The following is a 57242-nucleotide window of genomic DNA, read 5'->3' as shown; positions in this document are numbered from 1 at the left end:
GAGGGGCCCGTCCCGCCCCCCGTGCTCCCCCTGGGCGTCCGAACGCCGACTGCCCGCCGTCCCCGCCAGGCGGGGGCGTGAGCGTGCGTGCGGAACCGGTTCAGCGGGGGCGAACTTACTGACATACCCGCATCTGTGCTGTTACAAGCGAGTAACAGCGAAGTGTCGGGCATTGACGGGCTTCCGTCGGACGTGTTGTTGTTAACGTCACTTACCCGGTTCAGCAACGACCCTGCGCGCCCCCTACTGGGAGCGCTCCCACCTCTCCGCGTCATGGAGGGGACTCCCCCCACGGGTCGGCCGGGTGGAAGGAGGAGTCGAGATGAAGTCTCTGCGGCTTCCGGCGGCACTCGCGGCACTGGCCATCGCGGCCACTGCATGCTCGGGTGGCGGCGGGGAAGAAGGCGGCGGTACGGGGCAGTACCCCCGGGCCGAGACCCTGTACACCACGGGTACGGCGTGGTCGGCGCCGACCAGTTGGAACCCCATGATGAGGGGAGGTTACGCGGTCGGCACGATCGGCCTGGTCTACGAGTCGCTCTTCCACTACGACCCGGTGACCGGCGAGTACGTGCACTGGCTCGCCGAGAGCGACGAGTGGGTCTCGGACACCGTGCACGAGATCACCCTGCGTGAGGGCATCACGTGGACCGACGGAGAGCCCCTGGTCGCCGACGACGTCGTGACCACGCTGGAGCTCGGCAAGATCGACGGAGTCTCCTACAGCAACGTCTGGAACTACGTCGAGAGCGTCGAGGCCACCGACGAGCGCACGGTCACCGTCACCTTCTCGGAGAGCCGTCCGCAGGAGTGGATGAACTGGGCCTACTCCAACCCCATCCTCCCCGCACACATCTGGGGCGACATGGAGGAGACCGCGGTCACCGACAGCGCCAACGAGAACCCGGTCGGCACCGGCCCCTACGTCTACGAGTCGCACGCGGACGACCGCATGATCTGGGAGCGCAACGACGACTGGTGGGGCGTCGAAGCCCTCGACATGGACATGGACGCGCGCTACATCGTCGACATCGTCAACGCCTCCAACGAGGTGACGATGGGCATGCTGAACCAGAACGAGGTCGACCTCTCGAACAACTTCCTTCCGGGAATCGACCAGGTCCTCAACAGCAACGAGAACGTCACCAGCTTCTACGACGGTCCCCCGTACATGAAGAGCGCCAACACGGCGTGGCTGGTGCCGAACACCACCCGCGCCCCGCTCGACGACGTGGAGTTCCGCCAGGCCCTGGCCCACGCCATCAACATCACCGAGATCGTCGAGGGCCCCTACGCCAACCTCGTCGAGCCGGCCAACCCCACCGGCCTGCTGCCCGAGTGGGACGCCTACATCGACCAGGAACTGGTCGCCGAGGAGGGCTTCAGGTACGACGCGGACGAGGCGGTGGGCCTCCTGGAGGAGGCCGGCTACCTCGACGAGGACGGCGACGGCTTCGTCGAGACGCCCGACGGCGAGCCCATCGAGCTGACCCTGGAGGTTCCCTCCGGCTGGACCGACTGGATGGAGGCGGCCCGCCTGATCGCGGAGCACGCACAGGAGGTCGGCATCAACATCACGGCCGAGTTCCCGGACGAGGCCCTGCTCAGGGACCACCGCAACTCGGGTGAGTTCGACCTGGTCATCAACAACGAGCGGCAGCTGAGCAACACGCCGTGGACCTACTACGACTACCTCTTCCAGATGCCCGTCCAGGAGCAGCAGACCACGGTGAACTTCCACCGCTACGAGAGCGAGGAGGCGTGGGACCTCACCGAGCAGCTCGCGGCGGTGCCCGTGGACGACGTCGAGGCCGCGGCCGAGATCACCTCGAAGCTGCAGGAGATCCAGCTGGCCGAGCTCCCGGCCATCCCGCTCTGGTACAACGGCCTCTGGGCGCAGTCCACCAACACGAACTGGACCAACTGGCCCAGTGAGCACGAGGACACGCCCAACAGCGCGCCCACCCTCTGGAACGGGTGGATGGAGCAGGGCGGCATCACCACTCTCGCGGAGATCGAACCGGTCGAGTAGGGGCGGGGGAGACACTCCCCCTCCATCCCGCTGACCACTCCCCACCCCCGGCCGGGGCACGGCGCGAGAGATGCCCTGCCGGGGGAGCCCCGGGCGACGGGCACGGTACGGGTCTTCCACAGGGCCCGCACCGTGCCCCCGCCGGGGCCGCTCGACTGTCCGCCGCCATCACCTGGAGGAACGTGTGTGGCGCTACATCGGTCGTAAGCTCTTCGTCTACCTGCTTACGTTCATCGTCGCGGTCACCATCAACTGGATGATTCCGCGCTTCATGCCGGGCGATCCCGTCCAGAGCATGCTTTCCCGCGCTCAGGTCAGTGACCCCGAAGCCCTGGAGGCCATGACCAGCTACTACGAGAACCTGTTCGGCCTCAACGCTCCCCTGTACGAGCAGTACCTGAACTTCTGGGCGGGTCTGCTCCGGGGCGACCTGGGCATCAGCGTGATGCGCTATCCCGAGCCGGTCACCGACATCATCCTGGGGGCGGTGCCCTACACCCTGGCCCTGCTGCTCCCCGCGATCCTGCTCAGCTGGGTCGTCGGCAACCGCTTCGGCGCCTTCGCCGCCCGGAGCAAGATCCTGGACAACACGGTCCTGCCGGTCGGGTACATCCTCACCGCCACGCCGTACATGTGGCTGGCCCTGCTGCTGGCCTGGAGCCTGGGCATCGTCGCCGGGATCTTCCCGGCCTCCGGCGGCTACAGCTTCTCCCTGCGCCCCGAGTTCAGCTGGCTGTTCATCTCCGACCTGATCTCCCACTGGTTCCTGCCGTTCCTGTCCATGTTCCTGGTGGCGCTCGGCGGCTGGGCGATCGGTATGCGCAACATGATCATCTACGAGCTGGAGGCGGACTACGCCAACTACCTCCAGGCCCTCGGCGCCCCGCGCAAGCTGATCCGCCGCTACGCGTTCCGCAACGCGATGCTGCCGCAGATCACCGGTCTGGCGGTCCAGCTGGGCACGATCATCGCGGGCTCCCTGCTCACCGAGATCGTGTTCAACTACCCCGGCCTCGGCAGCCTCATCCTGGACTCCCTGAACAACCGGGACTTCTTCCTGCTCCAGGGGGTCTTCCTGTTCGTGGTCGTCGGGGTGCTGATCGCCAACTTCATCATCGACATCGTCTACGTACTGATCGACCCGCGCACCCGGGTCCAGATGACGGGAGGCTCCTCATGACGAGCGTCGCTGGAGCACCGGGAACCGCGGACTCCGCCGGTTCCCCGGAACCGGTCGGTGAGCGCAGGTTCTCCGAGACCCTGCACTTCGCCCGGCGCAACCCCAAGCTGCTCATCGGCCTGGGCATCGTCCTCACGTTCCTGCTGCTCGGGATCATCGGCCCGCTCTTCATCGGCCACGACCCCAACGAGTACGTCGGCCCGCAGACCCAGCCGCCCAGCGGTGAGTACTGGTTCGGCACCACCACGTTCGGCCAGGACATCTGGGCCCAGTTCGTGTACGGGCTGCGCTCCACGTTCCTCATCGGCGTGTTCGGCGGCGGCGTCGCCTTCGTCATCGGCACGGCGGTCGGATTCGTCGCCGGGTACAAGGGCGGGATCATCGACGAGATCCTCAACATGATCACGAACGTGGTCCTGGTCCTTCCCGCCATGGTCGTCCTCATCGTCGCGATCGCCTACCTGGAGGCGCGCGGCCTGTTCGTGCAGGGACTGTTCATCGGTCTGACCTCCTGGCCGTGGGCGGCTCGCGCGGTCCGCTCCCAGGCGCTGTCGCTGGCCACCCGCGACTACGTGGACCTGGCCCGGCTCAGCGGTCGGCGCACGTGGAAGATCATCACCACCGAGATCGCTCCCAACATGAGCTCCTACCTGGTGATGTCCTTCATCCTGCTCTTCGGCGGAGCCATCCTGATCGCCGCCGGCCTGGACTTCATCGGCCTCGGCCCGGCGGGCGGCGTGTCCCTCGGACTGATGTTGCAGAGCGCCAGCCAGTGGAGCGCCCTGCAACTCAGCATGTGGTGGTGGTTCATCCCACCGGGGCTCGGCATCACGGCGATCGTGGGCTCGCTGTACATCCTCAACGTCGGGCTGGACGAAGTGTTCAACCCCAAGCTGCGGGAGCTGTAATGACCCTGCGCGTCAACGACCTGAAGGTCTACTACCAGACCCTGCGCGGGGACGTCCGCGCCCTCGACGGCGTCACGTTCGACCTCGCGGACGGGGAGATCATGGGCCTGGCCGGCGAGTCCGGCTGCGGCAAGACCACCCTGGGCAAGAGCATGATCCGCCTGGACTCGCGGATGCGCCACGTCGGCGGCACCATCGAGTTGAACGGCAAGGACGTGCCCATCGCGGACGACGACGCGATGGTCCCCCTCCGGTACCGCGAGATCTCGCTCATCCCGCAGTACGCGATGAGCGCGCTCAACCCCACCCGCAAGATCGGGCGGATGGTCAACGAGCTGCTGCGCGCACGCGGTGTCCGGCCCGCCGACATCGCCGACGAGCTCAACCGCCGGCTGGAACTGGTCGGCCTGGACACGGACGTGCTCAACCGGTTCCCGATCGAGCTGTCCGGCGGCATGAAGCAGCGCGTCGTCATGGTGATCTCCACCCTGCTCGACCCGTCGCTGCTGATCGCGGACGAGGTCACCTCGGCCCTGGACGTGTCCACGCAGCGGGCCGTCGCAGAGTCGATGGTGGAGTTCCGCGACCGCGGATACGTCAAGAGCATGATCTTCGTGACCCACGACATCTCGCTCGTGTACCAGATGGCGGACACGATCATGGTGATGTACGCGGGCCACATCGTGGAGAAGGCGCCCGCCGCGACCATCATCAACGAGCCCAAGCACCCCTACACCCAGATGCTCATCGGAGCTCTGCCCGAGGTCGGCTCCACCATGGTGCAGGGCCGCCTGGAGGGCATCCCCGGCACCCCGCCGGGCCTGCTCAATCCGCCCACCGGCTGCCGGTTCAAGGACCGCTGCCCGATGGCGTTCTCCAAGTGCTCCGAACAGCCGCCGCTGGTGGAGATCGAACCCGGCCACTGGGCCGCCTGCTGGAAGACGGGGTGAGATAGACCGTGCTGGAACTCAGCCAAGTGCACAAGGTGTACAAGGTGGGCGCGTTCGGCGGTGGCCGCCTGCGTGCCGTACGCGACGTCAACCTGACGGTGGAGCCGGGCGAGGTCGTCTCCCTGATCGGTGAGAGCGGCAGCGGCAAGAGCACCATCGGCAAGATGGTGCTGGGGCTGACCAGGCCCTCCTCCGGGCGGATCACCTTCGAGGGCACCGACATCACCACGATCCGGGGACACTCCGCGCGCAAGGAGTACTACCGCCGGGTGCAGGGGGTCTTCCAGGACCCGTTCAGCTGCTTCAACCCGATCTTCAAGGCCGACCGGGTCTTCGAGATGATCCACACCTCCTACTTCCCGCGGACGTCGGACGCGGACTGGAGGGACAAGGTGCTGGACGCGCTGGCCACGGTGCGCCTGGACCCGGGCAACGTCCTCGGCAAGTACCCGCACCAGCTCAGCGGCGGCCAGTTGCAGCGGCTGCTGATCGCGCGGGCGCTGCTGCTGGACATCAAGCTGCTGGTGGCCGACGAGATCATCAGCATGCTGGACGCCTCCACGCGTATCGACGTGCTGAACCTGCTCGCCGACCTCAAGGAGCGCGGGCTCGGCATCCTGTTCGTCACCCACGACCTGTCGCTGGGCAACTACGTGAGCGACAAGTCGGTGATCCTGCGCAAGGGCGCGATCGCGGAGATGGGGCCCACGGCCAGGGTGTTCGACAACCCGTTGCACCCCTACAGCCGCCACCTGCTCTCCTGCGTGCCGCAGCTGCACCGCACCTGGGCGGAGGTCGACGCCGAGCTGAAGGCCAATCCGCCCGAGGACGTCACACTGCCGACGGCTCCCGACGAGGAGTCGGCACCGCTCATCGAGGTCGAGGAGAACCACTTCGTGGGGATCGACCAGGGCTGAGGTTCCCGCCCCTTACCCGTCCGGCGCCCGTTCACCCCCCGCGGGCGCCTCGGCGTTTCCCGGCCTCTTCTCGCATAACCGTGGTATTCGGCCGCCGAAGGACGGAATTCGTGCCCGAACCCGGGCACGCGGTCCGGATTCGCGGATGGGTGCGCGGGCTCGCGTGCTGGTGCGGACCCCGCCAGGGGCGCTGACGGACCGGACACGGGGACATGGGGCCTGAGGTGCGCGAACGGTGCGTCGACATCCACGACGTGAACAGAACGTGACATCCGGGTCACCGTCACGCGTGCCACACGCGTGTACCCCGTTCGGTCGTGAGTATTCCCTGGAGGGGCCGTGCGTGTTGCCACACCGAGATCCTCCGCCGAGGCTGCGGGCTGTGGTAAGTTCGTAGAAGATTGTTAGTCGTTGAATTTCGCAGTTGGTGTCTTGCCCGCGGAGTTTGTGACCGGCGGGCGGTTTCTCTTGGAGTCGGCTCGCGGCAATTCTCGGACGTGAGTATGCGTCCGTGTACACCGAGCTGAAGGAGAAAACATGGCTCAGGGAACTGTGAAGTGGTTCAACGGCGAGAAGGGCTTCGGCTTCATCTCCCCCGACGACGGTGGCCCCGACGCCTTCGTTCACTACAGCGCGATCCAGGGTAGCGGCTTCCGCAACCTCGAGGAGAACCAGCGCGTGGAGTTCGACGTCGTCGCCGGCACCCGCGGCCCGCAGGCCGAGAACGTCGTCGGCATCTAAGACGTAGACGTCGCAGAACGCCCCGGAAGGCAGAGCCTCCCGGGGCGTTCGCGTGTCTGCCGGGCCCCGGCCCGGACCCGGCCGCCGCGCCACGCGCGCGGCCGTCCCGCGGCCGCCCTCCACGGGCGGCCCCGGGCCGCGGCGCCCCGCGAGGGGCTCATCCGCCCAGCAGCGCCTCGGTGCGTCGGCGCACCTCCGGGGTGTCCAGGCCGCGCACGGTCACGGTGGTGCGGCGGCGCAGCACGTCGTCCGCGGTCACCGCCCACTCGTGGTCCCGGGCGAAGACCACCTGCGCCCAGATGTCGGGGCCGTCGGGGTGGACGCGCTCGCCCAGCTCCGGCTCCTCGCGCACCAGCGCCGCGATGTCCATCGCCAGGCTCCCGTAGTGCGACGCCAGGTGCCGGGAGACCAGCGGGTCCATCCGGGCGCCGGGGGCGCGGTCGGTGATCAGCCGCTGGGTCACCGCGTCCGGGCTGGCCAGGCCGGGCAGCGGCACCATCCGCAGCGGGTCGGCCATGTCCTCGGCCAGCGGTACCGCGCTCACCCGGCGCAGCTCCTCCAGGACGGTCCGGCCGATGTGCCGGTAGGTCGTCCACTTGCCGCCCGCCACAGACAGCATCCCGCCCCGGCCCTGGCTGACCACGGTCTCCCGCTTGGCCGCGCTGGTGCCGCCGGGCCCGCCGGGCAGGACCCGCAGGCCCGCGAACGAGTAGTCGACGTGGGAGGCGTCCAGGTAGGGGGCGTCGATGCCCAGCTTCGCCTCGCCCAGGATCTGGTCGACGTCCGAGGGCAGCACCGACACCTCGGCGGGGTCGCCGGTGTACTCCTCGTCGGTGGTGCCCAGGAGCAGCCTGCCCTCCCACGGGATGGCGAACGACACCCGGTACTTGTCCACGGGGATGGTCAGCGCGGCGCGCCACGGCTCGGGGGTGCGCAGCACCAGGTGGGCGCCCTTGGACAGCCGGACGCTGGGTGGGGCGGACGGGTCCTCCATGCGGCGCAGCCGGTCTACCCACGGGCCGGTGGCGTTGAGGACCACCCGCGCGTCGATCCCGAACTCGCCGCCGTCGACGCGGTCGCGCAGGTCGGCGCCGCTGACCCTGCCCCGGGTGGTGCGCAGGCCCGCCACCTCGGCGTGGTTGAGCACCACGGCCCCGGCGTCCACGGCGGCGCGCACGGTCATGACGGCCATCCGGCTGTCGTTCATCTGGTGGTCGCTGTAGGCGGCCACCGACCGGAGGCCGTCGGTGCGCAGGCCGGGGGCGAGCCGCTGCGCCTGGGCGGGCGAGAGCAGGCGGCCCACGCCGTCGCCGAAGGCCGACAGGGCCGAGTACAGGAACACCCCGGCACCCATCTTCGCCGCGCTGTGCGGTCCGCCGGAGTAGACGGGGACCAGGAACGGCATGGGGCTGACCAGGTGCGGGGCCACGTCCGAGGCCAGGGAGCGGCGCTCGCGGTGGTTCTCCGCGACCAGGCGCACCTGGCCGCTCTGGAGGTAGCGCAGGCCGCCGTGCACCAGCTTGGAGGAGGCGCTGGAGGTGGCGCCGGCGAAGTCCCCGGCGTCGACCATGGCCACGCGCAGACCCGCCTGGGTGGCGGTCCAGGCGACGGAGGTGCCGAGGATGCCGCCGCCGATGACCAGGAGGTCGAAGGTTCCCCGGGTGAGCTCGTCCCGGGTGCGGGAGCGCGTGGAGGCGGTGCGGTGCGGGCTGGCGTTGATGGTCATGGCTGGTGCTCCGTCCGTTCGGAGGGATGGCGGGGGTCTCGCGTGAGACTGAACGGGCTCCGCGTTTCAGGCGAGTACCAGCCATATAATACGACAATGCCGAACGGTAGTGAAGAAGGAGGGGCGGTTCGGCGCCGTCAGGGGCCCGCTGTCGGGTTCCTGGTCGGGGAACCGGCACTCTGGAGTTGCGGAGGAGACGCATGTGAGCACATGTTGTACAAGTTGTGCGGCATTGTCGAACACCATGTGTTGAAGCCTGTCCGGTCCGGCAGCCCCGCGCCCCGGGGGCCCACCGGCAGAGTGAGGGCGCCCGGCGAACACGCCGGGCGCCCTGGGTGGGATGCGGGGACCTGGTCAGCCCCCGAAGCCGGTCAGCTGCCAGATCCACGCGCCGATCACGCCGCCCACCAGGGGCCCCACCACCGGGACCCAGGCGTATCCCCAGTCGGAGGGGCCCTTGCCGGGGATCGGCAGCACCGCGTGCGCGATACGCGGCCCCAGGTCGCGGGCCGGGTTGATGGCGTAACCCGTCGGACCGCCCAGGCTCAGGCCGATCGCCAGCACCAGCAGGCCGATCAGCAGCGGTGCGAGTCCGTTGGTGAACAGGCCGCTCAGGTCGACACCGCCCTCGACCGAGACGTACCCCGAGTTCGAGCCGATGCCCAGGACGCCCAGGAGCAGCATCGCGGTTCCGATGACCTCGGTGAGGACGTTGGTCACCAGGTTGCGCACGGCCGGGATCGTGCTGAAGACGCCCAGCTTCGTCTGCGGGTCGTCGGTCACCTTCCAGTGCGGGAGGTAGACCAGGTAGACCAGGACGGCGCCGGCGAACGCGCCGGCCAACTGCGCCAGGACGTAGCCGGGCACCAGCGCCCAGTCGAATTCGCCGATGCTGGCCAGACCGAGCGTGACCGCCGGGTTGATGTGGGCGCCGCTGGTGGCGCCGACGACGTAGACGGCCATCGCGACCGCCATGCCCCAGCCGAGCGTGACCACGATCCAGCCCCCGTTGAGGGCCTTGGACCGTGCGAGTGAGACACCGGCGACGACACCGCCGCCGAGGAGTGTCAGGATCGCCGTACCGATGAACTCCGCCAGATACACCATGGGGACCTCCGCCCCGTGAGGGGGAAACAGGGTCACGGGGGTCGCATCCTCCGGTGCGGACCGACAGGGCGGTACACAGGGGGATAATCAGACACACCCGTCACAGGGATGGGATGGAGCGGGCCGCCTCAGGCGTCCCGCGGGCCGCTCCCAGGGGCCGAAGGTGGCAGCCGGGGCCCCTGGGAGTCGGTCGTTCGGTGGGTGGGGCGTGCGCCCCGGACTACTCGCCGTCCTCGTGCTCGACCCAGTCCAGGGTGCGGCGCACGGCCTTGTTCCAGTTGTGGTACTCGCGCTCGCGGACGGCGGAGTCCATCTTCGGGGTCCACTCGGCCGCCTTGTGCCAGTTGGCGCGCAGGGTCTCCACGTCGGGCCAGTAGCCCACCGCGAGCCCGGCGGCGTAGGCGGCGCCCAGGCAGGTGGTCTCGGCGACCATCGGCCGGACGACCTCGGTGTCGAGCACGTCGGAGAGGATCTGCATGAGCAGGTTGTCGGCGGTCATGCCGCCGTCCACCTTCAGCGTGGTCGGCTCCGTCGGCGCGTCGGCGTTCATCGCGTCGACGACCTCGCGGGTCTGCCAGGCGGTCGCCTCCAGGACGGCGCGCGCGATGTGGCCCTTGTTGACGTAGCCGGTCAGGCCCGCCATGACACCGCGTGCGTCGCTGCGCCAGTGCGGGGCGAACAGGCCGGAGAAGGCGGGCACGATGTAGCAGCCGCCGTTGTCGTCCACGGTGCGTGCGAGCGTCTCGATCTCCGGCGCGGTGGAGATCAGGCCCAGGTTGTCGCGCAGCCACTGCACCAGGGAGCCGGTGACGGCGATGGAGCCCTCCAGGGCGTACACGGCCGGCTCGTCGCCGAGCTTGTAGCCCAGGGTGGTGAGCAGGCCGTTCTCGGAGGTCACCGGCTCGGTGCCGGTGTTCATCACCAGGAAGGTCCCGGTGCCGTAGGTGCCCTTGACGTCGCCGGGGTCGAAGCAGGTCTGGCCGAACAGGGCGGCGTGCTGGTCGCCGAGCGCGGACGCGACGGGGGTTCCGGCCAGGTGGCCGCGGGCCTCGCCGTAGACCTCCGAGGACGAGCGGATCTCGGGAAGGATGCCCGCGGGGATGCCCATGGCGTCCAGGATCTCGGGGTCCCACTGAAGCGTGGACAGGTTCATCAGCATGGTGCGGCTGGCGTTGGTCACGTCGGTGACGTGGCGGCCGGTCAGCTTCCAGATGATCCAGGTGTCCATGGTGCCGAACAGGACCTCGCCGCGCTCGGCGCGCTCGCTGAGGCCGTCGACGTTGTCGAGCAGCCAGCGCAGCTTGGGCCCGGAGAAGTAGGTGGCCAGCGGCAGCCCGCACTTGTCGCGGAAGCGGTCCTGACCGGCCTCGCCGCCGAGTTCGCGGGCCAGCTCGTCGGTGCGGGTGTCCTGCCAGACGATGGCGTTGTGGACGGGCTCACCGGTCTCGCGGTCCCAGACCAGGGTGGTCTCACGCTGGTTGGTGATGCCGATGGCGGCGATCTGGTCGGGAGTGATGTCGTTCTTGTCGAGGGACTCCCGGATGACCACCTCGACGTTGGCCCAGATCTCCTCGGCGTCGTGTTCGACCCATCCGGGCTTGGGGAAGATCTGCCTGTGCTCGCGTTGGTCGACCGAGACGATACGTCCGTCACGGTCGAAGAGGATGCAGCGGCTCGACGTGGTGCCCTGGTCGATCGCGGCGACGTACTGCTGACTCATCGGGTGCTCGCCTTCAGGGTGGGGAGGGCTCGGAAGCGGGGGCCGCACGCACGTGGATCCGGTTATACCCGCACGCTGTACGACATTGACGTATGGTTAGGCGTTAGTTTCATCCGTCTTTCCTTCCCATGTCAAGGCCGTGTGACTCAATCGTGTTGCGTGCGTCACGCCGCCCGCCGGGTCGGAGGCTGCAACGGTGTCAGGGAGGGGTGAGTGCGCGGAAGCCGACGCGCTGGAGCGGTCGGCGGACGGACTCGCGTGGGGCCTCAGTACGGCGTGGAGCCCAGGTCGCGGGAGACGGCCCGGGCGGCGTCGCGCACGTAGGAGACCTGCTCCATGTCGGGCTTGCCCCCGTCCCCGCGCATGCGCTCGACCGCGCCGCGCACCCCGATGGCGCCGACGGTGGTGCCGCGCCGGTCCCGGATGGGCGCGGCGATGGACACCTCGCCGTCCACGAGTTCCTCGGCCTCCCAGGCCCAGCCGTTGTCCCGTACCTCGTCCAGCTGCCGCTCCAGCGCGGCGGGGGAGGTGATGGTGTGCCGGGTGAAGGAGGTCAGGAACGCGTCCCCGCCGGCCTCGGCGGCGGCCGGGTCCTCCTCCGGGGCGGCCAGGGGGTCGAAGGCCATGAGGACCTTGCCGATGGCCGTGGCGTGCAGTGGCAGGAGGGTGCCCACGTCGAGCGTCTGCTGGGAGGCGTCCGGGCGGAACACGTGGTGCACCACGAGCACCTGGTGTTTGTGCAGGGTGCCGATGCGCACGCTCTCGCCGCTGCGCGAGGCCAGGCTGTCCGCCCAGTTCAGGGCGCGTGTGCGCAGCTCGTTGCCGTCCAGGTAGCGGGTGCCGAGGCTGAGCATGCCCCCGCCCAGGCGGTAGCGCCCCGACTCGGGGTCCTGTTCGACGAAGCCGACGTGCTGGAGGGTGCGCAGGATGCCGAGGACGGTGCCCTTGGGCAGCTCCAGGGACAGCGATATGTCCGCCAGGCTCAGCCCCCGGGCGCCGGTGGCCAGGATCCGCAGGATGGCCGCCGCGCGTTCGATCGACTGGATTCTTCCCGGCATTGCGGTGCTACCACTCTCTAGTACGACAATGTCATACGCACATGCTACTACGTGATGTGACGCGCGGCATGTCCCGGTCGGCGGCGCGGGTGATCGGCACGGTCCGGGGCGAGGCCGGCGGACACGTGCGGCGCCGGGTGACGGGCGGCACCCGCCGACACACCCTAGCCGCCCACCGCCGCACTGACCTGGGCGGCCGTGGGCGTCACAGCTCCACGGCGGCCTTGGCCACGCGCCGGGCGGCCTCCTCGACGTCGCGGTCGGTGATCTCCAGGTGCACCACCAGGCGGACCGCGTCGCCGATCCCCAGTCCCGCGACCCCGTGCCGCGCGAAGGCCTCGGCGTAGCGGGAGCCCTGCCCGGCCGGTGTCCGCACCAGCACCATGTTGGTCCGCGCCCGCGCGTCCAGCCCGGACAGCTCGGCGACCAGCCGGGCCAGCTCCGCGGCGCGCTCGTGGTCCCGCGCCATCCGCTCCCGGTGGTGGCGCAGCGCGTACAGGGCCCCGGCGGCGATGATGCCGGCCTGGCGCATCCCCGCGCCGAGCATCTTGCGCCCGCGCCGGGCCCGCAGCACCGTGTCGGCGTCCCCCGCCAGCGCCGAGCCCACCGGGGCGCCCAGGCCCTTGGAGAAGCACACCGACACGGTGTCGAACCCGTCGGCGACCTCGGCGGGGGCCGCCCCGAGGGCGGCGGCCGCGTTCCACAGCCGCGCCCCGTCCAGGTGGGCGCGCAGTCCGTGCCGGTGCGCGAAACCGGTCACGCGCCGCTGCTCGGCCAGCGGCACCACCCGGCCGGTGAACGTGTTCTCCAGCCACACCAGCGCGGGCTCGGCCCGGTGGACGTCGCCCCGGCCCGCGATCCACGACTCCAGCAGCTCGTCGGTCGGAGCGGTCCCGTCCGAGTACAGGCGCGGCAGCGCCCGTGCCAGCACCGCCGTGGCGCCCTGCTCGTCACCGATGAGGTGGTGGTGCTCGTGCGCCCACACCTCCTCACCGCTGCGGGTGGACACGTACAGGCCCAACTGGTTGGCCATGTGCCCCGAGGGCACGTACAGCGCGGCCTCCTTGCCCAGCAGCCCGGCGGTCTCCTCCTCCAGCTCCCGCACGGTCGGGTCCTCGCCCCACACGTCGTCGCCGACCTCGGCCTCGGCCATGGCCCTGCGCATGGCCTTGGTGGGGCGGGTGACGGTGTCGGAGCGCAGGTCGATCATGGCGGTTTCCTCCTCGTGGGACGCGTGACCGGCCGGCCTCGGGGACGGGACCGGGAGGCCGGGCACGTCACCGACGATACTGCCCGGGCCTCACCCGTTCCCGATCCGGTCCAGGGCCCGCGAGAGCAGGCGCAGCGACTCCAGCGCGTGCTCGGCGTCCTCCTCCCCGAGCTCGGTCACCAGGGCCTCGGCCACCCGGCTGTGGCCGGGGTCGATCCGGTGCAGGGCGGCCAGGCCCCGCTCGGTGGGCGCGAGCAGCTTGGCCCGGCTGTGCGCGGGGTTGGGGCGGTACTCGGCCAGCCCCTGCTCCACCAGCAGGTCGGCGATGCGCTGCACGCTCTGACGGGTGGTGCCGAAGCGGCGCGCGACCGCCGACACCGGCAGGGGCTCGTCGGTCACCGCGCCGAGCACCTGCCAGCGCGCGGCCGTCAGGCCGGCGGTGCGTGCCAGTTCCTCGGCCACCGACAGGAACTGGCCGTTGAGGCGGAAGACGGTGAGCGCGGCCCCGCTGAGCAGGTCGGAGTAGCTGTCCTCGGACTGCGTCATCCTCAGGCCCCCTCCAGCAGCACGTGGTAGGCGTCCGGGTCGTGCTCGGCGTGCAGCCGGTACCAGGCGTCGAGGACGCGGGGCGTGTAGAGGTCCAGGGCCGCGAAGATCTCCCGGGCGAACTCCAGGGGCGCGGTGGGCCCTGCGGTGATGAGCCCGTCGTCGGTGACCGCGAGGGCGGAGCGGTAGCGGCCGGTGCCGGCGTAGCCGGTGGACAGCAGGTACTCGGGCGCGGCGCTGGTGTGGTCGCGGTAGTCGAGCAGGCCCTCGCGGGCGAGCCCGGCGGTGGCGCCGCAGATGGCGGCGACCGGCACCCCGGCGTCGAGCCAGATGCCCGCGGCCGAGGCGAAGAGGGAGAAGGACTCGGGATCGAGGTCCCAGCCGTCGGCGCCGGGCAGGATCAGCATCGCGCTGGAGGAGGGCTGGAGCTGGGGGAGGGTGATGTCCGGCAGGATGGTCAGCCCCCCGGCGGTCGTGACGGGGGCACCGGTGAGTCCGACGGTCACCACGTCGTAGCGGCCGGGGTCGCGCTGCCAGTCGCCGTTGCGGATGGTGGCGGTGGCGTGCCCGACCTCCCAGTCGGCGAGCTGGTCGTAGACGGCGAGGTGAACGGTCTTCCTGGTGTCTGCGCTCATGACAACATGCTGTCAAATCGACAGTGTGCTGTCAATGTTGGGGTCTGGGCGGATTTCGTCCGCGTGCCGCTCGCGCCGGGGGCGGGCGCACTCCGTCCCGGCGGGGCCAGCTTCGCAGGACCGGGGTGGCCGCGGGGGCGTTTTCGCGTCATCTCCGCCTGTCGGGGGGTGTCCCCCCGCGCGATGCCGCCGCACGGCGCGGCGCGCGGGCCCCGTGCGGGCCGGGCGCTCGGGGGGAGTGGCCGGGGTCACGATCCGATCAAATGGGAGAAGTGTGGCGCGAGTGTTCACAGAACCTCACAAATGGTATTACCATTCTCGGAGCCTGCCCCCAGAGCAGGTCGGGTCCGTGCTCCGGCGCGACCCCGCACCCCGCACACCGACGGAAGGCTCCGGCGTGGAGAACTTCGAACCCGTCTACGGAACGGGCCCCCTCCTCGGGATCGCGGCGGGCGCCATCGCCCTCCTGCTGTTCCTGATCATCCGACTCAGACTGCACGCGTTCGTCGCGCTCATCCTGGTCAGCGTCCTGACCGCTCTGGCCACCGGCATCCCCGCCTCCGGGGTGGTGCCCACCCTCCTGTACGGCTTCGGCGACACACTCGCCAGCGTCGCCCTGCTCGTCGGACTCGGCGTGATGATCGGCCGCCTGCTGGAGATCACCGGTGGTGCGGCCGTCCTGGCCGGGGCCCTGATCAGGCTCTTCGGAGAGAGTCGCGCGCCGCTCGCACTCGGTGTCGCGTCGCTGCTCTTCGGCTTCCCGATCTTCTTCGACGTCGGCCTCGTCGTCATGCTGCCGATCGTCTTCAGCGTGGCCCGCCGCCTCAGCGGCCCCGTGCTCATGTACGCCCTGCCCACGGCGGGCGCCTTCGCGGTCATGCACGCCTTCGTGCCCCCGCACCCCGGGCCGGTCACCGCCGCCATCGAGATCGGCGCCGACATGGGCCTGGTGCTGCTGGTCGGCGCCGTCCTGGCCGTTCCCACCTGGTACCTGGCCAGCTACCTGTACGGCCTGTGGGCGGGGAAGCGGTGGGAGCTGCCCGTCCCCGACGACATCATGTCCGACGGCACCGTCAAGCACGACGACCCGCCGAAGCTGTTCACCGTGCTCAGCATCCTCCTGCTGCCGATGCTGCTGATCTTCGTCAACACCGGCCTGAGCACCCTGGCCGCCACCGGCACGGTGAACGGGGACGCCGGATGGGTGCAGGCCGCCCAGCTGCTCGGCGAGACCCCGATCGCACTGCTCATCGCCGTGCTCTTCGCCATGGTCGTGCTCAGCAGGGGCCGCTTCACCCGCCAGCGGGTGGAGGAGATCGTCGGCGGTGCCCTCGGCCCGGTGTGCGCCATCATCCTCATCACCGGCGCGGGCGGCATGTTCGGCGGTGTGCTGGAGGTCAGCGGAATCGGCGGCGCCCTCGCCGAGAGCCTGGAGTCCACCGGCCTGCCGGTGATCGTGGCGGCCTTCTTCATCGCGCTCGCGCTGCGTGTGGCCCAGGGGTCGGCGACCGTCGCCCTCACCACGGCGGCGGGCCTGATCGCCCCGGCGGTGGCGGCCTCCCCGGGGCTGTCCTCGATCGACCTGGCCCTGATCGTCATCGCGATCGCCTCCGGAGCCACCGCCCTGTCGCACGTCAACGACTCCGGGTTCTGGCTGGTCGGCAGTTTCCTGGGTATGGATGTCAAGACGACACTGAAGACCTGGACGGTCATGGAGACCCTGATCGGCTTCATCGGCTTCGGGCTCGCGTTCGGCCTCAGCCTGGTGCTGTGACACCGGGGCGGGCGGAACCCACCGCCCGCCCCTCAGGGCGCGGTCCGCGTGCTCCGATCGCCGTCCGGCTCCTCCAGGGCGACGGCCACCTCGGTGACGATGGAGCGCATCGCGGCTTCGGCGACGTCGGGGAGGCCGTCCCGGATGGCCTGGGCCACGGCCTTGTGCAGCCGCAGCGCCTCAGGGCGCGGGTTGCGCGGCATCAGGTGATAGGAGGTGCGTCCGACCAGGACCTCCGACACGACCTGGGCCAGGCCGACGAACATCTCGTTGTCGGACAACTCCAGGATGCGGCGGTGGAAGGTGATGTCCAGATCCAGGAAGGTCTCCAGATCGCCGGCACGGCCGGTGCGGACCATCTGGTCGGCGACCACCACCAGCTGGGCCCGCTCCTCGGCGTCGCCGCGCACCGCGGCGAGGGCGGCGGCGCCGGGTTCCACGGAGGCGCGCAGTTCGTTGAGCGAGCGAAGCTGCTCCATCCGCCGGGCCCCGGCCAGGCGCCAGCGGATCAACTGGGGGTCGAAGACGCTCCAGTCCCTGCGCGGGCGCACGCGGATGCCCGTACGGGGACGGCTGACCACCAGCCGCATGGACTCCAGGACACGTACGGCCTCGCGCGCGACGGTCCGGGAGACGCCGAAGTCCTGTTCGAGGCCCTGGAGGGTGAAGGTGTGGCCGGGCGCGTACTCGTCCGCGGCGATGGCGGGCCCGAGCACCGCCAACACCCGGTTGTGCAGTGTGCGGTGGTCAGTGCCCATCGTTCTCCTCGCGCTCCGGAACCCTCCGGCCGGCCACGTTCGGACGGGGGTCAGGCTGAAGCCTAGTCGGATCGATTGATATCACTATTAATGGTGGCGCTTGCGGCCGCGCAGGGGCACCACGACACGGAGAAACCATGCATTTCGTCTTCATGGGCGTCTCGGGCAGCGGTAAGACCACCGTCGCCGAAGGCGTGGCCGGGCAGCTCGGACTCTCCTTCGCCGAGGCCGACGACTTCCATCCACGGGCCAACATCGACAAGATGGCGGTGGGGACCCCCCTGACCGACCACGACCGCTGGCCGTGGCTGGACAAGCTGGCCGGGTGGATCGCCGAGCACGACGCCCGCGGCGAGTCCACGGTCATGGCGTGTTCCGCCCTCAAACACAGCTACCGCGACGTCCTGCGCCAGGGTGCTCCCGGGGTGTACTTCCTGCACATGCACGGCAGCTTCGAGGTGATCTGGGAGCGCATCGAGGCGCGCCGGGACCACTTCATGCCGCCCGCGCTGCTGGAGTCGCAGTTCGAGACCCTCGAACCGCTCGGTGCCGACGAACCGGGCCGGGAGTTCGACATCCGCAACGACATCGACACGCTCGTCGAGCAGGCCCTGGAGTACGTGGAGCAGCGGCTGCGGTCGGCGCGGGCCCCGGCCACCGGGGACTGAGGGCCCCGGCACGGCCGCGGGCACGTCACCGTCAGGTCACCATTCGCACGCGGGTTCGCAGGAACCTTGCACGGGCCGCGCTCGGCACGCAACCCTGTTCGTCATGCAAGATTCCGTTTCGTCCCCCGTGGCATCTCCCGAAACGCCGCCCGCGGCGTCTGTCGAAGAGGCCCCGGAGGCGCCTTCCGAGGCATCCTCCGGAGAGCGCTCGGAAGCTTCCGCGCAAGCGCCCTCCAAGGCGCCCTCCAAGGCGCCGTCCACGGCGCGGTCCACGGCGCGGTCCACGGCGTCGTCCACCGTGGCGACCGTCCTCCGCCTCCTCGGCGCGGCCAGGGTCGGCGCCCTGGGCCTCGTCGCGGTGCGCCGGCCGGGCGTGCGGCCCCCTCTGGACGTACGGCAGACCTGTGCCTCGATGCTCGCCGCGGTACCCGCCTACGGCCTGCTCTCCTACCTGGCCTGGGACCTGTCGGCCTCCGGCCTGCCCGAGGAGTTCGCGGACGGCCTGCGCTTCCTGATGGCCGCCTCCGCCCTGGCGGGCGTCGTCCTGGCGGCACTGGCCGTGCCGGTGCGCCGTGGCGGCCACGTCCTGTGGCGCGCCGCCCAGGCGGGTGCCGTGGTCGCGCTGGGCGTCTCCCTGTCCGCTCTGTACACGGCCGCGCGGCTGGCGGACACGCCGCTGCTGCTGGCCGGGACCCTCGCGGCGGTCGCCTCCATCGTCGTGAACATAGCGCTGTGGAGCACCGAGGTCCGCCGCTGGTGCGGTCTGTAGCACCGCGTCGGAGCCGTCCCCGGCCCCGGCCCGGCTACTCCTCGTCGTCGTCCTCGTCGTCGGCGAGTACGTGCAGCCTCGCCAGGCACTCGCCGCCGTCCTCCCCGTGGCGGCTGAGGTAGATCTCGCGCGCCTCGTCGGCGATGTCGGCCGAGTCGTCCTCGAACCCGTAGTCGGCGAGGTCGTCCAGCAGGTCCAGGAGCCGGTGCAGGGCGTCGTCTCCGGATCCCTCGGGGCTCTCCTGCGGCACGTGGTCCGCCACGCCGGCGAGGACGACGGCGCGCGCTCCGTCCACGGCGCTCTCGGATCCGGCCGCGGCGGTCAGCCGGATCCGGGTGATGGGGTCCTCGTCGGCGACCAGCATGAGCTGTTCGGCCAGCCAGGCGGACTCCTGGCGTTCGAGGAACGCGGTCAGCGCCGCGTCGTCAAGGGGTGTGGTCATCCGCAGATCATAAGCCGGGCGGGACCCTCCGGCGACATCGGGCCCCGAGGCCCGAAAACGGACACCGGGTCGGAAAGTTAATTCATCCCATGACCGGATAATGTGCGCGCCATTTCCGGGAACCCACGTGCGCGACAATGGGGGTGTCGCCCGAGGAGCTCCCGTGGTAAAGGGACGCCCGGTTCGACACGCCGCCATCGGAAATGCACCCATGGGTCACGGCACAGATGTGAAACGGTTGTATTAATACCCAGCCGTCTACCTTCACAGTCACTCGCGAAGCGGTCTAGGGTCCACTCAATCGTTCCGGGGCCCCCGACCCCCCATTGAGGTGGACCATGTTCGCGAAGTCTTCCCGAAAGCCGCTGGCCCTCCTGGCCGCCGCGGCGGCGCTCACGCTGGTGGCCACGGCGTGTGCCGAGAGCACCCGAGACGACGGCGGATCCGATGCGTCGGAACCGTTCGTCTTCGCCTCCGCAGGCGACATCAAGACCCTCGACCCCTTCCTCACCAGCGACGGTGAGACCTTCCGCTACAGCCGACAGGTCTTCGAGACCCTCCTGGAGCACGAGTCGGGCGGAAGCGAGATCGTCGGCGGACTGGCCGAGGAATGGGAGCAGTCCGAGGACGGCACCGAATGGACCTTCCACCTGCGTGAGGGCGTTCTCTTCCACGACGGGGACGAGCTCGACGCCGAGGCGGTCTGCGCCAACTTCGAGCGGTGGTACAACCTCTCGGGCGGATACCAGAGCTCGAACAACTCCTATTACTGGCAGTCGATCTTCGGCGGTTTCGCGGAGAACGAGAGCGAGGACATCCCCGAGCCCAAGTTCGTCTCCTGCGAGGCCCCGGAGGAACTGACCGCGGTCATCACGATCGACGAGTACTCCTCGGTCTTCCCGGGCGGTTTCAGCCTCGCCGCGTTCGGCATCATGAGCCCCAGCACCCTGGAGGCCGTCGCCGACGCGGAGATCAGCGGGGAGGAGGGCAACTACACCCTCCCCGAGTACACCCAGAAGGCCGGGACGGTCGCGGGCACCGGCCCGTTCACCGTCCAGGAGTGGGACCACGACCAGGCCGCGGTGACCCTCGAGCGCTTCGACGACTACTGGGGCGACCCCGCGGGCTTCGAGACGATGATCCTGCGCGCCATCCCGGACGAGACCGCACGGCGCCAGGCGCTGGAGGCCGGTGACATCCACGGCTACGACCTGGTCGCGCCCGCCGACGTGGACCCGCTGACCGAGGCCGACTTCCAGGTGCCCACCCGCGACGTGTTCAACATCCTGTACATGGCCTACCAGCAGGAGGCCAACGAGGCCCTCGCCGACCTGGAGGTGCGCCAGGCCCTCGCGCACGCCGTGGACCGCCAGCGCATCGTCGACACGATCCTCCCCGAGGGCGGTGAGGTCGCGACGCAGTTCCACCCCGACACCCTCGACGGCTGGTCCCCGGACGTGAAGACCTACGAGTACGACCCCGAGCTGGCCAAGGAGATGCTGGCCGACGCCGGGCAGGAGGACCTGACCCTGGAGTTCTGCTACCCGACCGACGTCACCCGCCCCTACATGCCCGCGCCGCGCGACATCTTCGACGTCATCGCCTCGGACCTGGAGGCGGTCGGCGTCACCGTGGAGCCGGTCACCTACGAGTGGACCGAGTACATCCCCAAGACCAACTCCGGTGAGTGCCCGCTGTACCTGCTCGGCTGGACCGGCGACTACAACGACGCCTACAACTTCATCGGCACCTGGTTCTCCGGGTACAACAGCGAGTTCGGCTTCCGCGACGAGGACCTGTTCGCGGCCATGGAGGAGGCGAGCGGCAACCCGAACGACGAGGAGCGCGTCGCCGCCTACCAGGACCTGAACGAGCAGATCATGGACATCCTGCCGGGGCTGCCCATCTCCAGCTCCCCGCCCTCCATCGCCTTCGCCCCGAACGTCAACCCGCCCAACGTCAGCCCGCTGACCCAGGAGAACTTCGCCGAGGCCTCCTGGAAGTAGCCTGACCCGCTCCCAGGAGAGGGAGGGCCCGGCCGGCCCCGAGCCGGTCGGGCCCGTGCATTGCCCGGGGCACCGCGCCGCGGCCGCGCCACACGCGCGGGGCACGCGTGCCCCCCTAGGGCCCACGTCCCCACAGCCCCCGAACTCCCCGCCACACCCCGGCGGGGGCGCTTCGCGTCCATCGTTCCCACCACTGGCGAAAGGCGGCGAAGGTGCTGCGATTCATCGTCAGGCGTCTCCTTCAGCTGATCCCGACACTGGGCGGCCTGTCGATCCTGCTGTTCGTCTGGCTGCAACGGCTGCCGGGCGGACCGGAGTACGCCCTCCTCCCCGACGACGCGACGGCCGAACAGCGCGCCGAACTGCGTCGGTCCCTGGGCCTGGACGAACCTGTCATGGTTCAGTACCTGGCCTTCCTGCGCCGTATCGCCCAAGGCGACCTCGGCACCTCGCTCACCACCGGAAGGGCGGTCACCGAGGAGTTCCTCACGCGCTTCCCGGCCACGGTGGAGCTGTCGGTGACCGCGATGCTGATCGCCGTCACCGCCGGGATCCCCCTCGGCTACCTCGCCGCGCGCAGACGCGGCTCCGTACTGGACGTCGCGGCCGTCGGCGGATCCCTCCTGGGCATCTGCACACCGGTGTTCTTCCTCGCCTTCATCCTGAAGGTGGTCTTCGCCGAGAAGCTGGGGATACTCCCCTCGGCCTTCCGGCTCTCGCCCGGGACGAACCGCACCGACCTCAGCGGCCTCGTCGTCCTCGACGGCCTCCGGACCGGGGAGTTCGACGTGGTGTGGAACGCCCTGCTCCACCTGGCGCTGCCCGGGGTCGCCCTGGCCTCGATCCCGCTCGCCGTGATCGTCCGGATGACCCGGGCCAGTGTCCTGGAGGTGGTCGGCGAGGACTACGTGCGCACCGCCAACGCCAAGGGCCTGCACCGCAACACCGTGCGAACCCGCCACGTGATGCGCAACGCCCTGCTCCCCGTGGTCACCTCGGTCGGCCTGCTCACCGGAGCCCTGTTCTCCGGTGCGGTGCTCACCGAGAGCGTCTTCGCCTTCCCCGGTATCGGCTCGTTCATCTACGAGGCCACGCAGACCCGCGACTACCCGGTCCTCACCGGGTTCATCCTGCTCATCGCGACCATGTACGTGTTCATCAACCTGCTGGTGGACATCTCCTACAGCCTCCTCGACCCGAGAGTGCGGGCCCAGTGATGCCGACGACACCGAGCTCCCAGAACCGGTCCGAATCCAGGGAGGGCACGAAGGCCCCGGAGCCCGCGGACTCCCGTGACGGGCACACGCCCCTGCTGGGGCGCAGGGCGGCCAAGGTCGACCGGCTCGCCGAACTCATGGGCCGCCGCGAGGAGGGCGGGCACGGCGCAGGGGTCTGGCGCACCGCGTTCGACCGCATGCGCCGCAGTCCCATGGCCATCACCGGCGCCGTCATCGTCGCGGTGTTCGTCGTCGTGGCCCTGTTCTCGCCGGTCATCGCCCCGTACGAGCCCGTGGCCCAGACATGGGGCGACGAGGTCTTTCCCAACCGCAGCGTGTTCGTCGGCCCGCGCGCCGAGAACTGGCTCGGCCTGGACAACCTCGGCCGCGACCAGTTCTCCCGGATGGTGATCGGCGCGCGCCAGACCCTCCTGGTCGGCGTGGTCGCCACCCTGGTCGGCTTCGGCGTCGGCGCGCTGCTCGGCGGCGCGGCCGGGGCCGCGGCGGTCCTGGGCGGCCGGTGGGGGCGCCAGGTCGACAACCTCGTCATGCGCGTCATCGACATGATGCTGGCGCTGCCCACCCTGCTGCTCGCGGTCACCGTCGCCGCCCTCGTCGGCCCCAGCCTCACCACGGTCATGATCGCGGTCGGCGTCGCCCAGGTCCCGATCTTCGCGCGCCTCCTGCGCGGCGCGATGCTCTCCCAGGGCAGCCGCGACTACGTGCTGGCCGCCCGCGCTCTGGGCGTGCGCAAGCACAGGATCGCGCTCGTGCACATCCTGCCCAACTCGCTCGGCCCGGTGATCGTGCAGTCCACGCTCACCCTGGCCACCGCCATCATCGACGCGGCGGCCCTGTCCTACCTGGGCCTGGGCAACCCGGACCCGGCCTTCCCCGAGTGGGGGACCATGCTCGCCGACGCACAGCGGTTCCTGTCCAGCGCGCCGCAGTTGGCCGTGTACCCGGCGCTGGCCATCATCGTCACCGCCCTGGGCTTCACCCTGCTGGGTGAGGCGATGCGGGAGGCACTCGACCCCAAGCTGAGGAAGTGACCATGAGTTCCAGCACGCCGCTGCTCGCGGTGGACGAGCTGTCCGTGGTGTTCGGCGGACACGGCTCCGACGAGGTGCGGGCCGTGGACGGGGTGTCCTTCACCCTGGAGGAGGGGCGGGTGACCGGCCTGGTCGGCGAGTCCGGCTGCGGCAAGAGCGTCACCTCGCTCGCCCTCATGGGCCTGCTCCCCGACCGGGGGGTACGCGTCGGCGGCAGCGCCGTCATGCAGGTGCCCGGGGGGACGGCCGACCTGCTGAAGCTGTCGCAGAGGCGCATGCGCGACCTGCGCGGCTCGCAGATGGCGATGATCTTCCAGGACCCGCTCAGCTCCCTCAACCCCGTGGTGCCCATCGGCCGCCAGGTCACCGAGATCCTCCGCAGGCACCGGGGCATGCGCGGGTCGGCCGCCGCCAAGGAGGCCGCCGAACTGCTGGACCGGGTGGGCATCCCCGACCCGGAGCGGCGGCTGCGCGAGTACCCGCACCAGTTGTCGGGCGGCATGCGCCAGCGCGCGCTCATCGCCATGGCGGTGGCCTGCCGGCCCCGCGTGATGATCGCCGACGAGCCCACCACCGCCCTGGACGTCACCATCCAGGCGCAGATCCTGGAGCTGCTCAAGAACCTGGTCACCGAGGAGGGCACCGCCCTGCTGATGATCACCCACGACCTGGGCGTGGTCGCCGGGCTGTGCGACGACATCAACGTCCTGTACGCGGGCCGGGCGGTGGAGAAGGCGCCGCGCGCGCCGCTGTTCGCCCAGCCCACCCACCCCTACACGGTCGGCCTGCTGGGCTCCATCCCCCGGTTGGACGCCCCACGGGGAGAGCCGCTCACCCCCATCCGGGGATCGATCAACGACAACATCGCATGGACGCGGGGCTGCGCGTTCGCGCCCCGCTGCGACCACTACACGATGGAGTGCCTGCAGGGGCCGCCGGACCTCGTGGCGGTGGGCGCCGCCGCCGGTGTGGAGGGCGGCGGCGGGAGCACCGGCGCCGCGGCGGAGCACGTGCACCGGTGCGTCAACCCCGTCCGCGGCGCGGACACGGCGGACCGGTCCGCGCCGGAGAGCCCGGCCGCGGTCGGCGAAGACGAGGAGGCGCAGGGATGAGCCTGCTGCGGATCAACGACCTCAAGGTGCACTTCCCCATCCGTCGGGGTGTGCTCTTCGACCGCACCGTCGGCCACGTGCGCGCGGTCGACGGAGTGAGCCTGCAGATCCGGAAGGGCCAGACCTACGGCCTGGTCGGCGAGTCCGGATGCGGCAAGACCACCCTGGGCCGGGCCGTGCTGCGGCTGGTGGACATCACCGAGGGCGAGGTGCTCTTCGACGGCCGGGACCTGGCCGGGCTGGACGGCGAGTCGATGCGCCGCGAGCGCAAGAACCTCCAGATGGTGTTCCAGGACCCCCTGGGCAGCCTCAACCCCCGGCAGAACATCGGCTCCATCCTCCTGGAGGGCCTACAGACCCACGGGATCGGCGGACCCGCCGAGGGGGAGGGGCCGCCGGAGGGCCGGAAGCGGCGCGCCCTGGTGCTGGAGGACCAGCGCAGGCGCGTGGTCGAGGCCCTGGAGAGGGTGGGCCTGTCGGCGAAGGCGCTCACCCGCTACCCGCACGAGTTCTCCGGAGGGCAGCGCCAGCGCATCGGCATCGCCCGCGCGCTGGTGCTGGAGCCCGACCTGATCATCTGCGACGAACCGGTGTCGGCGCTGGACGTGTCGATCCAGGCCCAGGTGCTCAACCTGCTGGAGAAGCTGCAGGGCGAGCTGGGACTGACCTACCTGGTGATCGCGCACGACCTGGCGGTGGTCCGCCACGTCAGCGACGTGGTCGGAGTGATGTACCTGGGCGGGCTGGTGGAGGAGGCCTCCGGCGACGACCTGTACGAGACGCCGATGCACCCGTACACGCGGTCGCTGATGTCGGCGGTGCCGGTCCCGGACCCGCGGGTGGAGGACACCCGCGAGCGCATCCTGCTCGCAGGGGACCTGCCCTCACCCGCCGACCCGCCGACGGGGTGCCGGTTCCACACCCGCTGCCCGTGGCGGCAGGAGGAGCGGTGCGATACCGAGCGGCCCGAACTGCGCCCGGTCGGGGACGCCGCCGGGGGCGGCACCCACCGGGTGGCCTGCCACTACGCCGAACAGATCCTCTCCGGTGAGATCCGGCCCAACGAGGAGATGGCCGAGCGCATCGTGCACGGCGCCGGCTGAACCCGCCGGCGGGGGCGGCCGTCCGAGCCAGGGCGGCCGCCCCCGCCGCACGGGAGAGGGCCACCGCGCGGCGGCCCGCCTTGGGCCGCCGGACCGCCGAGAGGCCGGGACGCCTCCCGACGAGGGGGCCGACCCCGGCCGGCGCCTGCCCGTACCGGTCGGCCCGATCAGCGCCAGGACCCGCCGCAGGCCCCCGGAGGTCTCCTCCGTCACCGCCGGAACCCGCCGCGCCCGTGCAGGTAGTCGGCCAGTTCCTGGATGTTGCGCTCGCTGTTGCCGGTGCGGCGGTCCAGGACGTCGGCGGGGGCGGTGCGCGAGGCGGTGGACCCGTAGTCGTCGGGGCGCGGGGGAGCCCGTCCGGCCGGCCGTCGGCGCAGCGTGCGGGCGATGGCCATGACACGTGTCATCCCGAAGCCGCCGAATCCTCACGGTCCACAGGTGACAGCGGCGACTTCCGCCGGGACGCCGCCCGCGACAGCCTGGGGACACGGCTTTCGGCCGTCCCCGACCCAGGCCACCGGCCCCCGGCCACGACCGGAACCCCGGTCCCGACCACCGCGTCCGATCCGGTGACGACTCTCCCGATGGTGGTGTCTCCGCTCATGCTGCTGATCTCCCTCCTACTGCGCCACCGCACCCGGATCGCCCGGCGCCTGCTGGAACGGCTGCGGTCCCTGGCCCTGTCCCTGTCCCTGGGATCCACGGCCTGGCCGGCCGCGGGGCGGCGCTGGGGCGACTGGGCGGCGGCTCCGACGGTCCTGTGGGCGCTGTGCGCGGGCCTGGCGGCCGCGGGGATCACCGTCGGCGTGTGGCACGTCCTCCGGGCCGGGGCCGGGGGACGGCGCCGGCCGCACGTGTCGGTGTTCGTCCTGTCGGTGGTGTTCTCCCTGACGCTCGGCTCCCTGATGGCGTGGAGCGTGGCCGTGGCGGTCTGACCCGGCGGGGAGGCGGGAGGGAAAGGCAGGTGGGAACCGATGTTTCTTTGACGATCTGTGATGCGTGTACCGGTGCGGGGAGGGGGGAAGGAAGATAAGTTTGACTCGCGCTTTAACGTGAGCCCGCCCAGCCCCCGCGGGCATCTCTACCAACAGGAGTCCCCTTGTCCCCCAACCCTGGTACGGGCGCGTTCGGTGCCCGTCTCCTGCTCGGTGCCGCACTGGTCGCGGGCACCGTTCTCGGCGGCGCCTCCACGGCGTTCGCCAGCCCCGGCCCCGGTACTCCCGGTGACAACGGAACCATCAAGGTCCACAACCCGGGAACCCCCGACGAGGACAACAGCAACATCCCCAAGGTCTGCGACTTCCAGCTCACCGCCTTCAACTTCGACAGTGCCCAGGAGGCCGCCTGGGAGATCGTGATCAAGCTTGAGGAGGGCGGCTGGTCGAAGGAGCCCGTGCTGGAGGGCGCCATCACCCTGAACGACGAGGGTGCGGGCACCACCGAGGTCCTCGACCTCCCCGACGGCCAGTACAAGCTCTACTGGGAGAACACCAAGAACGAGAAGCACAAGGTCTTCAAGGTCAGGTGCGAGGACCCGGAGGACCCGAAGGACCCGAAGCCGACCACCCCCGAGGAGACCCCCGGCGAGGAGCCCACCACGCCTCCGGGCGAGGAGGAGACCCCGGGCGAGTCCCCCGACCCGACGGACCCGGCCGGTCCGGTCGACCCGGAGGAGCCGACCGTTCCCGAGGAGGCCGACGGCGCGACCGAGCCGACGCCCGGCCCCGACGCTCCCGAGGCCGATGACGGGAAGGCCCCGGCCGACGAGGAGGCCGCTCCCAGCCTTCCCGTGACCGGTGCGGCCCTGACCGCCCTGGTGGCCGCCGGAGCCGTCGCCGTCGCCGGCGGTGGCGCGGCCGTCTACTTCACCCGCAAGCGCAAGGGCGCCGACGCGCAGGAGTAGGAACCGCCAGTCATGAGGGGGCGGCCACGATCGCGGCCGCCCCCTTCTGTGCGTCCGGTCCCGCGCGTTTCCACGCCCGCGCGGCTCCGGTACCCGCACGGCGACGGCTGTGCCGTTGCCCACGCCGGGCCACGGAACAGCAGGTGGAACCGGTGGGGGACCGGGACCGCTCCCGGTGGACCGGAGAAACACCGGGGAGGGCCGGGAGAAACCGTCCGGCGCCGGGCACGATGGTGGCATGAGGCCTTCACTGGACACCGTCCCGGGCACCGGGGCGTTCCTGTACGACCGGGACTGCGGTTTCTGCAGGCGTTCGGTCGTCCTCGCCCGCGACCGGCTGCGCGTGCGCAGCCGCTTCGTGGCCTGGCAGGACTTCGACCTCGACTCGGCGGGCCTGACCCCGGAGCAGACCGACGCCAGCGCCTGGTTCGTGTACGCGGACGGGCGCCGCTTCTCGGGCGGCGACGCCGTCGCCGAGCTCCTGCTCCACGGGCGGCCCCTCACCCGGCCGCTGGGCCGCCTGGCGCGCTTTCCGCTGCTGCGCGTGCTCAACCGGGCCGCCTACCGCTGGGTGTCCGCCAACCGCCACCGCCTCCCCCTGCCGTAGCCCCCGCGGCCTCGGCCCCGTCCGCCGGCGAACGGGAGGCACGGACGCACCCGCGCGCACGCGGTCCCCGTCGGACGCTCAGGCGGCGCGTAGGGCCCGGCACACGCCGAGCAGGCGCTCACGCAGCGCCGCGCCGCGCTCGGCGAAGTCCCGCTGCGCCTCCATGTACGCGGCCTTGCCCTCCGCGGTCTCGATCCGCACCGGCTCGTACCCCCACTCCGTCAGGTCGTAGGGGGAGGCGCGCATGTCCAGCGTCCGGATCTCCCGTGAGAACTCGAAGCAGTCCACCACCAGCTCCGAGGGGACCGCGGGGGTGAGCTTGTACGCCCACTTGTACAGGTCCATGTTGGCGTGCAGGCACCCCGGCTGGTCCAGTTCGGCCTGCCGCTCCCTGGTGGGCCGCAGGGTGTTGAGCGGGCGCGCGGGCCCGGTGAAGAACCGGAACGCGTCGAAGTGCGAGCACTGGATCCGGTGCGACTCCACCACCCGGTCGGTGCCCTCGTGGCCCAGCCGCAGCGGCACCTGCCCGTGCCGTACCTCCTCGGTCCGGTACACCATCGCCCACTCGTGCAGCCCGAAGCAGCCCAGGTGGGCGGGACGCGAGGCGACCGAAGACAGCAGCCGCTCCACGAAGTCCAGTACCGGCCGGGCCGCCAGGAACGCCCCGGTGTCCAGGCCCACCGCACCGCCGGGCAGTTCCGTGTAGAACCGCTCGTCCAGGCGGGCGCGGGCGCCACCGCCCAGCAGCACCGTCCCCACACCCGGGTGCCAGCGCCGCAACTGGGCGGGCTTGAGGTTGTAGTAGGTGAACAGGAAGTCCTCCACCGGGTGGCGCACGCCCTCCCGGCGGCGCCGCAGGTGGTCGGCGACCAGCGCGTCCACGCGGCGCCCGTGCCGGTCGGCGCGCTCGCGCCACAGCGCCTCGGCGAGGGCGGTCGGTGCCTGAGTACTCGTTCCCGTCACGGCGACCAGGGTACGCGGAGTCAGTTCGACTGCTGTACGGGCAGGTGGCGGCCCAGGTAGCCGATGTACACGCGGTTGGTGGTGTTCGGTCCCAGGTGCGGGTAGAAGTACAGCCTCGGACAGATCCCGTACTCGATGTCGAGCTTGATGTGCGCGTACATGGGCACCCGTCCGCTGGGCTCGACCTCCTCGGGGACCCGGAAGAGGCGCTTGTCGTTGAGCTTGCCCCGGTTGCGCACGTAGTCCGACTCCTGGGAGGCCAGCCGCTTGACGGGGATCACCTGGTACCCGTCGGGCGTCTCCCTCAGATAGGAGTGGAAGCCCAGCCCGCTGCCCGGGTTGTCGAACTGGTAGCGGGCGTAGTCGTTCAGGGCCAGCAGCGCCTCCCAGGCGCGGGTGACCCACAGGGACTCCTTGCGGCTGTCGGACAGCTCGTACACCGTCTGGTCCTCGATGGTGAAGTACAGGTGCGGCAGCACGGAGTCGTCGGTGATCCGCTCCAGGAGCTCGCTCACGCTCGCGGGCGGCCGCTGCTGAGGGTCGCGGGGCGCGGGCGCCGCGGCCAGCCGGAACAGCCCGGCCTCGCGCGCCTGCTCGCGCAGCCAGCGGGCCTCGTAGCGGGCGGCGCGCAACTGGTCCCGGGCGGTGTCGAGCTCCTCGCCCAGGTCGGCGGTCTCGGCCAGGAGTTCCTGGCGCTCCTCGGAGAGCTCGTTGATCCGCGTGCCGAGCCGGGTGACCTCATCGCGCAGCCGCTGGGTCTGCTGCTCCAGCGCCTCGCGCTCCTGGCGGGAGGAGGTGTCGGCCGGTCCCTGCGCCGAGCGGTGGGCGACGGCCGGACCCCTGGCCCCGGGCGGGACCGCCCGGGGCCAGGCGGCCGTGCCGCTGCCCCACGGGGTCTGCCGCACGTCGTCGGTCTCCTCGACCAGGAAGGCGTCCACCGCCTGGAGCGGATCGGGCAGGCACACCTCCAGCGCGTTGTCGCGGACCCGCCGCGACAGGGCGGAGCCCACCCAGTTGCGGATGCGCTCTCCGTCGCGGGCGGTGTCGAGCGTGGTGGGGCTCATCCGGGGGTGGCGCGCCGCGTCCTCCTCGTCGAGCAGGTCCACCCGGGGTAAGAACGTGCGCACCCCGCCGGACGGCACGTCCAGGCTCCGGGGCAGCAGGGCGCCGACGCGTTCCTGGGCGGCGGCGTCGAGCACGTACCCGGCGCACATGCCGGTGCACCGGGACAGCGCGCCGGCCATGGCGATCCGCCAGTCGGCGACGGTGACGTCCCGGGGGGAGCCGGTGGCCACCACCGCCATGCGCCTCCGGGGATCGCGGATCGTGGCCACGAGCGTGTCGACGAGGGAGTCGTCGCGCCCGCGCACGATCTTGGGCGTGGGCGGCAGGGGGTGGTCGCCGTCATGGCCGTTCACGGTGTCCAGGAGCATGCGGGCCGCCTCGGGCGGCATGACGTCCAACCGGGGCGACTCGGCGCCGAACCGGTCGGAGGCGGCCGGGTCCACGGTCATGTCGATCCACGCGTACTGCCACGGGGACAGCTCGGGGTCCACGACCACGGTGGCGATGGTCCGCCACGTGCCGTCCGGTTTGTCGGACTCCGTGGTCAGCCGCAGGAAGGACAGGCCCTCGTCGGGGTTGTCGTGCCGGACGACCAGCGCGCGGGAGCGGTTGCTCAGCTCGAAGCGGCCCGAAGCCGCGAAGTCCACCCGCGCACCCGAGTTCCCGCGCTTGCTCAGCCACCGGGACAGGACCGTGGAGGTGGCGGCGACCAGATCGCCGTCGTGTTCCGGGACTGCGACGAGTGTGCGATAGACAAGCGGCAATGAGCACTCCCGGGCTCCCGTCGGCGGCGGTGGACCCGAGGGTCCGGCCGAACACACTGGCAGAGCCCTCCTGACCACTCTGGACGAAGGAGCCCGCCGACGCCAGTCGGTCGACCAAAGATCCCGGCCGGGCCTTCGGGTCCGCGGCGGGAAAGCGCGGCCGCGGACCCGTTCCCTCCGGGTGCTCGCGCATCCGGTCCCGGGACTGGTGGTCCTCAAGGTACTACTTCGCGGGCCGCGCCGTACTCCGCCCGCGTGGCCGGGGAGAGGGGCCGCGCGCGGGAGGGACCGGTGCTCCGCCGGAGGACTTCCCACGGCGGCGGTTGCTCCACCGTGGCCAACCACCGAGCGGGGATTGGCATATCTGGACAAGACGTCCGGGGAGACGGCGCACTAGCGTCACGGTCATGTCTACGCGTCCGTTCTGGCTGGCCGGCACCGCCGCGACCGGCGACACCGAGATCACCGTCGTCAACCCCTACACCGGCGAGGACGCGGGTACGGTCTCCGTCCCCACCGTCGAGCAGATCGAGCAGGCCGTGGCCGCCGCGCACGCGGTCGCCGACGAGGCCGCCGCCCTGCCCGCCCACACGCGGGCCGACGCCCTCGGCCACGTCTCACGGCGTATCGGCGAGCGCGCCGAGGAGATCGCCCGCACCATCACCGCCGAGAGCGGCAAGCCGATCAAGTGGGCCCGGGCCGAGGCCGGACGCGCCGTGTCCGTGTTCCGCTGGGCGGCCGAGGAGGCCCGCCGTGACAGCGGGGAGCTCCAGCGCCTGGACACCGACCCCGGCGGTACCGGGCGCATGGCCGTGGTCCGGCGCGTCCCCAAGGGGCCGGTCCTGGGCATCTCCCCGTTCAACTTCCCCCTCAACCTGGTCGCCCACAAGGTCGCCCCGGCCCTTGCCGTCGGCGCCCCCGTCATCCTCAAGCCCGCGCCCACCACCCCGATGACCGCACTGATCCTGGGCGAGATCATCGCCGAGACGGACCTGCCCGGCGGCATGGTGTCGGTGCTGCCCATGCCCAACGACCGCGCCGCCTCGCTGATCACCGACGAGCGCCTGCCCGTCATCTCCTTCACCGGCGGCCCGTTCGGCTGGAAGCTGCCGGAGCTGGCCCCGCGCAAGCACGTCACCCTGGAGCTGGGCGGCAACGCCGCGGCCGTGGTGCTCTCCGACGCCGACCTGGACTGGGCGGCTCAGCGGGTGGCGCTGTTCGGCAACAACCAGGCGGGGCAGGTGTGCATCGGCGTGCAGCGCGTCATCGTCGAGGACTCTGTCTACGACGCGTTCGTGCCGCGCCTGGTGGAGCGGGTGGAGGCCCTCGGCACGGGTGACCCCGCCGACCCTGACACCGACGTGGGCCCGCTCGTGGAGGAGGCCGCGGCCGAGCGCGTGGCCGAGTGGATCGACGAGGCCGTCACCGCCGGGGCCGAACTCCTGACCGGCGGCACCCGCGACGGGGTCACTGTGGCGCCGACCGTGCTCGCCGACGTGCCGGCCGACGCCCGGGTGGTGCGCGAGGAGGTCTTCGGCCCGGTGCTGGTCCTCCAGCGGGCGGCCGACGTCGACGCGGCCTTCGCCGCGGTCAACGACAGCGACTTCGGCCTCCAGGCGGGCGTGTTCACCCGTGACCTGCCCACCGCGTTCCGCGCCCACCGCGAGCTGGAGGTCGGCGGCGTGGTGATCGGCGACGTGCCCAGCTTCCGTGCCGACCAGATGCCCTACGGCGGCGTCAAGGGGTCCGGTGTGGGCAAGGAGGGCGTGCGCGCCGCCATGACCGACCTGTCCTACGAGCGGGTCATGGTGCTCACCGGCATCGCCCTGTAGCGGGCCGGCCTGAAGCGTCACCGGTGTGACGGGAGGGCCCCGGACCTCGGTGGTCTTGTACTCGTAGCGTGCCCGGAGCGTCGAACCCCGCTACGAGTACAAGACCACGGTACGGAAGAGGCGGGCCGGCGGCACCTCTCCGGTCGCCGCCTACAGCCGGGACGCGCGGTCGTAGAGCTTGCGCGCCGCCTCGCCGAACCGGGGGCCGTACTGGGTGTGGCGGTCGTCGGCGTACTTGAAACTGACCACCGAGGAGATCGTCCCCCTGCCGGTCCGGGTGTCGAAGCCGGTGAACCAGGGGCCGCCGCTGGAGCCCTGGGTCATGTCGCAGTGCACTCCGTTGGCGGTGGTGCCGCCGGTGTCGGGGGTGGTACGGCCCGAGCAGTAGTGCAGGTGCTCGCCCCTGTACGGCGACGACGACGGGTACCCGAAGGCGTACACCTGCACTCCCTCGCGCACCTTCTCCTCCGTCCAGGAGCCGAACGCGATCCGCTGGGAGCCGACCCGGTCCTGCACGGACGTGCCGTCGTCGGTGTTGACCACCACCATGGCGAAGTCGTAGCTGTCGTCGGCCTGGCGCGACCACTGGGGCGCCACCAGCATGTCGCTGGCGGTGAACCTGCCGTACGGGCTGTCCCCGTCCGAGTAGGCGGGCACGAAGGTCCAGTTGCGCGCCCAGGACCCCCTGCCGTCCTTGGCGCAGTGCCCGGCGGTGACCAGCGTGCTCCTGTTCGCGGAGTCCACGACCGACGCCGTGCAGGTGAAGTCGCGCCCGTCCATGGTCAGGTAGACCTTGCCGGTGGTCCTGGTGACCAGGCCGTCCGCGGGCCAGCGCTCACCCGTGCTGTCGGAGCGCGGCGAGGCCTGGTGCTCGACTCCACCGCCGGAGGACGGGTCCTCTCCCGCCAGTGGGAGGGTCCCCTCCAGCATGCTGGTGATGGGTTTGGCGGCGGCCATGCGCTCTTCGGTCCAGTAGTCCAGGACGGCCTGGCTCGCGGCACCGGTCACCGCGGCCGCCTGGTGGGAGACCCCTTCCACGTGCGACAGCTCTTCGCGGTCCCGTGTGGTCGTCGACCCGGGGGAGTACGCCGTGTGCACTGCCTGGGTGACGGCGGAGGCGGGCGCGGGGAGCTTGTCGGCGAGGGCGAGGCCCCCCAGCGCGACCGCCGCGGCGGCCAGGGGGGCGAGGATCTTGTGTGTGGTGGACGAGGTCATGACCAGCATCCTCGCACACTCAGAGTAACTATACTGCTACTTCATGTTTGTGTCGCGGATCTGAGGGGCAGAAGGGGCCGCCTCCGGCGCGGGGGTCCCGCCGGAGACGGCCGGAGGTGCCCGGGACGGACGCCGCGGGAGTTGGCGCGCGCCCCGGACACCGCTCAGGCGAACGGCACCGTGACCAGGGCGGGCGCGTCCTCGGGGGAGGTCACGCGCACCCGGTCTCCGATGTCGCTCTCGTTTCGGTAGCGGGCGTCCCGGCTGTCCACCACCACGGCCAGGCGGTGTCCCGCGGGCACGTCCCACACCACCGGGGCCAGTTCGGCGTCCACCGTGACCGGCTCGCCGGGGACGGCGTCCCGCAGGGTGCGGGGAGCGTGTGAGAGCAGGGAGCCCGTCCCGTCGCCGTCGACCGCGTACAGGTACACGTACACCGACTGGTCCTTCGCGGTCGGCGTGAGCGTGAGGGTGACCTCCGGCGTACCCGCCACGCGCACCCCGTCGGGGTAGGCGGGACCGGTCCACACGGCCGCCCGGTAGCGGTCCACGGTCGGCAGCAGCACCCCGGTCGGGATGTCGAAGAACTGCTGGAGCGCTCCGGAGACCATCACCGTGCCGCTCTCGGCGGAGGTGCCGATCCCGGTCCGGAAGCCGTGGCTCCAGCCGGTGGAGGGCTCGGCCTCCATGGCGCCGCTGCTCCGCCAGCGGAACCAGTCGGTGCTCGGCTCGGCCAGGTAGTACCGCTCGGCGTCGCCGGTCACCGAGGGCCAGTCGGCGTGCGAGGTCCAGTCTCCGCGCCCGTTGTTGGGCTTCACGTGCACGGGACCCCCGGTGTCCGTCTCGTTGTCCTGGCCCCGGAGGTGGTGGTCGAACCAGTCGCCCAGGGCCTCCCAGACCTCGTTGGGCAGTCCGGCGGCGCCGAACAGCTCCTGGGTGGCGTGGTCGCCGGGGGAGAGCATCAGCCGCTTGGGGACCTCCAGCTCCTCGTAGAAGTCGGTGATGTGGCCGACGGGGAAGATGCCGTCGTTCCATGCGTGGGCCATCATCACGGCCGTGCCGTTGGCGTTGATGGCGTCGACCTTGGTGGCCGCGGACCGGTCGGGGGCGATGTCCAGGGCGGGCTGGATGTTGCCGCGCCGGTACTCGGTACCGACCTCGGTGAGCGCCTCACCGGGGTCGCCGGTGAGGTGTCCGGCGAGCAGGAGCAGCTCGGCCGACTGCGTGTCGACGGTCTCGCCGGGGTACAGCGAGGCGGCCAGGTCGGCCCAGCCGCTCAGCGATGCCACGGCCCGGACCCGGTCGTCCTCGGCGGCGGTCAGCAGGCTGATGCCGCCGCCGTAGGAGATCCCGGCCATGCCGATGCGGTCGGGGTCGGCGTCGGTGTTCTCCAGCGCCCAGTCGATGACGGCACTGGCGTCGGCGCGGTCCTCGGGGCCGGCGACCTCGATCTCGCCGCCGGAGTCCCAGAAGCCGCGCGAGGTGTAGGCGACGACCTGGTACCCGGACTCGTGCGCCAGCCTGGCGGCGGCGCCGACGTAGAGGAGGTGGGGCGTGCCCCAGGCCGAGGGCATGACCAGCAGCGGGTGCGGGCCCTCCACGCCGGTGGGGGTGATGACCTTGGCCCTCAGCTCGGTGCCGTCATGGCTGACGATGGTCTCGTAGCCGATGGTGGCGCCGACGGTGCCGGCGGCGACCGGAGCGGGAGTGAGCACCGCGGCGGCGACCACGGCCGTGAGGACGCAGGACAGCAGGCGGGGCAGGAGCCGCACGGAGGCGCGGAGTCCGGATCCGGGCCCGCCCACCGCGAAGACGGGGCCGGATCCTGGGGGAGCGGGGGCTTTCCTGGTATGACGCATGGCGGGAACCTCGGGGGCTGGGGGAGGGGACCGATGGGTCGTCGCGCCGTCTCGCCATCGGGATGGGCCGGCCGTGTCCGGTCGGACCGGCGGGATGCGGGGGCAGGGGGCTTGCTTAACCGTGGGGTAACTTACTCACCGGTCAAGTTAGGTCAGCGGACACCGGTTGTAAAGACCCGGTGACACCCGGGAGCGCGGCCCCTCATCCCCGAACCGGGGAAGTGCCTGGTGAGGCCGCTCCGGCGGCGCCGGACCCGGAAGACCTCCGGTCCGTCCGCCCGTGCCCCGCTCCGGGGAGGGACGCACTCCGTGTTCCCGGCGCGGCCTCCTCCGGGCTCCGGCGCGGTCCCCCCGGTGCGGAACAATGGAACCGTGCGAGATGAACAGCAGCGAACAGTAGTGATCCTCGGTTCCACCGGCTCGATCGGGACCCAGGCCGTCGACATCGTCCAGCGCAACCCCCGCCGCTTCCGCGTGACGGGTCTGGCGGCGGGCGGCGGGCGCGCGGACCTGCTCGCCAAGCAGGCCGCCGAACTCGACGTCGAACTGGTCGCCGTCGCCGACCCCGGCCGCGCCGCCGAACTCTCGCGCTCCCTGGACGAACACGGCAGCCGTGCCACCGTCCTGGCCGGGCCCGAGGGGGTCGCCGAACTCGCCGGGAGCGAGTGCGACGTCGTCCTCAACGGCATCACGGGCGCCCTGGGCCTGGAGTCCACCCTCGCCGCGCTGCGCGCCGGGAGCACCCTCGCCCTGGCCAACAAGGAGTCCCTCATCATCGGCGGGCCGCTCGTGCGCGGCCTGGCCCGGCCGGGCCAGATCGTCCCCGTCGACTCCGAGCACTTCGCCATCGCCCAGTGCTTCCCCCACCTGCCCGAGGACGAGCTCGCCAGCCCCGCACAGGGGCACGTGTACGCCCGCCGCGACGAGGTGCGGCGCCTCGTCGTCACCGCCAGCGGCGGCCCCTTCCGCGGCAGGGGGCGGGACGAGCTGGCCTCCGTCACCCCGGCCGAGGCCCTCGACCACCCCACCTGGACCATGGGGCCCGTCATCACCGTGAACTCCGCCACCCTGGTCAACAAGGGGCTGGAGGTCATCGAGGCCAACCTGCTGTTCGACGTGCCCTTCGACCGGATCGACGTGGTCGTCCACCCGCAGTCGATCGTCCACTCCATGGTCGAGTACGTGGACGGTTCCACCATCGCCAAGGCCAGCCCGCCCAGCATGATGATCCCCATCGCCTACGGGCTCGGTGCGCCCGACAGGGTGCCCGACGCGGCGCCGGGCATGGACTGGACCCGCGCCCAGACCTGGACCTTCGAGCCCCTGGACCACGAGGCGTTCCCCGCCGTCCGCCTGGCCTCCGAGGTCGGCGCGGCGGGTGGGACGGCGCCCGCGGTCTACAACGCGGCCAACGAGGAGGCGGTCGACGCCTTCCTCCGGGGAAACCTCGCGTTTCCGGCGATCATGGACACCGTCTCCCAGGTAGTCTCGGAGCACCAACGAACGGACCGTCCCGGGGGAGCGTCCCACCACAGCGGGGAACTGAGCCTGGACGACGTGTACGCCGCTGACACCTGGGCCCGCGCGCGTGCGGGAGAGCTGCTCGCACGCCGGGTCTGACACCGCCTTGAGGAGAGATGCATGGTCGCTCTGATGACCGTGATCGGGATCGTCCTGTTCGTTTTCGGCCTGCTGTTCTCGATCGCCTGGCACGAGCTCGGGCACATGTCCACGGCCAAGATGTTCGGGGTCAAGTGCACCGAGTTCATGGTGGGCTTCGGCAGGACCCTGTGGTCCGTTCGCAAGGGTGAGACCGAGTACGGCGTCAAGGCGATCCCGCTGGGCGGGTTCGTGCGCATGGTCGGGATGCTCCCGCCCGCCCGGCAGACCGCCGACGGCGGTTCCCGCAAGCTCTCCCGCTGGCGGGCCATGGCCGAGGACGCCCGCGAGGCCTCCCACGTCGAGCTCTCCCCCGAGGACCAGGACCGGCAGTTCTACCAGCGGGCGCCGTGGAAGCGGCTCATCGTGATGTTCGCCGGACCCGGTATGAACGTCATCCTGGCCGCGATCCTGCTCGGCGTGCTGTTCATGGGTATCGGCGTGCCCCAGAGCACCACCCAGATCGGCCAGGTCAGCGAGTGCGTGGTGCCCGCCGGCAGCTCCGCCACCAGTTGCGAGGACGCGCCGCCCACCCCGGCCGCCGAGGCGGGGATCCGGCCCGGCGACGTCATCGTCGCGATCGACGGCGAGCCCACCCCGGACTGGCACACCGCCAACCAGCAGATCCGCGAGTCCCTGGGCAGTACCGAGATCGTGGTCGAGCGCGACGGCGAGCGCGTTCCGCTGGACGTCGACATCGTCGAGAACAAGCTCCCGGCCCGCGACGCCGAGGGCGAGATCGTCTACAAGACCGACGCCGACGGCGACTACGTCTACGACGAGCAGGGCTACCGGGCCTACGAGACCGAGACCGTGGGCTTCCTCGGCATCGTCTTCGCCACCGAGCGCGCCCCGCTCACCCTCGGCGAGTCCGCCGCCGAGATGGGCGGCATGATGGTCGGTGTCTTCGACGCGCTCGTCTCCCTGCCCAGCAAGGTCCCCGACGTGTTCGCCGCCGCCTTCCTCGGCGAGGAGCGCACCCAGGACTCCCCGGTGGGCATCGTCGGCATCTCCCGCATCGGCGGCGAGATCATGGCCCAGGGCCTGCCCGTGGCGGACACCGCCGCGATCATGATCCAGCTCCTGGCCGGGGTGAACCTCTTCCTGTTCGCCTTCAACATGCTGCCGATCCTGCCGCTGGACGGGGGGCACATGGCCGGCGCCCTCTGGGAGTGGGTTAAGCGCGGCTGGGCCAGGCTGCTCCGCCGACCCGAGCCCGCGCCGGTGGACGTGGCGATGCTGACACCCGTGGCCTACGTCGTCGTGGCCTGCTTCCTGGTGTTCAGCGTGGTCCTGCTGGTGGCCGACCTGTTCAACCCGGTCCGGCTCTTCGGCTGACACCGGTCGTCCACGCTGTCTCCGGACACGCTCCCGTGGGGTGAGCCGCCCCCTCGGGGGCGGGTAACCTGGGAGTCGCGATCCGGGAACGACGGTGTCGCCGAGGCCACCGGGCACGGTGGCGCCCGGACGCGCATCCGTGCGCTGCGCCGGACACCCATTCCCGAAACGGACGAATCAAGTGCCGCCCTCCCTCCGGCGGTAGACGAGGTGAATCAAGCGTGACCGTCGATCTCGGTATTCCCGCCACACCGCCGCGCCCGCTGGCGACCCGGCGCAAGACGCGGCAGATCATGGTCGGAAACGTCCCCGTCGGTGGGGACGCCCCGGTGTCCGTGCAGTCGATGACGACCACCCGTACCTCCGACATCAACGCGACTCTCCAGCAGATCGCCGAGCTGACCGCCTCGGGCTGCCAGATCGTCCGCGTGGCCGTGCCCACCAACGACGACGCCGAAGCCCTGCCGATCATCGCCAAGAAGTCGCAGATCCCGGTGATCGCCGACATCCACTTCCAGCCCAAGTACGTGTTCGCGGCCATCGAGGCCGGCTGCGCGGCCGTGCGCGTCAACCCGGGCAACATCAAGAAGTTCGACGACAAGGTCGCCGAGATCGCCAAGGCGGCCGGTGAGGCCGGTACGCCGATCCGCATCGGCGTCAACGCCGGTTCGCTGGACAAGCGCCTGCTGGAGAAGTACGGCAGGGCCACCCCGGAGGCCCTGGTCGAGTCGGCGCTGTGGGAGTGCTCCCTGTTCGAGGAGCACGGCTTCCGCGACATCAAGATCTCGGTCAAGCACAACGACCCCGTGGTCATGGTCAACGCCTACCGGCTGCTGTCCGAGTCGTGCGACTACCCGCTGCACCTGGGCGTGACCGAGGCCGGTCCGGCCTTCCAGGGCACCATCAAGTCCTCGGTGGCCTTCGGCGCGCTGCTCTCGGAGGGCATCGGCGACACCATCCGCGTGTCCCTGTCCGCGCCCCCCGCCGAGGAGGTCAAGGTCGGCGCCCAGATCCTGGAGTCGCTGGGTCTGCGTGAGCGCGGCCTGGAGATCGTGTCCTGCCCGAGCTGCGGCCGGGCCCAGGTGGACGTGTACACGCTCGCCGAGGAGGTCACCGCGGGCCTGGAGGGCATGGAGGTGCCCCTGCGCGTGGCCGTCATGGGCTGCGTCGTGAACGGTCCGGGCGAGGCGCGCGACGCCGACCTGGGTGTGGCCTCCGGCAACGGCAAGGGCCAGATCTTCGTCAAGGGCGAGGTCATCAAGACCGTGCCCGAGTCCCAGATCGTGGAGACCCTCATCGAGGAGGCCATGCGCATCGCCGAGGAGATGGGCGAGGCCGGGGCCGAGTCGGGCGAGCCCACCGTCTCCGTGGCCGGCTGACCACTCCACCCGCTCCGAACGGCCGCGCCGACCCCTGTGGTCCGGCGCGGCCGTTCGCGTGCGCGGGGGTGGGACCGCACGCGGTGGAACGGTCGGCCTCCGCCGCGCCCGGCGTGTGGCTGCCCGCGTCAGGTCCCCCGACCGTGTACGCCGAGGGCGCTCGCCTTGTTTGCACACCTCTGAGCTGGGAAAAGACCTTCCTCGTCCGCCGGGTGGCAGGCGGCGCGAGCGCACGGGGGAAGGACACGCGGATGCAGGCGAGTGTGGGGGACCGAGTACTCGTCCACGGAGGCGACGTGGGCCGGTCCGACCGGAGGGGCGAGGTCATCGAGGTTCGCGGCCCGGACGGCGACCCGCCGTACCTGGTGCGCTTCTCCGACGGCCAGGAGTCCCTGGTCTGCCCGGGGCCGGACGCCGTGGTCGAACACCTCCCTCCGGATGAGCCGGGCGCGGCCCGGCCCGCCCTCTGACTCCCCCCGCACGTCTTTGACCACGGTGTTCGCTGTCCGAAGCGGCTTGCGTCACCCAGGGTGACTTTGTGTGGCATCACTCACAGGACCGTGCGTTATGTTGCGCGGGAACGCACGATCGTGCTGATTCCCTCCGACAGACGCAACGAATGTGGGTCATGTTACGTAGGTAACGCGGCTACCGTTGCTGAGGGCATTTTCAGGTCGCCACAGGTACGAGGCGACCTTTTCCGCCCCCCACCGTTCCTTCTCCCGGGGATCGGTGTGTCCATGTACAGGAACGAGGAGTAGTCACGTGGTGGACCAGAAGAGCCCTGCGGGTACCCGCGGGCCCGGCAGTCCGGGCGGTGTGCCCGCGCTGAGGGAGCGTCTCACCCGGCGCAAGCCGATCGAGAAGCTCATCGCCGAGACGGAGGGCGGTGAGGGCACCGGCCTCCAGCGGCACATGGGGTTCTGGCAGTTGTCCATGATCGGCATCGGCGCCACCCTCGGCACCGGGATCTTCGTCGTGCTGGGCGAGGCCGTGCCCGTCGCCGGACCCGCCGTGATCCTGTCGTTCGTGCTCGCCGGCGTCACCGCGCTGTTCTCCGCGCTGGCCTACGCCGAGATGGCCGGGATGATCCCCGCCTCCGGGTCGGCCTACTCCTACAGCTACGCCACCATCGGCGAGTTCATGGCCTGGGTGTGCGGCTGGTGCCTCATGCTCACCTACGGCGTGTCGGTCGCCGCCGTCGGCGTCGGCTGGGGCGAGTACATCAACGAACTCCTCCACCTCACCACCGGCATGTCCCTGCCGGGCGCCGTGCTCGCCGGCCCGATGGAGGGCGGCCTGGTCAACCTGCCCGCCGCCATCGTGGTCGTGCTGTCCATGTTCGCCCTGCTCGCCGGGGTCCGTGAGAGCAGCCGCGTCAACGCCGTCATGGTCGCGATCAAGGTCGTCATCCTGGTCATGTTCGTGGCCATCGCGATCACCGCCGTCCAGGACGGCAACTTCGCCCCGTTCATGCCGATGGGCATGGCCGGTGTCAGCGCCGCGGGCGCCACGCTGTTCTTCTCCTACATCGGCTTCGACTCGGTCTCCACGGCGAGCGAGGAGGCCAGGAACCCGCAGCGCGACCTGCCCCGCGCCATCATGTTCTCGATGATCCTGGTGACGGCGATCTACTGCCTGGTCGCCTTCGCGGCGATCGGCGCGCTCGACTGGACCGGCTTCGTCGACGGCGAGACCACGCTGGCGGGCATCCTGACCAAGGTCACCGGCACCACCGTGTGGGCGATCATCTTCGCCGCCGGCGCGGTCCTGGCCCTGGCCAGCGTCGTCCTGGTCGTCCTGTACAGCCAGACCCGCATCCTCTACGCGATGTCGCGCGACGGGCTCATCCCCAAGGCCTTCTCCACCCTGGACGCCAAGGGCACCCCGCGTACGAACACCCTCATCACCTCCCTGCTCATCGCGGTGCTCGCCGCCGTGGTCCCGCTCGGCCCGCTCGCCGACGCCACCGCCATCGGCACGCTCTTCGCGTTCGCACTGGTCAACGTGGCCGTCCTGGTGCTGCGCCGGACCCGCCCCGACCTGCCGCGCGCCTTCCGCGTGCCCGGCTCCCCGGTCACCCCGGTCCTGGGCGTGCTCGCCTGCGCCTACCTGATGTTCAGCATGTCGCTGAGCGTGTGGGCGGCCTTCCTGGTCTGGCTGGCCGTGGGCATGGCGATCTACTTCGGCTACAGCATGCGCCGCTCCGCGCTGGAGACGGCCCCGGCGGACCCGGTCGCCGAGCCGGTCGACGGGACCCGCTCCTGACGGGCACGTGAACGCGCGCGAGGGGCCGGGGAACCTCCCCCGGCCCCTCGCTTGTTCTCCACGGGCTCGTACGCACCGATGTACGCACGGATCTGTGGCGATGCGCAACGAAATCCCACGTTGCAGCGAAAATACGCGGGATTCCACAGGTTCGGCGCACTGTTCGGACGCCTTCGCCCACCTAGAGTGGACGCGGCCCGGCAGCGACGGAGGAAACAGGAGGTGAGGCGTGACACGCGGACCCCTGCGCGTGGCCCTGGACCAGGGCACCGGACACAGCGGCGACACCGCCGACGCCCTCGACCGGCTCTCAGGCCGTGCCAAGGCCGCCGCCGACGCCGGAGCCCGCCTGCTCGTCGGCCCCGAGATGTCGCTGACCGGCTACAACCTCGGCCCCGAGGCCCTGGCCGCACTCGCCGAGCCCGCTGACGGCCCCCTCAGCGGAGCCGTCGCCGCCATCGCCGCCGACACCGGCGTCGCCATCGTCCACGGCTTCCCCGAGCGGGCCGACGGCACCGTGTACAACTCCGTCCAGCTCGTGGACGCCGCCGGCACCCGCCTGGCGACCTACCGCAAGACCCACCTGTTCGGAGACCTGGACCGCGGCGCCTTCACCGCGGGAGCCGACCCGGTCGTCCAGGCCGACCTCGGCGGAGTCCGAGTGGGCCTGCTGACCTGCTACGACGTCGAGTTCCCCGAGACCGTGCGCGCCCACGCCCTGGCAGGCACCGAACTCCTCGTGGTCCCCACCGCGCTCATGCTCCCCTTCACCGAGGTCCCCGAGCGGATCGTGCCCGTGCGCGCCCTGGAGAACCAGCTCCACCTGGCCTACGTCAACCGCTGCGACACCGAGGGCGACCTGCGCTACGCGGGCCGGAGCGTCCTGCTCGCCCCCGACGGCTCCGAGACGCTGCGCGCCGGATCCGGTGAGCAGCTCCTGGTCGGCGACGTGGATCCGGACGCGGTCGCCCGCGTCCGCCGGGAGCAGTCCTACCTGGACGACCGCCGCCCGGACCTGTACCGGACGCTCACCGTGTGACCGCGCCCCGAGCAGCGCTTCGGGAAACCCCCGGACACACCACGAACACCACTCGCACCACGCACGCAACCGACCGGCACTCCGCCGGACGACACCCATGTGAAGGAGGGGCCTGATGACGTCTGCCGTGCCCACGGCCGCCGGTGCCGCAACCACGCGGGACACGCCGCTGAACATGTGCGGACCGGACTTCCCGTTCGCCTACGACGCCTACCTGGAGCACCCCGCCGGACTCGGGCAGGTCCCGGCCGAGCGCCACGGCACCGAGGTCGCCGTCATCGGCGGCGGGCTTTCGGGGATCGTCACCGCCTACGAGCTCATGAAGATGGGCCTCAAGCCGGTCGTCTACGAGGCCGACCGCATCGGCGGGCGGCTGCGCACGGAGAAGCTCGCGGGCTGCCCCGACGACGTGGTCGCCGAGATGGGCGCCATGCGCTTCCCGCCCTCCTCCACCGCCTTCTGGCACTACGCGGACCGGGTGGGCCTGGAGACCGAGCCCTTCCCCAACCCGCTCTCCCCGGCCACCCCCAGCACCGTGGTCGACCTCAAGGGGAAGTCCCACTACGCCACCACCCTCGACGACCTGCCCGAGGTCTACCGCGAGGTGGCGCGCGCCTGGGAGGAGACCCTGGAGCAGGCCCAGCACACCCGCATGCAGCAGGCCATCCGCGAGCGCGACGTGGACACCCAGAAGGAGATCTGGAACGAGCTGGTCGCCCGGCTCGACAACCAGACCTTCTACGGCTTCCTGTGCGAGTCCCCGGCCTTCGCCTCCTTCCGCCACCGCGAGATCTTCGGCCAGGTGGGCTTTGGCACCGGCGGCTGGGACACCGACTTCCCCAACTCCATCCTGGAGATCCTGCGCGTCACCTACACCGGCGCGGACGACGACCACATGGGCATCGTCGGCGGCGTGGAGCAACTGCCGCTGCGCCTGTGGGAGGACGCCCCGGACAAGCTCGTGCACTGGGCGCAGGGCACCACCCTGGCCTCCCTGCACGAGGGCGGTCCCCGGCCGGCCGTCACCGCGCTGCGCCGCACCGCGTCCAAGGGCTCCCAGGCCGGGAACATCACGGTCACCGACGCGTCGGGTTCCATCCGTACCTACGCGGCGGCCGTGTTCACCGCGCAGAGCTGGATGATGCTGTCCAAGATCGACTGCGACGAGGACCTGCTGCCCATCGACCACTGGACGGCGATCGAGCGCACCCACTACATGGAGTCCTCGAAGCTGTTCGTGCCGGTGGACCGCGCGTTCTGGCGGGACAAGGACCCCGAGACCGGCCGTGACGTCATGAGCATGACGCTCACCGACCGCATGACCCGGGGCACCTACCTGCTGGAGGGCTCCGACCCGGAGGGCCCGGCGGCGATCTGCATGTCCTACACCTGGTGCGACGACTCGCTCAAGTGGCTGCCGCTGTCGGCCAACGAGCGCCTGGAGGTCATGCTCTCGTCGCTGTCCAAGATCTACCCGGGCGTGGACGTGCGCTCGCACATCACCGGCGACCCGGTGACGGTGTCGTGGGAGGACGAGCCCTACTTCATGGGCGCGTTCAAGGCCAACCTGCCGGGCCACTACCGCTACCAGCGCCGCCTGTTCACGCACTTCCACCAGGACGAGCTGGAGGAGCGCCACCGCGGCCTGTTCCTGGCCGGTGACGACGTGTCCTGGACGGCGGGCTGGGCCGAGGGCGCCGTGCAGACCGCGCTGAACGCGGTGTGGGGCGTGGTCCACCACCTCGGCGGTGGGACCGACCCGGGCAACCCGGGCCCGGGCGACCTGTTCGACGAGCTCGCCCCGCTCGCCCTTCCGGAGGACTGAGCCCCTCGGGCACCCGGACGAGCGCCCCGGGGTGGTCCCGGGCGTACTGACGACGGCCCCGGCCGCACGACGACGTGCGGCCGGGGCCGTTCTCCGCGCCCGGGTTCCTTTGCGGCGCAGACCCCGTCCTTCAGGGCGGGGACAGCCGCTCCCATCGGAATGTCGTAGGCCACCGCTAGGTTCGGTGTCCGCTGGAAGGAGGTGGTGACACCGTGTTGACGGGGTTTCGGTACCGGCTCGCGCCCACCGGCGAGCAGGCCGGGTTGTGCCAGGTCTACGGCGATATCTGCCGGGCGGTGTGGAACACCGGCCTTCACCAGCGCCGTGAGGCCGTGCGCCGGTGGCAGCGCGGCCAGGACCTGCCGTTCTGCGGCTACCACCTCCAGGCCCGCCAGCTCGCTGAGGCCAAGACCGAGGAGGAGTGGTTGAAGGCCGCCCCCTCGCACATCCTGCAACAGACCCTCAGGGACCTGGACCGGGCGTGCCGGGACCATGGCACGTTCAATGTGCGCTGGCGCGCCAAGGGCCGGTGGAAGCCCTCCTTCCGCTTCCCCGCGGGAGCACGTGTCATCGTGCAACGCCTGGGCCGCAAGTGGGGGCGCCTGAAGCTGCCCAAGCTGGGGTGGGTGCGTCCGCTGGTCGCGCGCACCGAAGGGCACCGCCCGCTCGGTCACCGTCTCCCGCGACGGCGCTTACTGGTACGTGTCGATCCTGTGCGAGGACGGCCAGACCACCCCCCAGGCGCGTGAGCGCCCCGACAGCGCGGTGGGGATCGACCGGGGTGTGGCGGTGGCGGTGGCCACCTCCGACGGCGCCCTGTTCAACCGCACCTTTCAAACCCCCAAGGAGCACGAGCGCGAGCGCCGTCTGCGCCGACGCCTGTCCCGCCAACACAAAGGCTCGGCCAACCGGGCCAGGACCAAGCTGCCCTGTCGAAACTGACCGGGCGGGTGCGGGCTCGGCGCGCTGATTTCGCCGCCCGGACCGCGCACACGCTGTGTGCCAAGAACGCGGTCGTGGTGCTGGAGAAGCTCCACACCACGAACATGACCCGCTCGGCGAAGGGCACCGTCGACGCCCCGGGCACTCATGTGCGGCAGAAGGCGGGGTTGAACCGGGCGATCCTGGCCCAGGGGTGGCACGGGTTCAAGCTGGCCGTGGTCAATGCCGCTCGGCGGACCGGTACCCAGATTGTGGAGGTCAACCCCGCGTACACGTCCCAGACCTGTCGTCCGTGCGGGCATGTCGCGTCGGAGAACCGAGAGAGCCCATCGGTGTTCCGGTGCGTGGCGTGCGGGTACAGGGCGCATGCGGACGTGAACGCGGCCCGGAACACTCGTGTGCGCGGATGGACTAGCCCTTCGGGGTGAACCGTGCCAGCCTGCGGAGACCTCTGGGGTGCCATGTCGGTGAAGCAGGAACCAGCGCGCTGTGAGGCGCGTAGCGCCACCGGGCCGCCAGGCCTGGTCGGAGTCCTCTTCCTTCAGGAAGAGGAGGAAGTCAAGCATATGAGGACCGTGCCCCACTGGAACCGTGTCATCGCGCTGGCGTCGATGCGTTCCCTCAGGTGACCATCCATGCCGGGGTGCCCTCCGTGACGTCGGTGTGAACCACAACACATCGTCACGGTGGTCCGGAGGGGCCACAACGGCCCTTTTCACCCGCTGAAAGCCTTCCACGGCTTTCTCCGGCGGGGTCAGGGGAGGTCGGCGGTCCCGGCGAGGATCGGCTGGTCCACCAGGCGGGACAGGACCAGCGTGCTCTTGGTCCGCACCACGAACGGCTCGGCGCCCAGCCGCTCGATGACCTCCTCCAGGTGGTGGGTGTCGCGGGCCCGGACCTGCACGATGGCGTCCGCGTCCCCGGTGACCGTGTACGCGGAGGTGATCTCGGCGTACCCCGACAGCCCGGTCCGGATCTCTCCCGGCGAGGTGCGGGCGCGGCAGTACAGCTCGATGAACGCCTCGGTGGTCCACCCGACGGCCTGGGGTTCCACCACCACCGTGAACCCGCGTACGGCGCCGGAGTCCACCAGCCGGTCCACGCGGCGCTTGACCGCCGAGGGGCTCAGTCCGACCTGCCCGCCGATCTCGGCGAAGCTCATCCGCGCGTCCGCGCCGAGTATCGCGATGATCCGCTCATCGACACGATCCAGCCGCATGGTGTTCCTGTGTCCCGTCTGCTTTGTCCGCATCTGATGGAGGCAGGGCACATGCTACCGGGGCCCGCCCGCACGGGTCCGGCCGTGGTCCGTGTCGCCTCTGTTTGTAACTCTACGGATTGGTAACAATACATAGAGTAATAAAAGCACGAGGAGGTAGACGGGTGCGAGCACGAACCTGGACCGCGGTCTCGGCCGGAGCGGTCCTGACCTCCCTGGTCACCGCGGTCCCCGCCCAGGCCGAACCGGCGGGGCCGGCCGAGCAGGCCCGCGCGAGCGTCCGCGTCGACCAGGGAGCCCTCGCGTGGGGCCCCTGCGAGGACCTGCGGCCCGTCGCCGACGAGGACCTGGAGTGCGCCACCCTCACGGTCCCCCTCGCCCGCACCGCCGACGGCGGCCGGGCCGAAGGCGACGACGACACCGTCCGGCTCGCCCTGTCGCGGGTCCCCGCCACCGGAGAGGCCGAGCACACCCTCCTGGTCAACCCCGGCGGCCCCGGCAGCGCCGGACGCATGTGGGCCTCCTACACACATCAGCGCATGCCCGCGGAGCTGCGCGAGACCTACGACGTCGTCGCCTTCGACCCGCGCGGCGTCGGTGCCTCCACACCCTCCATCGCCTGCGACCCGAGCCTCTTCGAACCCGTGCGCCCCGACACCGTCCCGGCGGACGCCGCGGCCGAGGCCGCCCTGCGCGCCGACGCCAGGGACTACGCCCGGTCCTGCGCGGACAACACCGGCCCCCTCCTCCAGCACACCCGCACCGAGGACACCGCCCACGACATGGACGCCATCCGGGAGGCCCTGGGCCTGGAGCGGATCGACTACCTCGGCTACTCCTACGGCAGCTACCTGGGCACCGTCTACTCCGCGCTCCACCCCGACCGGGTCCGCGCCCTGGTCCTGGACAGCGTCGTCCACCCCGACAGGCCCTGGTACGAGAGCAACCTCGCGCAGAGCCGGGCCCTGGACCGCGCGGCCAGGAACTTCTTCGACTGGACGGCCCGCCACGACGACGTCTACGGGCTCGGCACGACCGGGGAGGAGGTCGCCGAGGCCTACTACGCCCTGCGCTCCGAACTGGCCGACGAACCCGTCGGGGGCACCGTCGGCCCCACCGAGCTGGAGGGCGCCGCCATCGTCGTCGCCTACAGCGGCGCCTCCTGGCCCTCGGTCGCCGGCGCGCTCTCGGCCAGGATCAACGACGGCGACGGCGCGCCGCTGCTCGCGCTCCACGAGGCCCACGGGGAGGACGCCGAATCCGACCGGGGCTACGGCGGCTACCTCGCGGTCCAGTGCACCGACTCCCACTGGCCCGAGGACTGGTCCACCTGGCGCGCCGACGCGGAGAGGGTCCACCGGGAGGCCCCCTTCATGACATGGAACAACGTCTGGTACAACGCTCCGTGCGCGACGTGGAAGGCCGGATCCGGGGACTGGCTCCAGGTCGGCGACGGTCCCGGCGAGCACCCCGCCTACGGGGGCGACGCACTCCTCGTGCACGCGACCGAGGACGGTGCCACCCCGGTGGAGGGCGCCTTCGCCCTCCGCGAGCGCCTGCCCGGCGCGGTCCTGGTGACCGAGGAGGGCGGCCACACCCACGGCGTCTCGCTCACCGGGAACACCTGCGTGGACGAGGCCGTCGCCGCCTACCTCCGCGACGGGGAACTGCCCGCGCGCGCCGAGGGCACCGGCCCCGACGTCACCTGTGAGGCCCGTCCCGAGCCCCGTCCCGTCGCCGGGCGCGACGGGTCCGGGAGCACGGCCGCACCCGTCGCCCCCGGGTCGCGGGGGGCGTCCGGGCAACCGGTCGAATAGGCTGGAAACAGCGCGAACAGGCTCGACCAGTCGTCCCCCGGGGCACCACGAGGCAACCGGGAAGAGGGGGAGATGCGATGCTGCGGACCTCGCCGATACGGATCCTGGGAGAACGCGACCGGGAGTCCGTCCGTGCGCTCCTGGACACCGACCCCGTCGGCAACGTGTTCGTCGCCTCCCGCCTGATGGCCACGGGTATCTCCAGCAGGGCCGGCGGTACCGAGGTGTGGGGACACGTGGAACGGGGCCGTCTGACCGCCCTGTGCTACTCCGGCGCCAACATGGTCCCCGTCAACGCCGGACCGGCCGCCATCCGCAGCTTCGCCGACCACGCCCGCTGGCGCGGACGCCGCTGCTCCTCGATCGTCGGCCCGGTCGACGCGGTCAGCGACTTCTGGGAGCAGGTCACCCCCGCGTGGGGGCCTGCGCGGACCATCCGGGCCAGCCAGCCGGTACTGGAGATCGACGACGAGCCCGACGTGCCCGCCGACCCCCTGGTGCGCAGGGTCCGCCTGTCCGAGCTCAACACCCTCGTGCCCGCGTGCGTGGCCATGTTCACGGAGGAGGTCGGCGTCCCGCCGGACTCCGGCGACGGCGGCATGCTCTACCGGGCACGCGTGGAGGAACTGGTGCGCACCGGCCGGGCCTTCGCGCGCATCGAGAACGGCCGTGTGGTGTTCAAGGCCGAGATCGGCGCGGTCACCCAGCACGCCTGCCAGGTCCAGGGCGTGTGGGTGCACCCGGACCTGCGCGGCCGGGGACACTCCACGGCGGGGATGGCGGCCGTGGTCAACTACGCGCTCGCGGAGATCGCGCCCCGCGTGACCCTCTACGTCAACGACTTCAACACCCCGGCCCGCGCCACCTACCGGAAGGTCGGCTTCCGGCAGGTGGGAGAGGTCATGTCGGTGCTCTTCTAGGGCGCCGGCCCGGTTCGCCCACCTCCCGGACCGGACGCTTTCTGACGGACTCGTGTCAGACCCGCCCCCACCGGACGGCGGAGGACGCCCGCCGTGGCTAGCCTGATGTCAGGTCCGCGGCGCGCAGCGCCCTCCATCCCCGTGAGAGAGCGCCGATGCAGCAGAACCCGACCGGCCGGGCACGCCTGGGCCTGGCACTCCTCCTCGGCATGCTCGCCGTCCTGGGTCCGCTCAACATCGACATGTACCTGCCGGCCTTCCCCGAGATCGCCGCCGACCTGGACGCCGGCGCCTCCCACGTACAGCTGAGCCTGACCACCTGCCTGGTGGGGCTCGCCGTCGGCCAGGTGGTGGTGGGCCCGATCAGCGACGCCCGGGGCAGGCGCGGTCCGCTGATCACCTCCCTGGTCCTGTTCGTGCTGTCGTCGCTGCTGTGCGCGCTGGCCCCCAGCGTCGCCGTCCTGGCGGCGGCCCGCTTCCTCCAGGGGTTCACCGCCTCCGCCGGGGTCGTGCTCTCCCGCGCGGTCGTACGCGACGTGTTCTCCGGCAACGACCTGACCAGGTTCTTCGCCCTGCTGATGGTGATCAACGCGGTCGCGCCCCTGGCGGCGCCGATCGCGGGCGGCGCCATCCTGTGGCCGTCCTCCACGGGATGGGAGGCGATCTTCCTGGCCCTGGCGCTGCTCGGCGCGGTGATCGCCCTGGTCACGGCACTGCGGCTGGGGGAGACCCTGCCGGTGGAGCGGCGCATCCCCGGCACGGTCGGCGGGACCCTGCGGACGATGGGCGCGCTGCTGCGGGACCGCTCCTTCCTCGGCTACGCCCTGGTGGTCGGCCTCCTGCACGGCGGCAGCTTCGCCTACGTCGCCGGGACGCCGTTCGTCTACCAGGACCTGTACGGGGTGTCCCCGCAGACCTTCGGGATCCTGTTCGGGGCCAACGGCGCCGCCATCATCGCCGGGAGCTGGGCCGTGGGACGGTTCAGCGCCCGGTTCGGCGAGCGCTCCCTGCTGCTGGGCGCCGTGGCCACGGCGGTGGCGGCGACCGGCGTGCTGCTCGTGGCGACACTGGCCGGCGGCCCGCTGGCCACCCTCGTGGTGCCCATCTTCGTGTACATGACCTGTATGGGGATGATCCTCACCAGCTCCTTCGCGCTGGCCATGCACGGCCAGGAGCGGCGGGCGGGCAGCGCCAGCGCGGTGCTGGGCGCGCTGTCCCCGCTGTTCGGCGCGGTGGTGGCACCGCTGGTGGGACTGGACGAGAGCACCGCGGTACCCATGGGCGCCGCCCTGTTCGCCACCTCCGTCCTCGGACTCGTGGTCCTGTCGGCCCTGACCCCGTCGCGTGTGCGCGTACCGCAGTCCGGCTAGCGGGCCCGCCGTGAGCGCCGCGGGTGCGGCGCGGGAGGTTCCACGCCGGACGGCACCGCACCGGGCACGGTGGACCGGCGGTGCCGCCCCGCCGCTGCGCGGCCCCGCTACTGCGCGGCCTCGGTGAGAGCCGTGGGGCCCATGAGGAAGTCGGGGTCCAACTGGGAGGCCAGGTCCGCGCCCTTGGCCTCGTTGGCCCACGCCCGCGCGTTGCGCAGGTGGAACTCCGCGGACTGCCGTGTGAACTTCTCCCAGTCCTTGGGCGCGGCGTCCACCATGTCCCGCATCCGGGCCAGGGTCTTGACGTTGTCCTCCTCCAGGTCCGACAGCTCCGGGTCGCGGCCCTTCTCCATCGAGCGCACGAACCCCGAGTGCGTCATCCACCCCGCCAGCGCCTCGCCCACGTGCTCGCGCAGGAACTCCACGTCCGCCTCGTCCTGCACCTTGTTGCCGATCACCCGGATGGCCACGTCGTGGTCGCGGGCGTACTCGGCGTACTGGCGGTACACGCCCACGCCGCGCACGGTGGGCTCGGCGACCAGGAAGGTCATGTCGAAGCGGGTGAACATACCCGACGCGAAGGAGTCGGCGCCCGCGGTCATGTCCACGACCACGTACTCGCCCGGGCCGTCCACCAGGTGGTTGAGGTACATCTCGGCCGCGCCCACCTTGGAGTGGTAGCAGGACACGCCCAGGTCCTTCTCGGCGAACGGGCCGGTGACCATGAGCGTGGCGCCCCGGGCCGCCGCGCCGAAGCGCGCGTGCAGCGGGTTGTCCCCCGTCAGGGTCAGCAGGCGCGATCCCCGGCCCGGCGGAGTGGTCTTGACCATCGCCTGTGCCGAGGCGATGCGCGGGTTGTCCCCGCGCAGCAGCTCCTTGATCTCCTCCAGGTGGGTGCCCAGGGGCGGGAGCTCGGCCAGGCGCTCCTCCGACATGCCCAGGGCGGCGCCCAGGTTCTGGTTGATGTCGGCGTCGATGGCCACCACGGGGACGTGCTGGGCGGCCAGGTGGCGGGTGAACAGCGCGGAGAGGGTGGTCTTGCCGCTGCCGCCCTTGCCGGCGAACGCGATCTTCATGTGGGCCCTTCGGTGTCGGCGCGTGGGCGGACGCGCCCACGGCGGATGGCGGGCCGGGGACGACCCGACTGTGGAAACGATTATCGTTCCTGTCTGCCATCCTGTCAGCGGAACCGCCGTTCCGGGGCGTGTATTGCCAACGTGTTACACCTCACATGGGTGACCCTGGAGTCCGGACTGTTTCCTTTGTCCACATCGGGGATGACACGTGACGGGGTTTTGTGGCCGATGACGGGCAGGGGGAACCCGGGTGTGCTGTTCTGGAGCCAGTACACCCTTGTCTAAGGTGAGTGCAGGCGGCGCAACCCGCGCGCCCGTCGCGGGTGATTGGAGTGACCGGATGGCTGAGGCGAGGCAACTCCGGGAATACGTGCCCGTGGAGGTACAGGAGAGCATGGCTCCGACCGCACCGACCATCGAGACGGGGGACCTCTCCGGAGGGGTCACCGACCACACGGTGTGGAGCTGTGCGGGGAACCTGACCGCGGTACGCTCCATCCGCGCGCGCGTGCGCGACTTCCTCGCCCGTACGGGTCACTCCGAGGGCTCGCTGGACGACGCCGAGCTGGCGGTCAGCGAGCTGGCGACCAACGCCCTGCTGCACTCGCGCTCCGGGCAGAGCGGCGGCGTCATGACGCTGTTCATCCGCTCCGACGCCGGGCGCCTGCGCGTGGCCGTCGCCGACCAGGGAACGTGCGACGGCGAGGGCCTCCACGCGCGTGAGGACGGCGGTGACTTCGGGCGGGGCAAGCTCATCGTCGACAGCTGTGCCACCCGCAGCGGCGAGTACTGGAGCGAGGCCACGCACGTGGCCTGGTTCGAGATCGACGACCAGTCGCCCGGCGCCGGTACCGACGGGGACGCCCAGGCGGCGGAGGTGGCGGTCGGGGACTGAACCGGCCCGTGGCCGCCCCCGGCCGCGGCGCCCTCTCCGGCCCCCGGAGGTCAGTACCCCCCGTCGGCCGGCGGGTCGGCGACCCGCTCCGGCTCGGGAGCGCAGCGCACCGTCACCTGGCGCCCCTCGGGCGGCGGGCAGCCCGCGCCCGCCACCACACACGCCCCCGTCCACAGGGCCAGTGCCACCAGCACCACCCGTGCTACCTCGTCCCCGCCCTCGTCCACCGCCACCACGTCGTCGGAGGTGAGTTCGAGACGGTCGCGCAGCTCCGCGAAGCGCGCCATCAGGTCGCTGTACGGGTACAGCGTGGTCAGCAGCCCGTTGGCGGTCCGCTCATAGCCCAGGATGCCGTTGTCGAACAGGCCGCGCGCGGGGCTGTAGCCGCTGCCGTCCGGGCTCGGCTGAAGCAGCTCCCGAAAGGGCGTCGTCCCCAGCGCCGTTCCGAACGAGATGACCTGCCGGACCCTCGAACGTTCCGCGAGCTCCAGCGCCCTCGGAGCCATGTCGGCGCTGACGAACAGCAGGCGGGTGTCGGTCTCGGTGAGCACGGCGCACTGGGTGTCCGTGTCGGAGGTGATCGACAGGGGCAGGGCGCGCCCGCCCACGGCCTTCACCGTGTACGTGGCCAGGAAACGCTGGGGGGAGACCGGCGCGAGGATCCCCACCACGTCGCCGAAGCAGATGCCGCGGCGGCTCAGTCCGGCGGCGGCCCGCTCCACCTCGGTCGCGAAGGTGAGCGCGTCCACGCGGTACCCGTGTCCGCGGACCGTTCCCACCCGACCGGAGCGCAGGCGCAGCCGCTCGCACAGGCCACCGGTCAGCGAGCCGATCGGATCGTCCCGACGCGGCAGGTGGCGTCCCGGTCGTCCGGTTCCTGAAGACAGCCCTACCCCCATACGTACCCCCAGCTCCCCATCTGTCGGTGGCACCGCCACCCGGGCTCGTCACGCCCCCTCCACGTGGCGAACCCGGCGGCGGCGCTCCGGTCGGCGGATACGGTGTTCCTCCCCAGGGCGCGCCTCGCGCCGACGCGGTCTCCCCGGCCCCGAAGACCTCTCCGGAACCGGTGGTCCGCGGCGCCTCCGGTTCCGGAGCCGGTCCCCGACGGCCGTTTCCGGGACCCGCACGACCGTGTCACCGTGGTGTCACGAACGTGATGTCCCATGGCTTGAAGCCTAGCGCTTTCACGGTCAGATGCACATGCACATTGCCATGCATATGCATATGTAGATTCGACGTGGGGGTGGGGTCGACCGCCCGTGGACCGGGTGGAAACGGGCAGATCGGACAGTCAGTCCGACTTCTGATGGCGCTGTACCCATGCCGCGATCTGCGTACGCGAGTTGAAGCCCATCTTGCGGTTGATGTTGGCCACGTGTCGTGCCGCCGTCGAGGAGGTGATGAACAGCGCCCGGGCTATTCCGGGGTTGCTCTCTCCCCGGCTCACCAGGAGCGCGACCTCCAGCTCGCGTCTGGTCAGCAGTTCCCGGGGGGTCACCGAGTCCGGAGAGGGAGGCGGTCCCTGCCGTGTTCCGCGCCCGCGCTCGGAACGTCTGGCCTGCGGAGGGCTGCCGCGGTGCGGCGAGGGGCGCCGCCCCTCCTCGGCCAGCCGCTCGCCCTCGGCGACCGCGCAGGACAGGCCAAGGCCCCGGCCCTGTTCCCACCAGTGCACCAGGCGGCGGCGCCGGCGGCGTGTCCTCTCCGCGTCCGCGAACGGCCACGGGGCCGTGTGCACGGGCAGGCCCAGCCGCTCGCGCACGCTCGTCGCCGCGCCCGCCAGGCGGCAGGCGGGCTCGCGCAGGTCGGAGGAGAAGGCCACCCGGGCGATCGCGACCAGGGCCCGGGCCGCGTCGGCGCGCTGTCCCGCCGCGTGGCTCAGCAGCAGTCCCTCGCTCAGGTAGTCGTAGGCCTGGCCCGTGGACCCCTGGGCACAGGCCACCCGGCCGATCCCGGCCAGGCAGCGCGCCTCCGCGGCCACCGCGCCGATCAGCCGCTGGGTGTCCAGCGCCTCCCGGTAGCAGCGGTCCGCCGTCACCAGGTCCCCGCCGGCCTCGGCCGCGGCCGCCTGACCGAGGAGGGTGACGCCCACCCCCCACCGGTGGTCGATACCGCGCAGGAGGGTCAGCGCGGCGTTGTAGTGGTGGTCGGCGGCGGGATGGTCGCCCTGCTGGGCGACCAGGGCGGCCCGGGTGCCCAGCGCGATCGCCTCGCCCCACAGGTCGCCCGACTCACGGCACAGCCGCAGCGCCTCCTCCACCCGCACGGCGGCCTGGTCCGGCACGCGGTTGCGCACCTCCACCAGGGCGAGCAGGTTCAGCGCGGCGCGGACGTACACGTCGTCCCCGGCCTCCCGGCACAGCCGCAGGCCCTCCTCGCCCAGCGACAGGGCCAGCGCGTGGTCGCGCCGCATCCGCGCGAGCTGGGCCCGCGCCACCAGGGCCCGCGCCCGCGAGGGCGCCTTCGCGGCGTCCTCCAGCTCCAGCATCCGGTCCATCCAGTGGGCGCCCTCGGCGTAGCACTGGTGACTCACCCAGTGCGCGACCAGGCTGACGCACAGCCGCAGCCCCGACTCGGCCGCGCCGTGGTCCAGCGACCAGCGCAACAGCGAGCGCAGGGTGTCGCACTCGGCGATCACCCGCCGCCGCGCGGAGTCGCGCTCGCTCCAGGGCATGGACCGGCTCGACTCCAGCTTGCGCCCCAGGTCCTCGACCAGGTGCAGCATCCGGTCCAGGAGCCGCTCCTGGAACAGCTCCGCCTCGCCCTCGGCGACCAGCCGGGCCAGCGCGAACCGCCGTACCGCCTCCGGCAGCCGGTAGCGCACACGGCCCTCGAACTCGCCGGTCACCGTGATCAGCGAGCGGTTCAGCAAGGACGCCGACAGGTCGAGGATGGCCGACTCCGGCAGCGCCTCGTCGGCGCACACCTGCTCGGCCAGCTCCAGGTCCCAGCCCCGGAACACCGACAGGCGCCGCAGCAGCACCCGCTCGGCCTCGGGCAGGCCGCCGTACACGAAGTCCAGCACCAGGGGCAGCATCTCGATGCGGGAGACGGCCTGGCCCGGCCCGGGCCGGGCCGCGGGGGAGTCCAGGTACGCGCGCAGCCTCGCGACGAGGGCCTCGGGGCCCGCCCCCGGCGCGCTCGCACCCAGCACCTCGATCCCCAGCGGGATCCCGCCCGCCAGGTCGCACAGCTCCGTCACGGTCTCCATCTCCCGGGCCGAGACCGAGAAGCGGGGATCGCACGTGCGCGCGCGGTCCAGGAACAGCCGTACCGCCTCCGAGCCGGAGGGGTCGGGCGGCGGCCCCTTGCGCGCGGGCAGCGGCAGGGCCATCGGGGTCACCCGCCACACCGTTCCGCCCGACAGCCGGAACGGGTCCTCGCTGGTGAGCAGGACCGACACGGCGGGGCAGGCGGCCAGCAGGGCCTCACCGACCTCCGTCACCTCGTCGACGAGGTGCTCGCAGGAGTCCAGCACCAGCAGCAGGCGGCGGTCGCGCAGCGCGTCGGTCACCGTGGCCGACAGCGGCTGTCCGGGTTCCTCGACCACGCCCACCGCGGCGCACACCCGCGCGTACACCTCCAGGGTCGTGCCCGCGTCCGCCAGGTCGGCCATCCACACTCCGTCGGGGAAGGAGACGGTGGACTGCTCGGCC

The 57242-nt window shown here is 71.4% G+C and carries 50 protein-coding genes (1 of these 50 running past the window's edge); 32 read left to right on the top strand and 18 right to left on the bottom strand.

Features of this window, described 5'->3' with window-relative positions; translation table 11 throughout:
- Window positions 1-322 precede the first annotated feature (322 nt).
- The 6 genes from NOSIN_RS16825 (at window position 323) to NOSIN_RS16800 (ending at window position 6728) form a co-directional block, all read left to right on the top strand.
- Window positions 323-2032 carry an ABC transporter substrate-binding protein gene (locus tag NOSIN_RS16825; protein ID WP_077691666.1) on the top strand — a complete coding sequence of 570 codons (1710 nt, stop codon included), beginning with the start codon at window positions 323-325 and terminating at the stop codon, window positions 2030-2032.
- 184 nt (window positions 2033-2216) lie between these two features.
- Window positions 2217-3212 (top strand): ABC transporter permease, encoded by a 996-nt coding sequence (locus NOSIN_RS16820; protein ID WP_077691665.1) that lies wholly within the window; start codon window positions 2217-2219, stop codon window positions 3210-3212.
- Entirely contained in the window at window positions 3209-4120 is a 912-nt protein-coding gene (locus NOSIN_RS16815) for an ABC transporter permease (RefSeq protein ID WP_077691664.1), read from the top strand. The genes NOSIN_RS16820 and NOSIN_RS16815 overlap by 4 nt, the downstream gene beginning before the upstream one ends.
- A complete protein-coding gene (locus NOSIN_RS16810) occupies window positions 4120-5070 on the top strand; it encodes an ABC transporter ATP-binding protein (protein WP_077691663.1) in 951 nt (316 codons plus the stop codon). The genes NOSIN_RS16815 and NOSIN_RS16810 overlap by 1 nt, the downstream gene beginning before the upstream one ends.
- 8 nt (window positions 5071-5078) lie before the next feature.
- A complete protein-coding gene (locus NOSIN_RS16805) occupies window positions 5079-5987 on the top strand; it encodes an ABC transporter ATP-binding protein (RefSeq protein WP_077691662.1) in 909 nt (302 codons plus the stop codon).
- Between the two features lie 537 nt (window positions 5988-6524).
- The gene (locus NOSIN_RS16800; RefSeq protein ID WP_077691661.1) at window positions 6525-6728 is read left to right on the top strand and encodes a cold-shock protein; all 204 of its coding nucleotides are present in this window, start codon (window positions 6525-6527) and stop codon (window positions 6726-6728) included.
- 157 nt (window positions 6729-6885) lie between these two features.
- Here NOSIN_RS16800 and NOSIN_RS16795 read toward each other — a convergent pair whose 3' ends face one another.
- The 7 genes from NOSIN_RS16795 to NOSIN_RS16765 all read right to left on the bottom strand — a co-directional run bounded on the left by NOSIN_RS16795 (window position 6886) and on the right by NOSIN_RS16765 (window position 14730).
- Window positions 6886-8454 (bottom strand): glycerol-3-phosphate dehydrogenase/oxidase, encoded by a 1569-nt coding sequence (locus NOSIN_RS16795; protein WP_077691660.1) that lies wholly within the window; start codon window positions 8452-8454, stop codon window positions 6886-6888.
- A gap of 354 nt (window positions 8455-8808) precedes the next feature.
- The gene (locus NOSIN_RS16790) at window positions 8809-9561 is read right to left on the bottom strand and encodes an MIP/aquaporin family protein (RefSeq protein WP_077691659.1); all 753 of its coding nucleotides are present in this window, start codon (window positions 9559-9561) and stop codon (window positions 8809-8811) included.
- Window positions 9562-9781: 220 nt separating this feature from the next.
- Window positions 9782-11281 (bottom strand): glycerol kinase GlpK, encoded by a 1500-nt coding sequence (glpK, locus tag NOSIN_RS16785; protein WP_077691658.1) that lies wholly within the window; start codon window positions 11279-11281, stop codon window positions 9782-9784.
- A 266-nt stretch (window positions 11282-11547) separates the two neighbouring features.
- On the bottom strand, window positions 11548-12339 hold the full coding sequence (locus tag NOSIN_RS16780; protein ID WP_077691657.1) for an IclR family transcriptional regulator: 792 nt from the start codon (window positions 12337-12339) through the stop codon (window positions 11548-11550).
- Between the two features lie 205 nt (window positions 12340-12544).
- Entirely contained in the window at window positions 12545-13549 is a 1005-nt protein-coding gene (locus tag NOSIN_RS16775; RefSeq protein WP_077691656.1) for a threonine aldolase family protein, read from the bottom strand.
- Window positions 13550-13639: 90 nt separating this feature from the next.
- The gene (locus NOSIN_RS16770) at window positions 13640-14095 is read right to left on the bottom strand and encodes a MarR family winged helix-turn-helix transcriptional regulator (RefSeq protein WP_077691655.1); all 456 of its coding nucleotides are present in this window, start codon (window positions 14093-14095) and stop codon (window positions 13640-13642) included.
- Window positions 14096-14097: 2 nt separating this feature from the next.
- Complete coding sequence (locus NOSIN_RS16765) at window positions 14098-14730, bottom strand: DJ-1/PfpI family protein (RefSeq protein ID WP_077691654.1); 633 nt, start codon at window positions 14728-14730, stop codon at window positions 14098-14100.
- Between the two features lie 397 nt (window positions 14731-15127).
- Between NOSIN_RS16765 and NOSIN_RS16760 the strand changes: the two genes are divergently transcribed.
- Complete coding sequence (locus NOSIN_RS16760) at window positions 15128-16504, top strand: GntP family permease (protein ID WP_077691653.1); 1377 nt, start codon at window positions 15128-15130, stop codon at window positions 16502-16504.
- Between the two features lie 32 nt (window positions 16505-16536).
- On the opposite strand, the gene NOSIN_RS16755 is transcribed toward NOSIN_RS16760, so the two are convergent.
- Window positions 16537-17262 (bottom strand): FadR/GntR family transcriptional regulator, encoded by a 726-nt coding sequence (locus NOSIN_RS16755; protein WP_077691652.1) that lies wholly within the window; start codon window positions 17260-17262, stop codon window positions 16537-16539.
- 137 nt (window positions 17263-17399) lie between these two features.
- On the opposite strand from NOSIN_RS16755, the gene NOSIN_RS16750 reads away from it, so the two are divergent.
- On the top strand, window positions 17400-17930 hold the full coding sequence (locus NOSIN_RS16750) for a gluconokinase (protein WP_077691651.1): 531 nt from the start codon (window positions 17400-17402) through the stop codon (window positions 17928-17930).
- Window positions 17931-18228: 298 nt separating this feature from the next.
- On the top strand, window positions 18229-18699 hold the full coding sequence (locus tag NOSIN_RS16745) for a hypothetical protein (protein ID WP_077691650.1): 471 nt from the start codon (window positions 18229-18231) through the stop codon (window positions 18697-18699).
- Between the two features lie 34 nt (window positions 18700-18733).
- Here the strand turns inward: NOSIN_RS16745 and NOSIN_RS16740 are convergent, their stop codons facing one another.
- The gene (locus NOSIN_RS16740; RefSeq protein ID WP_077691649.1) at window positions 18734-19141 is read right to left on the bottom strand and encodes a hypothetical protein; all 408 of its coding nucleotides are present in this window, start codon (window positions 19139-19141) and stop codon (window positions 18734-18736) included.
- 338 nt (window positions 19142-19479) lie between these two features.
- Between NOSIN_RS16740 and NOSIN_RS16735 the strand changes: the two genes are divergently transcribed.
- The 5 genes from NOSIN_RS16735 (at window position 19480) to NOSIN_RS16715 (ending at window position 25631) form a co-directional block, all read left to right on the top strand.
- Window positions 19480-21147, top strand: a complete 1668-nt coding sequence (locus NOSIN_RS16735; RefSeq protein ID WP_077691648.1) for an ABC transporter substrate-binding protein — start codon at window positions 19480-19482, stop codon at window positions 21145-21147.
- Between the two features lie 212 nt (window positions 21148-21359).
- The gene (locus NOSIN_RS16730; protein ID WP_077691647.1) at window positions 21360-22364 is read left to right on the top strand and encodes an ABC transporter permease; all 1005 of its coding nucleotides are present in this window, start codon (window positions 21360-21362) and stop codon (window positions 22362-22364) included.
- The gene (locus NOSIN_RS16725) at window positions 22364-23416 is read left to right on the top strand and encodes an ABC transporter permease (RefSeq protein WP_077691646.1); all 1053 of its coding nucleotides are present in this window, start codon (window positions 22364-22366) and stop codon (window positions 23414-23416) included. The genes NOSIN_RS16730 and NOSIN_RS16725 overlap by 1 nt, the downstream gene beginning before the upstream one ends.
- A gap of 2 nt (window positions 23417-23418) precedes the next feature.
- On the top strand, window positions 23419-24528 hold the full coding sequence (locus tag NOSIN_RS16720) for an ABC transporter ATP-binding protein (RefSeq protein WP_077691645.1): 1110 nt from the start codon (window positions 23419-23421) through the stop codon (window positions 24526-24528).
- The gene (locus NOSIN_RS16715) at window positions 24525-25631 is read left to right on the top strand and encodes an ABC transporter ATP-binding protein (RefSeq protein WP_077691644.1); all 1107 of its coding nucleotides are present in this window, start codon (window positions 24525-24527) and stop codon (window positions 25629-25631) included. Before NOSIN_RS16720 ends, NOSIN_RS16715 begins: the two co-directional genes overlap by 4 nt.
- Before the next feature lie 209 nt (window positions 25632-25840).
- Here NOSIN_RS16715 and NOSIN_RS26825 read toward each other — a convergent pair whose 3' ends face one another.
- Window positions 25841-26038, bottom strand: a complete 198-nt coding sequence (locus NOSIN_RS26825) for a hypothetical protein (protein ID WP_143832946.1) — start codon at window positions 26036-26038, stop codon at window positions 25841-25843.
- Window positions 26039-26215: 177 nt separating this feature from the next.
- Here NOSIN_RS26825 and NOSIN_RS16705 point away from each other — a divergent pair, with 177 nt between their 5' ends.
- From NOSIN_RS16705 to NOSIN_RS16695, 3 genes are all read left to right on the top strand, one after another.
- Window positions 26216-26566, top strand: a complete 351-nt coding sequence (locus NOSIN_RS16705; RefSeq protein ID WP_077691642.1) for a hypothetical protein — start codon at window positions 26216-26218, stop codon at window positions 26564-26566.
- 164 nt (window positions 26567-26730) lie between these two features.
- A complete protein-coding gene (locus NOSIN_RS16700; protein ID WP_077691641.1) occupies window positions 26731-27534 on the top strand; it encodes an LPXTG cell wall anchor domain-containing protein in 804 nt (267 codons plus the stop codon).
- 238 nt (window positions 27535-27772) lie between these two features.
- A complete protein-coding gene (locus tag NOSIN_RS16695) occupies window positions 27773-28141 on the top strand; it encodes a thiol-disulfide oxidoreductase DCC family protein (protein WP_077691640.1) in 369 nt (122 codons plus the stop codon).
- 78 nt (window positions 28142-28219) lie between these two features.
- Here the strand turns inward: NOSIN_RS16695 and NOSIN_RS16690 are convergent, their stop codons facing one another.
- The gene (locus NOSIN_RS16690; protein WP_077691639.1) at window positions 28220-29104 is read right to left on the bottom strand and encodes a 3-methyladenine DNA glycosylase; all 885 of its coding nucleotides are present in this window, start codon (window positions 29102-29104) and stop codon (window positions 28220-28222) included.
- Between the two features lie 20 nt (window positions 29105-29124).
- A complete protein-coding gene (locus NOSIN_RS16685; RefSeq protein ID WP_077691638.1) occupies window positions 29125-30933 on the bottom strand; it encodes a coiled-coil domain-containing protein in 1809 nt (602 codons plus the stop codon).
- A 407-nt stretch (window positions 30934-31340) separates the two neighbouring features.
- On the opposite strand from NOSIN_RS16685, the gene NOSIN_RS16680 reads away from it, so the two are divergent.
- Window positions 31341-32765, top strand: a complete 1425-nt coding sequence (locus NOSIN_RS16680) for an aldehyde dehydrogenase family protein (RefSeq protein ID WP_077691637.1) — start codon at window positions 31341-31343, stop codon at window positions 32763-32765.
- A 150-nt stretch (window positions 32766-32915) separates the two neighbouring features.
- Here the strand turns inward: NOSIN_RS16680 and NOSIN_RS16675 are convergent, their stop codons facing one another.
- Window positions 32916-33980: a trypsin-like serine peptidase gene (locus NOSIN_RS16675; protein WP_077693622.1), complete on the bottom strand. Its 1065-nt coding sequence runs from the start codon at window positions 33978-33980 to the stop codon at window positions 32916-32918.
- 164 nt (window positions 33981-34144) lie between these two features.
- A complete protein-coding gene (locus NOSIN_RS16670) occupies window positions 34145-35839 on the bottom strand; it encodes a CocE/NonD family hydrolase (protein ID WP_077691636.1) in 1695 nt (564 codons plus the stop codon).
- A gap of 399 nt (window positions 35840-36238) precedes the next feature.
- On the opposite strand from NOSIN_RS16670, the gene dxr reads away from it, so the two are divergent.
- The 10 genes from dxr to NOSIN_RS27815 all read left to right on the top strand — a co-directional run bounded on the left by dxr (window position 36239) and on the right by NOSIN_RS27815 (window position 46717).
- Window positions 36239-37459: a 1-deoxy-D-xylulose-5-phosphate reductoisomerase gene (gene dxr, locus NOSIN_RS16665; RefSeq protein WP_216349827.1), complete on the top strand. Its 1221-nt coding sequence runs from the start codon at window positions 36239-36241 to the stop codon at window positions 37457-37459.
- Between the two features lie 21 nt (window positions 37460-37480).
- On the top strand, window positions 37481-38836 hold the full coding sequence (locus tag NOSIN_RS16660; RefSeq protein ID WP_077691634.1) for a M50 family metallopeptidase: 1356 nt from the start codon (window positions 37481-37483) through the stop codon (window positions 38834-38836).
- A 221-nt stretch (window positions 38837-39057) separates the two neighbouring features.
- The gene (gene ispG, locus NOSIN_RS16655; protein WP_077691633.1) at window positions 39058-40215 is read left to right on the top strand and encodes a flavodoxin-dependent (E)-4-hydroxy-3-methylbut-2-enyl-diphosphate synthase; all 1158 of its coding nucleotides are present in this window, start codon (window positions 39058-39060) and stop codon (window positions 40213-40215) included.
- A 251-nt stretch (window positions 40216-40466) separates the two neighbouring features.
- Window positions 40467-40685 (top strand): DUF1918 domain-containing protein, encoded by a 219-nt coding sequence (locus NOSIN_RS16650; RefSeq protein ID WP_077691632.1) that lies wholly within the window; start codon window positions 40467-40469, stop codon window positions 40683-40685.
- A 295-nt stretch (window positions 40686-40980) separates the two neighbouring features.
- Window positions 40981-42483 (top strand): amino acid permease, encoded by a 1503-nt coding sequence (locus NOSIN_RS16645; RefSeq protein WP_077691631.1) that lies wholly within the window; start codon window positions 40981-40983, stop codon window positions 42481-42483.
- A gap of 229 nt (window positions 42484-42712) precedes the next feature.
- Complete coding sequence (locus tag NOSIN_RS16640; RefSeq protein ID WP_077691630.1) at window positions 42713-43522, top strand: carbon-nitrogen hydrolase family protein; 810 nt, start codon at window positions 42713-42715, stop codon at window positions 43520-43522.
- Window positions 43523-43637: 115 nt separating this feature from the next.
- Window positions 43638-45347 (top strand): flavin monoamine oxidase family protein, encoded by a 1710-nt coding sequence (locus tag NOSIN_RS16635; protein ID WP_077691629.1) that lies wholly within the window; start codon window positions 43638-43640, stop codon window positions 45345-45347.
- 212 nt (window positions 45348-45559) lie between these two features.
- A complete protein-coding gene (locus NOSIN_RS27825; RefSeq protein WP_236743386.1) occupies window positions 45560-46096 on the top strand; it encodes a helix-turn-helix domain-containing protein in 537 nt (178 codons plus the stop codon).
- On the top strand, window positions 46050-46289 hold the full coding sequence (locus NOSIN_RS27820) for a hypothetical protein (protein WP_227014709.1): 240 nt from the start codon (window positions 46050-46052) through the stop codon (window positions 46287-46289). The genes NOSIN_RS27825 and NOSIN_RS27820 overlap by 47 nt, the downstream gene beginning before the upstream one ends.
- Window positions 46290-46297: 8 nt before the next feature.
- Window positions 46298-46717, top strand: a complete 420-nt coding sequence (locus NOSIN_RS27815; protein WP_236743385.1) for an RNA-guided endonuclease TnpB family protein — start codon at window positions 46298-46300, stop codon at window positions 46715-46717.
- Between the two features lie 326 nt (window positions 46718-47043).
- On the opposite strand, the gene NOSIN_RS16625 is transcribed toward NOSIN_RS27815, so the two are convergent.
- Complete coding sequence (locus NOSIN_RS16625) at window positions 47044-47508, bottom strand: Lrp/AsnC family transcriptional regulator (RefSeq protein WP_077691628.1); 465 nt, start codon at window positions 47506-47508, stop codon at window positions 47044-47046.
- Window positions 47509-47672: 164 nt separating this feature from the next.
- Between NOSIN_RS16625 and NOSIN_RS16620 the strand changes: the two genes are divergently transcribed.
- The 3 genes from NOSIN_RS16620 to NOSIN_RS16610 all read left to right on the top strand — a co-directional run bounded on the left by NOSIN_RS16620 (window position 47673) and on the right by NOSIN_RS16610 (window position 51615).
- Window positions 47673-49325: an alpha/beta hydrolase gene (locus NOSIN_RS16620; RefSeq protein ID WP_077691627.1), complete on the top strand. Its 1653-nt coding sequence runs from the start codon at window positions 47673-47675 to the stop codon at window positions 49323-49325.
- Between the two features lie 77 nt (window positions 49326-49402).
- Entirely contained in the window at window positions 49403-50245 is an 843-nt protein-coding gene (locus NOSIN_RS16615; protein ID WP_077691626.1) for a GNAT family N-acetyltransferase, read from the top strand.
- A 155-nt stretch (window positions 50246-50400) separates the two neighbouring features.
- A complete protein-coding gene (locus NOSIN_RS16610; RefSeq protein WP_077691625.1) occupies window positions 50401-51615 on the top strand; it encodes a multidrug effflux MFS transporter in 1215 nt (404 codons plus the stop codon).
- Window positions 51616-51722: 107 nt separating this feature from the next.
- Here NOSIN_RS16610 and NOSIN_RS16605 read toward each other — a convergent pair whose 3' ends face one another.
- A complete protein-coding gene (locus NOSIN_RS16605; RefSeq protein WP_077691624.1) occupies window positions 51723-52691 on the bottom strand; it encodes an ATP-binding protein in 969 nt (322 codons plus the stop codon).
- Between the two features lie 340 nt (window positions 52692-53031).
- Between NOSIN_RS16605 and NOSIN_RS16600 the strand changes: the two genes are divergently transcribed.
- Window positions 53032-53586 carry an ATP-binding protein gene (locus NOSIN_RS16600; protein ID WP_077691623.1) on the top strand — a complete coding sequence of 185 codons (555 nt, stop codon included), beginning with the start codon at window positions 53032-53034 and terminating at the stop codon, window positions 53584-53586.
- 50 nt (window positions 53587-53636) lie between these two features.
- Here NOSIN_RS16600 and NOSIN_RS16595 read toward each other — a convergent pair whose 3' ends face one another.
- Both NOSIN_RS16595 and NOSIN_RS16590 read right to left on the bottom strand, forming a co-directional pair.
- The gene (locus NOSIN_RS16595; protein ID WP_077691622.1) at window positions 53637-54485 is read right to left on the bottom strand and encodes an AMP-binding protein; all 849 of its coding nucleotides are present in this window, start codon (window positions 54483-54485) and stop codon (window positions 53637-53639) included.
- Between the two features lie 395 nt (window positions 54486-54880).
- Window positions 54881-57242, bottom strand: the 3' portion of a protein-coding gene (locus NOSIN_RS16590) for a LuxR C-terminal-related transcriptional regulator (protein WP_077691621.1). It continues 158 nt past the right edge of the window; only the last 2362 of its 2520 coding nucleotides appear in the window; the start codon falls outside the window, past its right edge; it ends in the stop codon at window positions 54881-54883.

This window comes from Nocardiopsis sinuspersici (assembly GCF_001998325.1).
Classification (GTDB): domain Bacteria; phylum Actinomycetota; class Actinomycetes; order Streptosporangiales; family Streptosporangiaceae; genus Nocardiopsis; species Nocardiopsis sinuspersici.
This window is presented reverse-complemented; position numbering and strand designations above follow the sequence as displayed.

What these genes read in the sequence shown, in the direction of transcription:
- NOSIN_RS16670 (WP_077691636.1), bottom strand. Translation starts at nt 35,839, where the DNA reads ATGCGTCATACCAGGAAAGCCCCCGCTCCCCCAGGATCCGGCCCCGTC.
- NOSIN_RS16775 (WP_077691656.1), bottom strand. Translation starts at nt 13,549, where the DNA reads ATGATCGACCTGCGCTCCGACACCGTCACCCGCCCCACCAAGGCCATG.
- NOSIN_RS16625 (WP_077691628.1), bottom strand. Translation starts at nt 47,508, where the DNA reads ATGCGGCTGGATCGTGTCGATGAGCGGATCATCGCGATACTCGGCGCG.
- NOSIN_RS16750 (WP_077691651.1), top strand. Translation starts at nt 17,400, where the DNA reads ATGCATTTCGTCTTCATGGGCGTCTCGGGCAGCGGTAAGACCACCGTC.
- NOSIN_RS16725 (WP_077691646.1), top strand. Translation starts at nt 22,364, where the DNA reads ATGCCGACGACACCGAGCTCCCAGAACCGGTCCGAATCCAGGGAGGGC.
- NOSIN_RS16615 (WP_077691626.1), top strand. Translation starts at nt 49,403, where the DNA reads ATGCTGCGGACCTCGCCGATACGGATCCTGGGAGAACGCGACCGGGAG.
- NOSIN_RS16740 (WP_077691649.1), bottom strand. Translation starts at nt 19,141, where the DNA reads ATGACCACACCCCTTGACGACGCGGCGCTGACCGCGTTCCTCGAACGC.
- NOSIN_RS16695 (WP_077691640.1), top strand. Translation starts at nt 27,773, where the DNA reads ATGAGGCCTTCACTGGACACCGTCCCGGGCACCGGGGCGTTCCTGTAC.
- glpK (WP_077691658.1), bottom strand. Translation starts at nt 11,281, where the DNA reads ATGAGTCAGCAGTACGTCGCCGCGATCGACCAGGGCACCACGTCGAGC.
- NOSIN_RS16765 (WP_077691654.1), bottom strand. Translation starts at nt 14,730, where the DNA reads ATGAGCGCAGACACCAGGAAGACCGTTCACCTCGCCGTCTACGACCAG.
- NOSIN_RS16755 (WP_077691652.1), bottom strand. Translation starts at nt 17,262, where the DNA reads ATGGGCACTGACCACCGCACACTGCACAACCGGGTGTTGGCGGTGCTC.
- NOSIN_RS16715 (WP_077691644.1), top strand. Translation starts at nt 24,525, where the DNA reads ATGAGCCTGCTGCGGATCAACGACCTCAAGGTGCACTTCCCCATCCGT.
- NOSIN_RS16810 (WP_077691663.1), top strand. Translation starts at nt 4,120, where the DNA reads ATGACCCTGCGCGTCAACGACCTGAAGGTCTACTACCAGACCCTGCGC.
- NOSIN_RS16815 (WP_077691664.1), top strand. Translation starts at nt 3,209, where the DNA reads ATGACGAGCGTCGCTGGAGCACCGGGAACCGCGGACTCCGCCGGTTCC.
- NOSIN_RS16705 (WP_077691642.1), top strand. Translation starts at nt 26,216, where the DNA reads ATGGTGGTGTCTCCGCTCATGCTGCTGATCTCCCTCCTACTGCGCCAC.
- NOSIN_RS26825 (WP_143832946.1), bottom strand. Translation starts at nt 26,038, where the DNA reads ATGACACGTGTCATGGCCATCGCCCGCACGCTGCGCCGACGGCCGGCC.
- NOSIN_RS16770 (WP_077691655.1), bottom strand. Translation starts at nt 14,095, where the DNA reads ATGACGCAGTCCGAGGACAGCTACTCCGACCTGCTCAGCGGGGCCGCG.
- NOSIN_RS16780 (WP_077691657.1), bottom strand. Translation starts at nt 12,339, where the DNA reads ATGCCGGGAAGAATCCAGTCGATCGAACGCGCGGCGGCCATCCTGCGG.
- NOSIN_RS16790 (WP_077691659.1), bottom strand. Translation starts at nt 9,561, where the DNA reads ATGGTGTATCTGGCGGAGTTCATCGGTACGGCGATCCTGACACTCCTC.
- NOSIN_RS16800 (WP_077691661.1), top strand. Translation starts at nt 6,525, where the DNA reads ATGGCTCAGGGAACTGTGAAGTGGTTCAACGGCGAGAAGGGCTTCGGC.
- NOSIN_RS16675 (WP_077693622.1), bottom strand. Translation starts at nt 33,980, where the DNA reads ATGACCTCGTCCACCACACACAAGATCCTCGCCCCCCTGGCCGCCGCG.
- NOSIN_RS16595 (WP_077691622.1), bottom strand. Translation starts at nt 54,485, where the DNA reads ATGGGGGTAGGGCTGTCTTCAGGAACCGGACGACCGGGACGCCACCTG.
- NOSIN_RS16635 (WP_077691629.1), top strand. Translation starts at nt 43,638, where the DNA reads ATGACGTCTGCCGTGCCCACGGCCGCCGGTGCCGCAACCACGCGGGAC.
- NOSIN_RS16660 (WP_077691634.1), top strand. Translation starts at nt 37,481, where the DNA reads ATGGTCGCTCTGATGACCGTGATCGGGATCGTCCTGTTCGTTTTCGGC.
- NOSIN_RS16720 (WP_077691645.1), top strand. Translation starts at nt 23,419, where the DNA reads ATGAGTTCCAGCACGCCGCTGCTCGCGGTGGACGAGCTGTCCGTGGTG.
- NOSIN_RS16605 (WP_077691624.1), bottom strand. Translation starts at nt 52,691, where the DNA reads ATGAAGATCGCGTTCGCCGGCAAGGGCGGCAGCGGCAAGACCACCCTC.
- NOSIN_RS16610 (WP_077691625.1), top strand. Translation starts at nt 50,401, where the DNA reads ATGCAGCAGAACCCGACCGGCCGGGCACGCCTGGGCCTGGCACTCCTC.
- NOSIN_RS16795 (WP_077691660.1), bottom strand. Translation starts at nt 8,454, where the DNA reads ATGACCATCAACGCCAGCCCGCACCGCACCGCCTCCACGCGCTCCCGC.
- NOSIN_RS16650 (WP_077691632.1), top strand. Translation starts at nt 40,467, where the DNA reads ATGCAGGCGAGTGTGGGGGACCGAGTACTCGTCCACGGAGGCGACGTG.
- NOSIN_RS16680 (WP_077691637.1), top strand. Translation starts at nt 31,341, where the DNA reads ATGTCTACGCGTCCGTTCTGGCTGGCCGGCACCGCCGCGACCGGCGAC.
- NOSIN_RS16600 (WP_077691623.1), top strand. Translation starts at nt 53,032, where the DNA reads ATGGCTGAGGCGAGGCAACTCCGGGAATACGTGCCCGTGGAGGTACAG.
- NOSIN_RS16825 (WP_077691666.1), top strand. Translation starts at nt 323, where the DNA reads ATGAAGTCTCTGCGGCTTCCGGCGGCACTCGCGGCACTGGCCATCGCG.
- NOSIN_RS16735 (WP_077691648.1), top strand. Translation starts at nt 19,480, where the DNA reads ATGTTCGCGAAGTCTTCCCGAAAGCCGCTGGCCCTCCTGGCCGCCGCG.